The organism is Colwellia sp. Bg11-12, from assembly GCF_014076955.1.
Lineage (GTDB): Bacteria > Pseudomonadota > Gammaproteobacteria > Enterobacterales > Alteromonadaceae > Colwellia_A.
Genome location: NZ_JACGUZ010000060.1, coordinates 1 through 48,765 on the forward strand (window position 1 = coordinate 1; position 48,765 = coordinate 48,765).

Annotated in this window: 44 protein-coding genes; 19 read left to right on the top strand and 25 right to left on the bottom strand. The window is 37.5% G+C overall.

The genetic code is table 11. The features are described from left to right. The 5 genes from H4J39_RS07740 to H4J39_RS07760 form a co-directional block, all read right to left on the bottom strand. A partial coding sequence (locus H4J39_RS07740; RefSeq protein ID WP_182227106.1) for a proline dehydrogenase family protein occupies positions 1-932 on the bottom strand: 932 nt, incomplete at its 3' end. Between the two features lie 134 nt (positions 933-1,066). Next, complete coding sequence (locus H4J39_RS07745; protein ID WP_182227108.1) at positions 1,067-2,752, bottom strand: thiamine pyrophosphate-dependent enzyme; 1,686 nt, start codon at positions 2,750-2,752, stop codon at positions 1,067-1,069. Positions 2,753-2,848: 96 nt separating this feature from the next. Further along, on the bottom strand, positions 2,849-3,346 hold the full coding sequence (locus H4J39_RS07750; RefSeq protein ID WP_182227110.1) for a pyridoxamine 5'-phosphate oxidase family protein: 498 nt from the start codon (positions 3,344-3,346) through the stop codon (positions 2,849-2,851). Positions 3,347-3,680: 334 nt separating this feature from the next. After that, positions 3,681-4,388 (bottom strand): Crp/Fnr family transcriptional regulator, encoded by a 708-nt coding sequence (locus H4J39_RS07755; protein WP_182227112.1) that lies wholly within the window; start codon positions 4,386-4,388, stop codon positions 3,681-3,683. Positions 4,389-4,714: 326 nt separating this feature from the next. Next, entirely contained in the window at positions 4,715-5,479 is a 765-nt protein-coding gene (locus H4J39_RS07760; RefSeq protein WP_182227114.1) for a Crp/Fnr family transcriptional regulator, read from the bottom strand. A gap of 561 nt (positions 5,480-6,040) precedes the next feature. Here H4J39_RS07760 and H4J39_RS07765 point away from each other — a divergent pair. Together H4J39_RS07765 and acnA are read left to right on the top strand one after the other, a co-directional pair. Next, entirely contained in the window at positions 6,041-6,490 is a 450-nt protein-coding gene (locus H4J39_RS07765) for a universal stress protein (RefSeq protein WP_182227116.1), read from the top strand. 391 nt (positions 6,491-6,881) lie between these two features. Next, positions 6,882-9,620 (top strand): aconitate hydratase AcnA, encoded by a 2,739-nt coding sequence (gene acnA / locus H4J39_RS07770; RefSeq protein WP_182227118.1) that lies wholly within the window; start codon positions 6,882-6,884, stop codon positions 9,618-9,620. Between the two features lie 158 nt (positions 9,621-9,778). Here acnA and H4J39_RS07775 read toward each other — a convergent pair whose 3' ends face one another. From H4J39_RS07775 to H4J39_RS07800, 6 genes are all read right to left on the bottom strand, one after another. Continuing rightward, positions 9,779-9,994, bottom strand: a complete 216-nt coding sequence (locus H4J39_RS07775) for a hypothetical protein (RefSeq protein WP_182227120.1) — start codon at positions 9,992-9,994, stop codon at positions 9,779-9,781. A 140-nt stretch (positions 9,995-10,134) separates the two neighbouring features. After that, positions 10,135-11,118 (bottom strand): protease modulator HflC, encoded by a 984-nt coding sequence (gene hflC / locus H4J39_RS07780; RefSeq protein WP_182227122.1) that lies wholly within the window; start codon positions 11,116-11,118, stop codon positions 10,135-10,137. Next, complete coding sequence (gene hflK / locus H4J39_RS07785; protein ID WP_182227124.1) at positions 11,115-12,233, bottom strand: FtsH protease activity modulator HflK; 1,119 nt, start codon at positions 12,231-12,233, stop codon at positions 11,115-11,117. The genes hflC and hflK overlap by 4 nt, the downstream gene beginning before the upstream one ends. A 775-nt stretch (positions 12,234-13,008) precedes the next feature. Beyond that, positions 13,009-13,410 carry a hypothetical protein gene (locus tag H4J39_RS07790; RefSeq protein WP_182227126.1) on the bottom strand — a complete coding sequence of 134 codons (402 nt, stop codon included), beginning with the start codon at positions 13,408-13,410 and terminating at the stop codon, positions 13,009-13,011. Positions 13,411-13,826: 416 nt separating this feature from the next. Next, the gene (locus H4J39_RS07795; RefSeq protein WP_182227128.1) at positions 13,827-14,360 is read right to left on the bottom strand and encodes a DUF1569 domain-containing protein; all 534 of its coding nucleotides are present in this window, start codon (positions 14,358-14,360) and stop codon (positions 13,827-13,829) included. 108 nt (positions 14,361-14,468) lie between these two features. Then, entirely contained in the window at positions 14,469-14,762 is a 294-nt protein-coding gene (locus H4J39_RS07800) for a hypothetical protein (protein WP_182227130.1), read from the bottom strand. Positions 14,763-15,138: 376 nt separating this feature from the next. Between H4J39_RS07800 and H4J39_RS07805 the strand changes: the two genes are divergently transcribed. The 3 genes from H4J39_RS07805 (at position 15,139) to H4J39_RS07815 (ending at position 20,535) form a co-directional block, all read left to right on the top strand. Further along, a complete protein-coding gene (locus tag H4J39_RS07805) occupies positions 15,139-16,287 on the top strand; it encodes an ATP-grasp domain-containing protein (protein WP_182227131.1) in 1,149 nt (382 codons plus the stop codon). Between the two features lie 66 nt (positions 16,288-16,353). After that, on the top strand, positions 16,354-18,468 hold the full coding sequence (locus H4J39_RS07810; protein WP_182227133.1) for a S9 family peptidase: 2,115 nt from the start codon (positions 16,354-16,356) through the stop codon (positions 18,466-18,468). A 447-nt stretch (positions 18,469-18,915) separates the two neighbouring features. Next, positions 18,916-20,535 carry a GGDEF domain-containing protein gene (locus H4J39_RS07815; RefSeq protein ID WP_182227135.1) on the top strand — a complete coding sequence of 540 codons (1,620 nt, stop codon included), beginning with the start codon at positions 18,916-18,918 and terminating at the stop codon, positions 20,533-20,535. Positions 20,536-20,652: 117 nt separating this feature from the next. Here H4J39_RS07815 and ribA read toward each other — a convergent pair whose 3' ends face one another. Continuing rightward, a complete protein-coding gene (ribA, locus tag H4J39_RS07820; protein WP_182227137.1) occupies positions 20,653-21,249 on the bottom strand; it encodes a GTP cyclohydrolase II RibA in 597 nt (198 codons plus the stop codon). A 289-nt stretch (positions 21,250-21,538) separates the two neighbouring features. Further along, complete coding sequence (locus H4J39_RS07825) at positions 21,539-22,081, bottom strand: carboxymuconolactone decarboxylase family protein (protein WP_182227139.1); 543 nt, start codon at positions 22,079-22,081, stop codon at positions 21,539-21,541. Between the two features lie 107 nt (positions 22,082-22,188). Between H4J39_RS07825 and H4J39_RS07830 the strand changes: the two genes are divergently transcribed. The 3 genes from H4J39_RS07830 to H4J39_RS07840 all read left to right on the top strand — a co-directional run bounded on the left by H4J39_RS07830 (position 22,189) and on the right by H4J39_RS07840 (position 23,680). After that, positions 22,189-22,773, top strand: coding sequence for a TetR/AcrR family transcriptional regulator (locus tag H4J39_RS07830; protein WP_182227141.1), 585 nt, complete (start codon positions 22,189-22,191; stop codon positions 22,771-22,773). Positions 22,774-22,904: 131 nt separating this feature from the next. Further along, the gene (locus tag H4J39_RS07835; protein ID WP_182227143.1) at positions 22,905-23,126 is read left to right on the top strand and encodes a hypothetical protein; all 222 of its coding nucleotides are present in this window, start codon (positions 22,905-22,907) and stop codon (positions 23,124-23,126) included. Positions 23,127-23,215: 89 nt separating this feature from the next. Continuing rightward, positions 23,216-23,680, top strand: a complete 465-nt coding sequence (locus H4J39_RS07840) for a hypothetical protein (RefSeq protein ID WP_182227145.1) — start codon at positions 23,216-23,218, stop codon at positions 23,678-23,680. 139 nt (positions 23,681-23,819) lie between these two features. Here H4J39_RS07840 and H4J39_RS07845 read toward each other — a convergent pair whose 3' ends face one another. Next, on the bottom strand, positions 23,820-24,779 hold the full coding sequence (locus tag H4J39_RS07845; protein WP_182227147.1) for a DUF1186 domain-containing protein: 960 nt from the start codon (positions 24,777-24,779) through the stop codon (positions 23,820-23,822). A gap of 532 nt (positions 24,780-25,311) precedes the next feature. Between H4J39_RS07845 and H4J39_RS07850 the strand changes: the two genes are divergently transcribed. Next, positions 25,312-26,271: a DUF4350 domain-containing protein gene (locus H4J39_RS07850; protein WP_182227149.1), complete on the top strand. Its 960-nt coding sequence runs from the start codon at positions 25,312-25,314 to the stop codon at positions 26,269-26,271. A 384-nt stretch (positions 26,272-26,655) separates the two neighbouring features. Then, entirely contained in the window at positions 26,656-28,566 is a 1,911-nt protein-coding gene (locus H4J39_RS07855; RefSeq protein ID WP_182227151.1) for a methyl-accepting chemotaxis protein, read from the top strand. A 614-nt stretch (positions 28,567-29,180) separates the two neighbouring features. Here H4J39_RS07855 and H4J39_RS07860 read toward each other — a convergent pair. From H4J39_RS07860 to H4J39_RS07905, 10 genes are all read right to left on the bottom strand, one after another. Then, the gene (locus tag H4J39_RS07860) at positions 29,181-29,513 is read right to left on the bottom strand and encodes a DUF6488 family protein (RefSeq protein ID WP_182227153.1); all 333 of its coding nucleotides are present in this window, start codon (positions 29,511-29,513) and stop codon (positions 29,181-29,183) included. Between the two features lie 65 nt (positions 29,514-29,578). Then, the gene (locus H4J39_RS07865; RefSeq protein ID WP_182227155.1) at positions 29,579-30,142 is read right to left on the bottom strand and encodes a hypothetical protein; all 564 of its coding nucleotides are present in this window, start codon (positions 30,140-30,142) and stop codon (positions 29,579-29,581) included. Between the two features lie 58 nt (positions 30,143-30,200). After that, positions 30,201-30,899, bottom strand: coding sequence for a HupE/UreJ family protein (locus H4J39_RS07870; protein WP_182227157.1), 699 nt, complete (start codon positions 30,897-30,899; stop codon positions 30,201-30,203). Beyond that, entirely contained in the window at positions 30,892-34,035 is a 3,144-nt protein-coding gene (locus tag H4J39_RS07875; protein WP_182227159.1) for an efflux RND transporter permease subunit, read from the bottom strand. The genes H4J39_RS07870 and H4J39_RS07875 overlap by 8 nt, the downstream gene beginning before the upstream one ends. Before the next feature lie 85 nt (positions 34,036-34,120). Further along, on the bottom strand, positions 34,121-35,356 hold the full coding sequence (locus H4J39_RS07880) for an efflux RND transporter periplasmic adaptor subunit (protein WP_182227161.1): 1,236 nt from the start codon (positions 35,354-35,356) through the stop codon (positions 34,121-34,123). 2 nt (positions 35,357-35,358) lie between these two features. Continuing rightward, positions 35,359-36,774: a TolC family protein gene (locus tag H4J39_RS07885; protein WP_259368789.1), complete on the bottom strand. Its 1,416-nt coding sequence runs from the start codon at positions 36,772-36,774 to the stop codon at positions 35,359-35,361. A gap of 35 nt (positions 36,775-36,809) precedes the next feature. After that, positions 36,810-37,778: a M56 family metallopeptidase gene (locus tag H4J39_RS07890; RefSeq protein WP_182227163.1), complete on the bottom strand. Its 969-nt coding sequence runs from the start codon at positions 37,776-37,778 to the stop codon at positions 36,810-36,812. After that, entirely contained in the window at positions 37,775-38,164 is a 390-nt protein-coding gene (locus H4J39_RS07895) for a BlaI/MecI/CopY family transcriptional regulator (RefSeq protein WP_182227165.1), read from the bottom strand. Before H4J39_RS07895 ends, H4J39_RS07890 begins: the two co-directional genes overlap by 4 nt. Before the next feature lie 509 nt (positions 38,165-38,673). Beyond that, positions 38,674-39,048, bottom strand: coding sequence for a hypothetical protein (locus tag H4J39_RS07900; RefSeq protein WP_182227167.1), 375 nt, complete (start codon positions 39,046-39,048; stop codon positions 38,674-38,676). A gap of 451 nt (positions 39,049-39,499) precedes the next feature. Then, the gene (locus tag H4J39_RS07905; RefSeq protein WP_182227169.1) at positions 39,500-39,958 is read right to left on the bottom strand and encodes a GNAT family N-acetyltransferase; all 459 of its coding nucleotides are present in this window, start codon (positions 39,956-39,958) and stop codon (positions 39,500-39,502) included. 561 nt (positions 39,959-40,519) lie between these two features. On the opposite strand from H4J39_RS07905, the gene H4J39_RS07910 reads away from it, so the two are divergent. Continuing rightward, positions 40,520-40,972 (top strand): hypothetical protein, encoded by a 453-nt coding sequence (locus H4J39_RS07910; RefSeq protein ID WP_182227171.1) that lies wholly within the window; start codon positions 40,520-40,522, stop codon positions 40,970-40,972. 762 nt (positions 40,973-41,734) lie between these two features. Here the strand turns inward: H4J39_RS07910 and H4J39_RS07915 are convergent. After that, positions 41,735-42,556, bottom strand: coding sequence for an AraC family transcriptional regulator (locus tag H4J39_RS07915; RefSeq protein WP_182227173.1), 822 nt, complete (start codon positions 42,554-42,556; stop codon positions 41,735-41,737). Between the two features lie 170 nt (positions 42,557-42,726). Between H4J39_RS07915 and H4J39_RS07920 the strand changes: the two genes are divergently transcribed. From H4J39_RS07920 to H4J39_RS07955, 8 genes are all read left to right on the top strand, one after another. Continuing rightward, positions 42,727-43,212: a YHS domain-containing (seleno)protein gene (locus tag H4J39_RS07920; protein ID WP_182227175.1), complete on the top strand. Its 486-nt coding sequence runs from the start codon at positions 42,727-42,729 to the stop codon at positions 43,210-43,212. Between the two features lie 34 nt (positions 43,213-43,246). Then, a complete protein-coding gene (locus H4J39_RS07925) occupies positions 43,247-43,564 on the top strand; it encodes a co-chaperone YbbN (protein ID WP_182227177.1) in 318 nt (105 codons plus the stop codon). A 30-nt stretch (positions 43,565-43,594) separates the two neighbouring features. Beyond that, positions 43,595-43,879 (top strand): DUF2282 domain-containing protein, encoded by a 285-nt coding sequence (locus H4J39_RS07930; protein WP_182227179.1) that lies wholly within the window; start codon positions 43,595-43,597, stop codon positions 43,877-43,879. 3 nt (positions 43,880-43,882) lie between these two features. Beyond that, on the top strand, positions 43,883-44,761 hold the full coding sequence (locus tag H4J39_RS07935) for a DUF692 family multinuclear iron-containing protein (RefSeq protein WP_182227181.1): 879 nt from the start codon (positions 43,883-43,885) through the stop codon (positions 44,759-44,761). Then, on the top strand, positions 44,758-45,585 hold the full coding sequence (locus H4J39_RS07940) for a putative DNA-binding domain-containing protein (protein WP_182227182.1): 828 nt from the start codon (positions 44,758-44,760) through the stop codon (positions 45,583-45,585). The genes H4J39_RS07935 and H4J39_RS07940 overlap by 4 nt, the downstream gene beginning before the upstream one ends. A 2-nt stretch (positions 45,586-45,587) precedes the next feature. After that, the gene (locus tag H4J39_RS07945; protein WP_182227184.1) at positions 45,588-46,070 is read left to right on the top strand and encodes a DoxX family protein; all 483 of its coding nucleotides are present in this window, start codon (positions 45,588-45,590) and stop codon (positions 46,068-46,070) included. Between the two features lie 74 nt (positions 46,071-46,144). Beyond that, positions 46,145-46,732 (top strand): thioredoxin domain-containing protein, encoded by a 588-nt coding sequence (locus H4J39_RS07950; protein WP_182227186.1) that lies wholly within the window; start codon positions 46,145-46,147, stop codon positions 46,730-46,732. Between the two features lie 48 nt (positions 46,733-46,780). Next, on the top strand, positions 46,781-48,001 hold the full coding sequence (locus H4J39_RS07955; RefSeq protein WP_182227190.1) for a bifunctional alpha/beta hydrolase/OsmC family protein: 1,221 nt from the start codon (positions 46,781-46,783) through the stop codon (positions 47,999-48,001). Positions 48,002-48,765 lie beyond the last annotated feature (764 nt).

The window sequence follows — 48,765 nt, forward strand, 5'->3', positions numbered from 1 at the left end:
ACAGCTTCAATAATATCAAGTGATATATCTAAACGTTCAGATTCTTCTGCATCAACGGTTAAGCCAATATTGTAGCTTTTTGCTTGTAAACAAAGTGCCTTAAGTTTTGGCACAATTTCAGCCATCACGCGTTCTTTGTGGATAAATTCATAACGAGGATGAATCGCTGAAAGTTTTACTGAAATACCAGGAACTTTACGAGGATCATCTTTACCCGTAGCACGAGCTACATCCCCAATCGCGTCTATTGCCTCTTGATAAGCTTTAAAATACTTATCAGCATCATTCATCGTACGTGCACCTTCACCGAGCATGTCAAATGAATAGACATAGCCTTGCTGCTCTTTATCAGCAGCACGCTCAGTTGCGGCAATGATTGTATCGCCCATCACAAACTGCTTACCCATAATTTTCATGGCGTAGTTCATTGATTTCCGAATAACAGGTTCACCTAAACGACCGACAATTTGTTTCAGTAAACCAAAACTTTCCTTTTTGCGTTTATCAGCATAATTCACCATAGTGCCGGTAATTAACAAGCCCCATGACGAGGCATTAACGAACAATGAATCGCTGCTGCCTAAATGACTGTTCCATTGCCCTTGAGAAATTTTGTCACGAATTAAAGCATCTTGAGTATGTTTGTCTGGTACTCGTAACAAGGCTTCGGCCAAACACATCAAGACCACACCTTCTTCACTTGAGAGAGTGTATTCTTTTAATAAGGCGTCTATTGCACCGTTACCTGATTCGTCTTTACGAATTTGAACAGCCATTTTACGCGCTCTTTCCCACGCTCGACTTCTTGCACCAACATTTACTTCTGCCAGTGGTAATATATGATCTACCGCGATTTGTTCATCAATACGGTAGAACTCACGAATTTTCTGACGAAGAGGACAGTCTGTATTAAACGAACCATTAAAAAGCATATAGTTATCCTTGAAAAATATTAAATAGTATTTTGTAATGACTTAAGTGATTACAATTTAATTTATGCTACGACTGCTTTGTTAGCTCGTTGTCAATCATCGCGAACAAGATACGTAACAAAGTCTAAGTCCTTTTAATTTAAAAACTCTTTAGCTTTAGCAATCGAATAATTTACTGCTTGTGACAGTTCAAGCTTGGGCGGCATAACCAATTCATTTGGATCGATATGGACATCAAGCACACAGGCCTCTGTACGAGTAAATGCCTCTTTCAATGCATCGACAAGCATTTCAGGGCGTTCTACGCTCCAACCTTCTCCACCACATAATCGAGCAAATTCAGCAAAATCTGGATTTTTTAATGCCGTTTTATAATTAGGGTAACCACTGCTTTCTTGTTCAAGTTGAATTAGCCCCAATTTGGCGTTGTTAAAAATAATAACTTTTATCGGTAATTTACGATTGACCACGGTAATAAATTCTTGCATTAACATACTAAAACCACCATCCCCGATAAGTGCTATTACCTGCCGGTCAGGAAATTTTAATTGTGCGCCTATCGCGCCAGCCATGCTAAATGCCATCGTGGCCAAGTTACCTGAAAGGGTAAATAGTTGGTGTTCAGTTACGGGTAAATGACGTGCGGCCCAAGCAGTCACCGTGCCAGTATCACAAAGAAAAATCGCATCTTTGTTGGCAAGCTCGCCGATTGCTCGTGCTAGGAACTGCGGTTTTATTGGCGTGGCTTGCGAGCTTTCTTTTTCGCCTTGTTCTCTTGACCATTTCATTTTTTGGTGACGACATTCAGCAAGAAAATTGTTGTCATCTTTTTGGGGTAAATCAATAATTAATTGCTCTAGCACTTCACTTACCTCTCCAACTATCGACACATCGACTGGGCAACGTCGACCTATGTGTCTAATATCTATGTCCACTTGAATGACTTTCGCTTTTCCTGGGTAATACTCTTTGTAGGGAAAATCAGTACCGAGCATAATAAGTAAATCACAATTATTTATTGCCTCAATTGATGGTCGCGTACCAAGTAAGCCAAGTCCTCCTAAGGAATATTCATGATCATCTGGGAGTAATACTTTTGCTTTTAATGTTCTAATAAGTGGTGCATTGCATTTTTTCAACAAAGTAAGTAGCTGTTGACGCGCTGGAATAGCCCCTACACCCGCAAGAACTACAATTTTATTAGCTTGCTCAATTAGGCTAAGTGTATTGTTTAATGCTGATGCTAAAGGTTTGGTACTGCCCGTTTCAGTGCCCGCGATTGGATGACAAGTAATACCTGCTTCTACTTGCTCAGTGGCCACATCTGCAGGAAGGGCAATATGAGCAACACCCTTTTCAACAATCGCACTATTACACGCTTGCTGTATGATCTCAGGGACACGATCAGCAGCAAACAACGTTTGATTAAATACAGCGACATCAGAAAAAAGAGCCGATGAATTGATTTCTTGATGTGAGTTATTACCCATTTCAGAACGTGGTAACTGCCCTGTTATTGCTAGGACAGGTACGTGGTCAAGCTTAGCGTCGTACAACCCATTGAGTAAATGTATGGCTCCACCTCCAGCAGTACCGACACAAACAGCAAGCTTACCGGTTAATTTTGCTTGGGCTGATGCGGCAAACGCCCCACTTTCTTCATGACGAACTTGAATAAATTCTATTTCTCCATTGCGGCGTATAGCGTCCATCAAATCATTAATCGCATCACCTGGAATACCAAAGACATGGCGGACACCATATTTGTAAAGTGTCTCGACAATGTGGTCGACAACTTTACGTTTTTTGATTGTAGACATGTATTCCCCTTTCAATTTAAAATAAGTTTATCGAGATGTATTTTAATTAAGCACTACCCATAGCGTTCTGAATTTAAAAATTATGTTCACTCATTATTAACGACTTTCATCAGGCTCAATTGATTCATGAACATTATTTACTGCTGAAACTCCCGGAGTAAATAATTGTCTGATGCTATTTAACATCGTGTTATGCTTCCAATGCTCTGCTCGTACTAAACTCACTTTCAATAAAGCAATGTCTGGGTTATCCAATCCATCTTGAACCCACGTTTCATAACGTGACTCCCATAATTTAATCAACATAGCTTTACTTTTAATTACCTGAGTGATCCCAGATACCGAAATAAAATGGTTATCTTCTTTGATAAAGCTAAGATTTACGAAGCTGTTTTCAGTCAATTCACCAATCAACTCTGAAGATAGCGTTGTAAAAAAGAAGAGTTCCCCTTCAGCGCTAACTTCAACGGTTTCCATCGGTCGACTTTTCAGTACTCCATCAGCAGACCTAGAAACGAGCATTGCAACATCACCTATATTAATAAGCTTTTGAATGTGTGAGATATCTCTCTGTAAGTGCTTTTCACTTTGCATTGTATTTTTCTCCGATTAAATGTATTCAACCGTGTTATATGTTTTTAAAGACGGCTAAGACAGTTAACATAAAAACAGTTATCTTTGATTTATTAAGCTAAATCTAAAAATATTATACGGTGACAAGGGGGAGCGCTCTGTACGTTAGCGTACTGTCTAAAAAGTGTGTTTTAACCTAAACGGCTTAAAACTAATGCAGGCAAGTTGAAACAGAGGGTTTCTAAAGAGGTCTTAGCGCTGATTAACAGACTAAAAATAGTGTAAAATGCTGTTTGAGATTATAATAAAGGTCTTTACTAACGCTTATTCGAAACAAACGAATAGCTAAATTGGTCTAGTTTAACATATTGGTATAATTACCTTTCATCAGCTGATAACACTCACAAGCTTCCAACTCTAAGCCCTTACGATTAAGTATCTGAATGGTACCTCGTGTGTAGCTAATTAACTTTTTATCTTTTAATATCCCAGCGGCCACTGTTATCCCACTTCTTCGAACGCCAAGCATATCAGCAAGAAATAGATGTGTTAGGTTTAAATGAGTAGAGTGTGCCCTATCATCAGTCATGAGTAACCAACGAGCAAGACGAGATACTATGGGATGAAATCGCATGCAGACTAATGATTGTGAACATTGCACAAACAAAATGTAAAGGTAATCATTTAATCTTTTTAACAGTAATGGAAAGTTTTTCAGTTGATACTGAAATTGCTTAACAGATAAGCGTAGAGCCGTTCCGGACCCCTGGACAACAGCTCTATCAGGTGCCGATTCTACCCCTGAAATATTGGAAATACCCAACATACCTTCATTACCGATAATACACAGTTCAAGCGGTGGGTGTCTCGTTCCTGTAGTGACCAGTGAAATATACCCTGTTAAAGGATAGAATATGTAGTCAATGCCTTGCCCACGCTCATGCAATATATCACCGGAGGTTAAATGGACCTGCTCGCATTGCGCTAAAATAGTTTTTCTTAGTTTACTCGGTAGCCCATCTAACAGTTTATTGGTGACTTCTTGCTTTTCTTTTGATCGCATGTGTTTGCTCTCTGGTACAGAAAAATGATATTGCGTTAAATAATTGAAATTTATAGCAGCAATAGCCAAGTGTAAGCTTTATAAAATAAGGGTTCTGTGCGCTGGCAAACATTGCTAATTTATATGAGCTTATAACTTAAATATTTTATAATGATTAGTTTACTAAGCAATAGCGGTGTCTAAAATGTAGCGTGATTTCCTTCAATGTCAGCGCTAAAGTCATAACGTTTTGACGCTGATATTAAAGGAAGAGTTTTGATACTCATAAAAAGCATCAATTTATGAAGGTAAAAGACAGTTTTACCCACTAGAATAAATAGCGTTGATTAAAGATTAATAACGTTTTGTGAGTGATAATAATATTTTTCGTTTCCTTGAGGGAGCAATCGGTCAGTTTCTTTTTTTACAACCGCATAGCATTCACAACTTAAGTCTTCAAGTTTCTGCCTATTTAACACGGTAATATGCCCGCGATGATAATCAATCACACCCAACTTCTGAAGTTTCCCAGCAGCTTCGGTCACACCTTCACGGCGTACCCCTAGCATATTACCAATAAGTTCCTGAGTCATCGCTAGGGTATTATCCGGTAACCGGTCAAGCGACAGTAATAGAAAACGGCACAATTGCTGATCAATCGTATGGTGGCGATTACATACTGCAGTCTGTGACATTTGAGTAATGAGTGATTGGGTATAACGAAGCATTACACCTAACAATTTACCATGGCGATGGAACTCTTCGGTTAAGCGTTTTCCTTTAAGTCGATAAGCATAGCCCGCACTTTGAACTACGGCTCGGCTAGAGGTACTTTCTCCGCCCATAAACAACGCAATACCAACAACGCCTTCGTTACCTACCACAGAGATTTCTGCCGAAGCGCCACTCTCCATTACGTATAATAAAGACACAATAGAATCAACAGGAAAGTACACATTAGCGAGCTTATCACCGGCTTCGTACATCACCTCACCTAACTCTAATTTTACTAATTCAACAAAAGGAAAAAGTCGTTCTTTTACTTCCTCAGGCAAGACAGCTAGTAAGTGATTTTGTAAGGGAGTAATTTGGGTGTCGATTATTTTTTGCATCGTGTGGCGTCCCTTCTTAATAATTAAATGAAGCTGCTAAAGATTATTATACGTTAACAAAAACAATCTCGCTGTTCGGTTCGATACCGTACACAACATTCTTTTTTAGGTGATAAGTTTATTTTAGGTAATTAAGTAAACAAAAAGTATATATCGCAGTAATCAACATTTAGATCACCCGAAGTACATGGGCAAAAACTCAGATAACTACAAAACAAGCAACAATAACATTTAAAGACCCTACAATTAAGCTTTGCCCTATTGTTGGGTCTGGCGAAGTAATAACCTACTGTTCTAGTGGCTTTCGCATAAAAAATAATACGATAATTATTAGGTTATGTGTGACACCGTACAGATATATTTTTACATTAAGTACAAGGTGTTATTTATGTAGTGCTTAACGTTATAAAATTTTATTCATTAATGGATAATACCATGAAAAACCATAAAAGTTTTACTACAGTAAAAGACGTAGCACGCTTGAAAACAGGTAAAACAACAAGTTAATGCTTTGCCAGCCACCAATAAAAAAAACATTGTAATTTAAGAGAGGAAAACTTTATGTATAAACATATTTTATTTGCCACAGAACTTCATGATTCAAAAAGCTATATTGAAGATAAAGTCGCGCAACTACAACAGTTCACCGAAGCTAAACTCAGTATTATTCATGTGGTAGAGCCGATACCTAATTATGGTGGAGCACTCGGTGTTGTTCCGGGTCCAGACCCTGTTGGCAGTTTTGGTAATACAGAAAAACGAAAAGAACAAGCCGAAGAGATACTTCAACCATTAGCTAAAAGGCTAAATATCACCGAGCAAGACTTGTGTATATCGGTCGGATATATTAGCGAAGAAATATTGGCTTTCGCAGAAAACGAAAGTGTCGATTTAATTATAACAGGTAGCCATGGCGTACACGGTTTACGATTATTATTAGGCTCTACCGCAAATGCCATTTTACACGGCGCAAAATGTGATGTATTGGCAGTGCGTTATAAAGAGCAATAAGCATTGATTTAAGCAATAAATATATTGCTTTGAATATTATGATGGTAACGAACCTGCTGTGAGCGACCCGATCAATTAAGTCGGTAATTAATATGACATCGTCAATTATCTATCGGTTGCAGCTAGACTTACCTTTTCATAACAGGTGTTCATCGAGGGTCGTATCACTAATTTATCCTGTCTTATCAAATCTATCTACCATGATAAATTATTTGACTCGAGTCTCATTTGTAATAAACACCCTACTGATTGTTATATAATTAAACATGTCACCAGCCCTTTATTTTGGCTGCTACATCATGTTTTCGTCCATGTATGCTAGGGTATATTTACTACGTTTATCATGAGACGTATACCAATTAGATTAATACTTTTAATGGAGATAACGACAATGGCCAACTCTATACAACGTTTGAAGCAGCTTGAAATTAATGGTGAAATTTGCCAGTACCACAGTTTTGATGGTTTGGCGGATAAGTATTCACTTTCACGTTTGCCTTTTGCCGCTAAAATCCTCTTAGAAAATCTATTGCGTCATGCAGATAGTGATTTTGTTCAACAAGGGGATATTGAAACCTTAGCCAATTGGGATGTAGACAACTGGCAAGATACTGAAATTGCCTTTGTACCTGCTCGCGTAATTTTGCAAGACTTTACTGGGGTACCCGCCGTAGTTGATTTAGCGGCTATGCGTGATGCAATAGTAAAAATGGGCGGAAAAGCCGAAAAAATTAACCCGTTAAATCCAGTAGAATTAGTCATTGACCATTCTGTAATGGTCGATGTGTTCGGTCAAGCTGATGCGATGGAAAAAAATACCGCGATTGAGTTTCAACGTAATCGTGAACGTTACCAGTTTTTACGTTGGGGCCAGCAAAGTTTTGATGATTTTAAGGTGGTTCCACCAGGTCGCGGTATTGTGCATCAAGTAAATCTCGAATATTTAGCCCGAGTGGTATTCAAAAAGCCAGACGAAAATAATTTACTTTATCCTGACACTTTGGTCGGCACCGATTCACATACCACCATGATTAATGGTTTAGGTGTGTTGGGTTGGGGAGTAGGAGGTATAGAAGCTGAAGCGGCTATGTTAGGCCAACCCGTTACGATGTTAATACCAGAAATTGTTGGTTTTGAATTGACAGGAAAATTACCTCCAGGCACTACCGCTACTGACTTAGTGTTAACGGTGACCGAACAATTACGCGCGGCGGGAGTAGTGGGTAAGTTTGTCGAATTTTTTGGCCCTGGCGTGAACGAACTCACCTTGGCAGACCGAGCGACCATTGCTAATATGGCGCCCGAGTATGGCGCGACTTGTGGCATTTTCCCTATCGATCATCAAACCACTGATTATCTAAAATTAACAGGGCGTGACAGCGAACATATTGAACGCATAGAGTCTTATTTAAAAACAATGGATATGTGGGGTACTGAGTCGCAAGAAAATGCGGTCTATCACAGCCGATTATCGTTAGCACTCGATACAGTCGTGCCTTCTATTGCTGGACCTAAACGCCCACAGGACCGAATTTCATTAAACAGAGCCGGTCTTGCCTACCGTGACTGGTTAGCTTTACAACACGGCATTAAACACGTTGATTCTAGCCAAAGTGAAAGTGGTTTTGAAAGTGAAGGTGGACAACCATCTGTACTGCTACCGACAAGTAATGAGGATTCAGGTGTACCTTGTCAGTATGGAGATGAAGATTTTGTCTTAAAACATGGTGCTGTAGTGATAGCTGCAATCACTAGTTGCACTAACACTTCAAATCCATCGGTATTAATTGCCGCTGGATTATTAGCCAGAAATGCGCGTCAGCGAGGATTAACGGTTAAGCCTTGGGTGAAAACCAGTTTTGCACCAGGTTCACAAGTGGTCACTGATTATCTGCTTAAGTCTGGTTTAAATGAAGATCTAGATGCTCTTGGTTTTCAGTTAGTCGGATACGGTTGTACGACCTGTATTGGTAATTCAGGCCCCTTACCTACAGAAATTAGCGACGCTATTCATCAAGGAGATTTGTCTGTTACGTCTGTTTTATCAGGTAACCGTAATTTTGAAGGTCGTATTCATCCAGAAGTACAAGCTAATTATTTAGCTTCTCCTCCTCTGGTAGTTGCCTATGCATTAGCGGGCAATATGAAAACTGATATTACAACTGGCGCGTTAGGTAATGATTTATCAGGTAAACCGGTTTATTTACATGACATATGGCCAGATAGTCAGGAAATTAAGCAAGTAATCGAAAAAGTTATCGACAGTTCAATGTTTATTTCCCGATATGAAGATGTGTATAGTGGTAATAAAGACTGGCAGGAACTGGATATAGTACAAAGCCAGAAATATGATTGGCCAGATTCTACTTACGTCAAATTGCCACCATTTTTTAACAATATTACCGCAAAAATACCAAGTATTAGCCCGATTAAAGATGCCCGATGTTTGTTAAAACTTGGTGATAGTGTCACTACTGACCATATATCGCCTGCCGGTTCCATTGCGCTAGATAGCCCCGCGGCAGAGTATTTACAAAGTGAAGGCGTATCACCTAAAGACTTTAACTCTTATGGCTCTAGACGCGGAAATCATGAAGTGATGATGCGCGGTACTTTTGCCAATGTTCGTTTACGTAATTTATTAGCACCAGGCACTGAGGGCTGTTGGACGACACTGATGCCATCGGGTGAAAAAATGAGTGTTTTTGATGCGGCGATGCAATACCAACAACAAAAAATTGCTTCGATTGTCTTAGCTGGAAAAGAATATGGTACGGGCAGTTCTCGTGATTGGGCCGCCAAAGGGCCTGCCTTATTAGGCGTTAAAGCGGTAATTGCACAAAGTTACGAACGTATTCATCGATCTAATTTAGTCGGCATGGGGATATTACCATTGCAGTTTATGCCGGATGATAATGCCGAGTCATTAAAGCTGACCGGTGAAGAGCAATTCAGTATTCCCGCAGTGAGTATTGGGCAGAAAACGGTGACAGTATCCGTTAAAACTGAAGACGGTAATGAACGTTCCTTTGAAGTAAAAATTCGTATTGATACACCAAACGAATTCAAATACTACCAACATGGTGGCATATTACATTATGTGCTACGAAATTTAGCGTCGACAGACTAATATTGTTACCCTTCTTAATTAATTTTGAAGGGTAAATTTTTAGCATAATGCATAAACAGGTCATATTATTGACCTGTTTATTATTCATTGTTGTAGAAGTTAACATTCAACTTTAGATTTTAAATGTAGATGCCTGAACGATAGTCAATATTCATGACTTATTCCTTAACAGGAATACCTTCGAGTAGTTTTATGATAGTGGGGTTGTTGTTTATATGAGCTAAATTAATGAGGTATTTTTTTTCAAGATCTTGCATGGATTGATTTGCTAGTAAGTTTTTTATTAATAACGCTTCACCATTTCCTATTGCGGTTTTCAAGGCAGAGAAGTTAACGGTAGCGTGTTTATTTTGATTAGTATAATGAGATCCCATGAGAACACTCCGTTAATTATTCGTTATGATAGCCACCGCTACTCCTAGCATCTAACGATGCAAATTAGGAGTACCAGTAAAGCGGTTTTTTATATGTAAACTCATTCGTATTGATGCTTTTTAAAATATCGATGCAGCGTTTACTTTTCAATGATATTTTTTGGGGGATTGGCATTGTGTAAATATTTAAATAAATCACTGTTAGTCGACAGTACTAATGTCGTATCTTCGCCAATAGCAAGTTCATAGGCTTGTAAGGTTCGTGTAAAAGCATAAAAATCAATAGATTCTGGGCTTTGGCTATGTGCTGTAGAATAAATTCCAGCAGCTTTAGCGTCGGCTTTACCGCGAATTTCTACAACTTGACGATAAGCTTCTGATTGAATTTTATTTAAATCACGTTCGCGGTTGCCTAATATTCTAGCTGCCTCACCTTTGCCTTCAGATAAGAATCTTTCGGCAATTTGGCGACGTTCACTGATCATGCGCTCATAAATTTTAGGTCGTACACTTTCATTATAATTAATGCGTTTAAAACGAATATCTAATAGTTCAATACCGAACACCTTAACCTTTTCTGCCGCGGCGTCAAATATGTCTTGTTCGACAAGTTTCCTACCTTTATGGATAGGCACTAAACTGCCCATATCCAATGCTTTTTCTGCATCAGTTAACAATGGGTCACGCAGAGGTTGACGGCCTTTCGTGGTACGAATAATTTCAATTAGCTTATGTGTTGCTACCGCATTTCGTGTCTCACTACCAAAAATATCATCTAATCTTGATTGCGCACTACGCTCATCACCTAAACGTAAAAAATACGGCAATGGGTCGGTTATCTGCCAGCGTGCATATAAGCTAACAGAAATATATAACTTGTCCTTTGTCGGCATATCTGAAGGTGTGCCTTCCCATTCCAACACACGTTTATCAATCGAATTAACCTGTTGAATATAAGGTAATTTAAACTTAATACCAGCATCAACCACTGGCTCCCCCACGGGACGACCAAATTGGGTAATAATGACTTGTTCGACTTCATTTACGGTGTAAAAGGCGCCATAAAGTAAGGTAATAATAACGAATAACAAAATGCTCGTGAACAAGCTTAAATAACGTTTCATGGTTTTCTCCCTTCAATAGATGTTAAATTAAGCAAAGGTAAAACATCTATTGTGCCACTATCGATGATAATTTTGTTGCTTATGGTTGGCATTACTTTTTGCATGGTCTCCACGTAAATGCGCCTGCGAGTTACCTCTGGCGCCAATTTAAATTGGTCATATAGTGCATTAAAACGTAACACATCACCTTCTGCTTCATTAATTCGTTTTATTCTATAGCCATCAGCTTCGCGAATACGTTGATCTCGCTCGCCTTCTGCCAATGGGATAATACGATTGTAATCTCGGCGCGCTTCATTAATCAGCTTTTCCTTTTCTTGTTGAGCCTGATTTACCTCATTAAATGACGCTTGAACGGGCTTCGGCGGATTAATATTCTTTAATTGAACTTGGTCAATACTAATGCCCATTACATATTTAGTTGCCAAAGCCTGCATTTTTTTAAGTGCTTCAACTTCAATTTCTTGGCGGCCAATAGTGATCACTTCGTCAACAGTTCTATCACCCACCACTTCACGCATCACTGATTCAGATACATAGCGCAATGTGCCTGCAGGGTCACGTACTTCAAATAGGTAATTTTTGGGGTCAGCAATTCGATACTGAATGACCCATTCAACCAGTGCAGTATTCAAATCTCCAGTCACCATTTGGGTTTCTCCCACTTGATTACTTGCCACGGCTAAGTCACGCTCACGAGCAGTACGGCCCATATTGTTTAAAGAATCATTGAATGAGTTGTTTAAGGAAATATTTTGGTCAGGGTCTTTAGCACCAGGCGTTGAAAAGCCAAACTCTTGCTTCAACTGTCGCTTTGTTGGCACAATGTTGACTTGATCAATACCTAAAGGTAATTTGAAATGTAAGCCTGCGGGGAAAATAGCTTCAAACTTACCAAATCTCAGTACAACGGCTACAGAATCGCTAGGAACTGTGTATACCGCAGTATAAATACCACCAGTGAGCAATATAACTGCAAGGATAATCCATCCAGGTTTTTTGCCACTACTCGTTGGCAGTAATGCTTGATACTTTTGAAAAAATTTACCGACTACTTTGCTTAAATCAGGTAGATCTGATTTGGACTTTTTAGCGTTGTTATTCTCTGGCGTCATAGGTTTCTCTATTTATTAAATAACCTTCTAAAAAATAGGTTTTAACTTTATAATTAATGACAAATCCACCCTATCAAACTGTAAAATAAAACTTTAATTAAATAAATTGCATCTTATAATTTGTTTTAGATAGATTCACTTTGTAATTTCGACTCACGATTATCAGTAAATGCTACGATAAATAATATTATTTTTCTGTTCGATACCACACGTAGTAGTCATAAATTATTTCAGCCAATACTGCCTGTGATAGTTATAACATCATCACAAAGAATGAATATTTGATTGAAGTAGAGTGTATATATAACGTTTCCATAGGCTGAGTTTATTAGATAACTTAGTCAATTGAATCTGAGGAAAATCACATGGTGACTTTTCTTAATTTTTATAAGTGCTTACGTTCACCGTTGATTTGGCAAGTATTGAATGATTACTGACACACTTTTGCAGATAAGGTCTCTATTTAAAAGGAGGGCTAAAGTGGTGGGACATTAATTTCTGTTTGACAAATCTCAACCCGCGGACAAACACTGACTACTTTATTATGATATACCTTGTTCTGGTAATTAGCTGGAAAATCCAGGAGCAAATAGCCAACGAATATTTGTCCTGCTTGAGAGCCATGCTTGCTATACAACGACACCAAACTCTTAATTTTTATTGTTTTAAACTATTAACGTTACGTTCATCGAGTAAATTTTCGTAGTTAATAAATGTAAATATGTAGGTGCACGCCAATAATGTTGGAATTAATCATATTGCCAACTGATACAAACTAACTGTTAGCCATTATTTGACCAGCTTGAATTAATTCTTCAGCTTCTTTAATAGTCAATTTTGATGATTCGCAAATAACATAACCATTAACTTGAGAGATAATATATTTGGGTGGAAGAGTTCTAGGAATATGCTCAAACTCTCTTTCTACAAGCTTAATTGAAGCGAAGCTGTCTGATCCACATAACTCAGTAGCTCTTCGATTAAATATTTTATGAGCAGCTTTGAAGTCACTCCAAGGTGCAAAATTTGTTTTGGCTAGAATTGAATAAAGCCCTGCTTGAATCTTATGATCAGCAAACCCACCACCTAATGCATTGGGTTCCATATTTAAATTATGATTGGATGCAGTACAGCCACTTAACAATAAGAGTAAGGCAACACACTTTAAAATTTTCAATATCAGTCCTTGTGAATGAATAATCTCCTGCTTAGCGGCGAGAAATAGTTGGCTAAAATAGGTGTAGTACAAACGTTAAGCCACTGTTTTGTTTGTTTGAGTAAATAATTATAAATAAAGGGATCATTGATACCATTAAGTACACTTAAATCACCCAACTATATTCACCGTGTAACAACATGCCAAATAACATAAAACCAGGACAAGAAACCATGTAGAATTGCCCATAAGACCGACTCATTTACACCCTATGAAATCGCAATAGAGAGTGCTGTTCCAAAGGTAACCCCATATTTTGCTATTTCTTTCCCTGAATTATTCATTAGTTATACGCCTCGTTTTATTATTTGAACTTAATATAAAAGTTGTGATGAACAAACACCGCCAGCTGTAATTATTATTTATTAAATAGCTTTTTAGCTCTTTATTTCTTGAAGATGATTATATAAATGCATCACATGCGCGATTTCATATTCATCTTTTGTTAGTTCACCATATGCAAAGTGCGGGGCAAGAGTCCCCTGATAACAATCAAACTCAATTAATGATTTTTTCAAGCGATTTAGCGCTATCATAGCGTCTAAACCTTTAGTCAGTTCAGGCGCGCTTGGAATGGGTTCGTTCAAACCGTGAGTCATCTTGCCTTTAGATGCAAAAATTGAGAAGGCTAATTTCCCAACAGTACGCTTAAAGAATTTCGATTTATGTTCTGGAAACTCAGACATTGAAAACTCTATACTTTGTGCGCAATGCGTAAATATTTGATATGGATCCCACTCCCCTATATTTAAAAAGTTTTCATGAGACAATTTATCCAGTTTTCTTAAAGCTAAATCCACAGTAAGGCTATCTTTGCTGCTATCTTCAATGAGCAAAAATGTCCCTGCACCTATGCCTATAATTCCTGCTCCTGTTGCCAGTGAAGTTTTAACAAACTGCCTACGTTTCATAACTTACTCCTCAAAAAGCTAATGCTCTAATTATAAGGGGGAATAATTGTTGGCTAAAATAGATGAGCAGAAAAAAAAAGAGCCAACGGTTAAAGTCTTACTGAATAGCTATTTAGGTAAAGGTTGCACTGTTTCTGCTGATTTTAACTGCATAGTTAGGATAACTAAAATCCCACCCCATATCCCTACGATACCATTACCACTAAAACCAAGAATAATGACCAAAGGTTTTAATAAAAATGAATGAAGTAAAAACACAGGAATTATTAAGAGCATAATCAGTTTAAAATTAAATGCTATTTTAATTTTTTTTTCACAGTTAGAACAGATCTTAATTTTTCCAAATGCACTTAACGTCTTAGAAAAAAAGCCCAATTTTTGTTTACAATGTGGACACTTCATTAACTTTCCTCAGTTACTTACCGCTTATTTTACCAGCAAACTTATTGACTAATGAGTTCCAAAGCTTGGCGTAATGCTCAAACGATTTAGCTCTAATTGGATCGATTATATAATTAAAATAACAAGTGACCAAGTTTACCCACAATATAATTTTTTATCATATTAACACCTTAAGCTTTAAACGCTTTTAACTAAAAACCAAGCCCATAGCTTAACTTAAATAAATAGTACCTATTGATTAGCGTCTGTTAACTATAAAATGATCCTGTTCCCTCGCTTTTAAGTAAAAAGTACCCATATTCTTGTATATTAATGTATAGAGATTGTCTAGACTCAGGACCGAATAATCTGAGCTGATAATTATAAGAGGTGTTTAATGGCTAATGTGTTAATCGTTGGTAGAAGAAGTCGTTGTTATCGCGCTGCATTAAAAATCGGGCATAAGGTCTTTCTATGGAGTGATGGCCCCCTACACGAAAGTCGAAAAGAAAAGTTGGCGGGTTGCATTGAAACACCTTTTTCACATTGTGAAAAAAACATTTTAACATCTGATATAGAGGCGATCAGTAAATTCAATATAGAATTTGTTATTGCAGCGACTGAATCAAGTGTTGACATCGCTGCGATGGTCCGAGAAACATTCAAACTTTCAGGTACTCCACTGAAAATCACCAGCATTTTACACAATAAAAATGCCATGAAACTCGAAGCCTTAAAACACGATATACCTATTACAAAGTTTCATCTGATTAATGAAAAAGATACGCCCGAGACGTTGGTAGAAAGGTTAGGATTACCACTTGTTGTTAAACCTGTCGCTGAATCAGGTGCAAGAGGAGTTAGGGTATTAAAAAGCCTTGAAGATGTTAATAAACATTCAAAACCAGGTCTTCTAGCAGAAGCCTTTGTTGAGGGCTGCGAAGTCAGTGTAGAAACGTTAATTCATAACGGAATTCCTATTTTTCACAATATCACTGACTACCTTCATCAGTGGAAAAAATCAATATTACCCGCAACTTTAGAGCAAGACTTAACACAAGAGATCATCAAAATAAATGATCGTGTCATTAAAGGTTTTGGCGTTGTAAATGGTATGACCCACTCAGAATTCTATCTCACTAAGAAGGGCCCTGTGTTTGGGGAAATGGCCGTTCGACCTCCTGGTGGGTATTATATGGAACTGATTGAGTCTGCCTATGGTTTTAATCCATGGAAAACCTACGTTCAACTAGAAACAGGCGCTACACCAGCGCCTTTACCCGCAAAGGCTAATAAATACGCATGTGTGCTTATGATTCATCCTGGAGCTGGTATTGTTGACGAAATTTTGGGCTTAGAAAAGTGCAAAGCGCTGAAAGAAATAGAACAATTTAAATTTAAAATCGAACCCGGATTTGAAGTTCCCGAATATAACAGTACCAGCAGTGAAATTGGTCATATTATTATGGCTGCCGATTCACGTGAGATCTTACTTGAAAAGTTAAAGTTTGTTGAAGACAACCTAATCGTCAAGATAAAAAAATAGCATCGCATCAATAATTAATTGCATGATTATAACCTCATTAAAATAACATTTAAATAGGAGCACTTAGTGCCAACATCTCCACTTATATCAGCGACGACGAACAAAAGTATTGACGCGCCAATAGCAAAGAAAATTCCACATAAAATGGAAGTTCATAATCATCAACGTGTGGATAATTATTATTGGATGCGCGACGATCAGCGAAGCGATGAAAGTGTTTTAGCCCACCTTAAAGCTGAAAATAACTATGCTGATGCCATGTTATCGAGCCAAAAACCGTTACAAGAAAAACTTTTTCAAGAGCTCAAAGACCGGATCGTAAAAGACGACAATACGGTCCCCGCAAAAGACGGTAAATATTGGTATCACAGTGAAATTAATGGTGAGCAAGAATTTTCAAACTATTATCGCGCAACAAGCTTTACTGGCGACAATAAAACACTGTTATTAGATGTAAATGAGCGAGCTAAAGACCATGAATTTTATGATTTAGGTGATTTATCGATAAGTCCAAATGATGCAATAATGTCGATATCTGAAGACACCGATAGCCGCCGTATTTATACCATTAACTTTAAAAACTTAGTTGAATCCACTGATGCTAAAGAAGCTTATTTAACTGATACTCTCTTTGAAACTGAAGGACAAATTGTTTGGTCTAATGACAATCAAACGGTATATTATGTAAAAAAAGATCTAGAAACCTTATTAGGTACGCAGGTTTATCGTCATAAATTAGGGTCACCACAATCAGATGACATTCTTGTTTATGAAGAAGAAGATCATCGTTTTTATATGAGTTTAGACAAGAGCAGAGATGAATCTCAAATTTATATTTGTTTACACGCGACCCAATCAACACATTATCTAGCACTCAGTGCAGACGAACCTAACGGTGAGTTTTTAGCACTATTTCCCTATCAAGAACAGCATGAATATCACGCTGATAAATTGGGTGAATATTTTTATATTGTCACCAACTATCAAGCTAAAAACTTTAGGTTAATGAAAGCGGCTATTGATCAAATTGATGATATCAGTAACTGGCAAGAAGTGGTCCCACACAGAGAAGCTGTGCTACTAGAAGGCTTTGAAGTGTTTAATAACTTCATTGTCGTTACCGAAAGAGAACAGGGTCAAATTCGCTTCATTGTACACACAACCCAGGGAGAAAATGCCGGTCATCACTATCCGCTATCTTTTGACGACCCATGCTATTTTGCTTGCCTTGATGAAAACCCAGAGCCAAACAGTACTATCGCAAGGTTATATTATTCTAGTTTAACAACACCCGATTCTTTATTTGAGTTTGATTTAGCAACAGGCCAGCGAAAACTGCTAAAACAGCAACAAGTATTGGGTGATTTTGAAAAAGAAGATTATCAATCAGAACGTTTATTTATTATCGCTCGCGATGGTGCAGAAGTTCCGGTATCTATTGTATATCGAGGCGATAAATTTAAAAAAGATGGAACAAATCCCCTACTTCAATACGGTTATGGTGCCTATGGGATCACCATAGATCCAGACTTTTCGAGTCAAACGTTAAGTTTACTCGACCGAGGTTTTGTTTACGTTATTGCCCATGTTCGTGGCTCAGAAATGTTAGGTAGACAATGGTATGAAACAGGGAAAAAAGAACATAAAAAAAATACCTTTAATGACTTTATTGATGTTACTAAGGCATTGGTTGCTAAGGGTTATGGGGCTAAGGATAAAATATTTGCCTCTGGTGGTAGTGCCGGTGGTTTGTTGATGGGGGCGGTAGTTAATCAAGCGCCCGAGCTATATTTAGGTATTGGCGCTCATGTACCATTTTTAGACGTGTTAACGACAATGCTCGATGAAAGCATACCGCTAACCACCAATGAATATGACGAATGGGGCAACCCAAACGAAGCACAAGCCTATAAAGATATTTTAGCTTATTCACCCATTGATAATATCAGTGCTCAACACTACCCCAACATACTGGTCACCACCGGATTACACGATTCACAAGTACAGTATTTTGAACCGATGAAATGGGTAGCAAAAATGAGAGCCCTTAAAACTGATGATAACTTATTGCTATTTAAAACTGATATGGACGCAGGCCATGGCGGTGCATCAGGACGCTTTAAAAGTTTAAAAGAGAAAGCGCTCGAAATGAGCTTTTTTATCTCTTTATTGCCTGACTAAACGTGCAACGTTGTTATTTACACGTTTGTTTGGATAACATTGTCGATAATAGAAATAAAAAAACCTGATAAAATCCCTCTAAAAAGTGACCCGTTTTATTGAACGGGTCACCTAACCATAAAAAGCCAATGATTAACCTTAAAATCACCCATAATTGCTAATAACTCATTCGTTTATTTATCTATAGATGCCACTGATATTTATAGATATTAATCGCTTATTCGAGCATGATCACAATGCAAAATATAAAAACTTTTTAGCATATAATTTCTAATGTTAATTATGTTTCAACTTGATTTTATTGATGGTTTGCTTAAAAATAATACTATTTAAGCTAAAAACCTTTGCTTGAACTATAATATTAAAAAGTGATTATAATTGGCTTAACATTGCATTATTTAATTCTAGTTTATTGTTCAATCCTAATAGTCTTTGCGTGTTAACCGCATGGCCAAACGTTATAAGTTCATTTTCAACTTTGTGTTAATAGCATTATTAGCTATTTCAATACAAGCATTCGCTGCTGACGTAGTACCGAAGCTTAAGCAAGTTAGTGTACAACTCAAATGGTTTCATCAATTTCAATTTGCTGGTTTTTATGCCGCTATAGAGCAAGGCTATTTTACCGAAGCAGGGCTTAATGTTAAATTAATTGAAGGAGGACCAACCATAAAAGTCACAGAGTCTGTGACAAGTGGTAAAGCAGAATTTGGTATCGGTAACTCATCACTGTTAATTGATTACAATAACGGCTCACAAATAGTTGCTGTCGCCACCCTATTTCAACACTCTCCATCGATTATACTTGCCAGACGTGACGAAACTATTCGCACAGTAAAAGATTTGGAAGGACGAACAATAATGGGAAAATTACACACTGCTGAATTGATGACCTATCTTAAAGTGGCTGGTGTAGACCTAAAAAAAATTAAATTAGTCCCTCACACTGGCACGGTTGAAAGTTTAAAGCGGCCAAGTGAAAGTGTCATAGATGCGACCACGGCTTACCTTTCTTCTGAGCCTTTCTTAGCCACACAACTTAACATCCCCTATCATATATTTAATCCTAGAGATCTTAATATTGATTTCTATGGTGATACGCTATTTACTTCTAGTCGTTTTGCCAACCTTCACCCTGAAATTGTTACTGCAATGCGTAATAGTCTTATTAAAGGTTGGCAATATGCCCTTAAAAATTCAGATGAACTTGTATCAATAATATTAGCAAAATACCACCCAAAAAAAGATCGATTAGCCCTTAGCTACGAATCCCAAACTATAATTCCTCTATTCGCATCTGATATAGTTGATATAGGGCTTATGAGCCACAGACGTTGGCATGAAATAGGCAGTGCTTTTGTAAAATCAGAAACGCTAAAACAGGACTATACTGTTGATGGCTTTTTGTTTGAGAATAAAGAGCCCCTTCCGACATGGGTGTATAATTTATTAGTGGCAAGTTTACTTATAATTACCCTAATCACCTTCATCGCAGTGTATATTTTAAGCATTAATCGAAGATTAACACTCAGTCTTGAGCAAATAAAAGAACAAAAAGAAATCATCGAATATCAAGCAACTCATGATACGTTAACCGGTTTACCAGAACTGAGGCTTTTGCACGAAAGATGGGATAAAGCGGTAAGTCGCGCTGACAGGGACAATTCCAGAGCTGCTATATTATTTATCGATTTAGATGGTTTTAAATTGGTGAACGACACATATGGTCACCATGCGGGTGATTTCGTCCTTAAAATTGTTTCAAGCAAGTTAAACAAGTCAATTCGTAATGTTGACACTGCCGCACGATTGGGGGGAGATGAATTTGTTGTCATATTGGATTGTATTAAAAGTATCGAAGACGCTCCTCTCATCGCAAATAAACTCATAGCAGCGATTTCTCAACCTATTAGTTACAACAATAGTGTCATTAATATTGGGGCAAGTATCGGTGTTGCTATTTATCCTGTGCATTCATCAAAGCCTGAAGAAATAATTAAACTTGCTGATCTATCTATGTATAAAGCTAAACAATCTGGGAAGAACAAATTTAAGGTGTATTCCTAGACCCTCTAACAAAACCTGTGTGAGTGCCTATGATTCCCCGCACTAACACCTATCAATCCTCCGCCGGTCTATTCGCAGAACAAAACGTTGATAACCTCACAAAAAAGCACTCAACTGTTAATCTATTTTCAAATCATGCTTACCGTGATTTTTTTTAGTACGTAGATAATTATTATTATCATCTTTTAAATGCAAACTCGTATTCACTTGCTCTACGATATTAAAACAATCTTTTAAGGCATTTAATTTTTTAGGGTTATTGGTGATCAAACGTAAATCAGTAACCGCTAAGGCTTGCAACATCGCAACGGCGTCTTCAAAACTGCGTTCATCTTCTTCAAAACCTAAATGTTTATTGGCTTGATAGGTATCCATGCCTTGGCTTTGTAATACATAAGCATCCATTTTATTGTATAAACCAATACCGCGACCTTCTTGACGGAGATAAAGGATAATTCCACCTTTATCTTTCATTATATTAATAGTTTCATCTAACTGTTCACCGCAATCACAACGAGATGAATGAAAAACATCACCGGTTAAACATTCTGAATGCATACGTACTAGCGGTGCTTGCTGATTTTTATCGGCCTGTTGAAAAATTAACGCAATGTGCTCATGGTTTTCATCAAACATACTAAAGGTTGCTATCTCTGCATCGATATCACTATGTAAACCAACTTTTAGATTAATTCTTGCACGTATTTCGTTCATGGGCTTCTTTATAAATTAGCAAAGGCGCCGTTATTAGCCCCTTAAATATTACCACTTGTTTACCTCATATTGAGATGTTTATCTAGGTTTCAAGTGCTAGTCACAAATGTCTATACGTTTAGAGTCAATCTTTGGTCCAAATTGTCTCACTTTTATTAAAATTATCATGGTGTGGCTCGCGTAATAAAGCGTTTAAAATAAGTCTGAATCTAACTTTGATACCCTACCGTTTTGCAGCGCGAAAGGTAGGGTATCGTAAATCAGTAACGTTATTTAAACTAACCGTAATTTATTTTACGTATTTCTTAAAAGCGTTATCTACTGGCGTATTAGCTAAATGATTCGTGTAGTTACTCATCACTTTTTGTGATAAACCTAAAATAATTTCGAGCAATTGTTGTTTGCCATAACCTGCAGCAAAAAACGTTTCAATTTGCGCATCGCTGATCACGCCACGTTCACGTACCATAGCGAGGGTTGTCTCACGCAGGGCTTCAAGCTTAGGGTTTGCAAGTGCCGTTTTGTTAACAAGTGCATCAACAATGCTTTGATCAACTTTCATTGCTTCTGCAATGCCACTGTGTGCAGGCACACAATAATGGCAGTTATGTTCAACATTAATTGATTGCCATACAACAGTGAGCTCTTCTGCGTTAAATGACGTTTTTTGAAAAAGCTCATGTAATACTTGGTAACCTTCAAGTAATGTTGGCGCTTCAGCCATTACTGCATGTAGGTTTGGTAACATACCAAATGCCGCTACTGAATTAGCTAATAAAGGTTTTGCCGCTTCTGGTGCATTGTCTGCTGTGTATAAAGTAAATTCTGTCATTTTTTGCTCCAATAAAAATAGTATTTCGTTAACTCGAGACTATGGTGCTTGATTTTGAGCGATCGGTCAAGTTATAATTGAGCGACTGTTCATCTTGGTTGTAAATTATGGTTAACAAGGTTAAATTTGAACGCGACGATGTAATTCGTAAAGCAAGCCAATTATTTTGGGAAAAAGGGTTCCATGCCACCTCGACACGAGACTTACAAGAGGTAGTAAATATGCGTCCTGGTAGTATTTATGCTGCATTTGGCTCTAAAGAAGGGCTTTATAGTGAATCGCTAAAAGATTACACAGCGCAAATACAAGCTCAAATTGAAGGTTTTTTAAATCACTCCGACTCCATACTAAGTGGCTTACGTGCATTTGTTGACAATGTGATTTTAGATCGCCAAAACTGCCCTAGTGCTATTTGCATGCTGATAAAAGCCAATAGCGAGTTTACAGAAAAAGAAGATACCTTACGTGAACTCAACTTAAAACTGCTTAAGATGTTTGAACAATATTTATGTGTGTTATTTAATCAAGCCATTAAAAATGGTGAATTAAACAATAATCGCACTGCGCTCGAATACGCTCAATTTTTTCAAATACAGTTTACGGGATTACGCGGTTATTTGAATCGCCCCGGAATTGATGAATTAGCACAACCGATGATCGATCAAATGTTTACTCTATTAAAGAATATTTAAGTGAAGATAATAGAGGGGAAGCTGTTTCTTTAGATTTATCTAATTATGTTGGTGAATCTGATGTTAAATTACGCTGGCATTATTTCGATCCCAACGCTACAGATTGGGATTGGTATGCACAAATAGATGATGTGTCATTAGTTTGTGAAAATGTACCGCAAGCTATACAGTGTGATATAAATTTGGATGGTTTTGTTGACCGTAGCGATATAAGATTAAGCGGGGCTGCGCGTAATCAACCCGCTGCACCTGGTGATCCGCGTGATAATGATGGCGACGGTATTATTACCGTATCGAATGCACGTCAGTGTGTTCAGATGTGTACTTTACCGCGTTGTGCGCCTCAACCGTAGTAGTAAATAATAGCTATAAACTTAGAAAGCTCGGCATAAGCCGAGCTTTTTTTCACAACAGATATACGTTCAGACTAGGGAAATTATTAATGTTTAGATTAATTTATATTTTAATCATCGCTTTATCTGGCTGTTTAGCGGGCAATTCTACTGTCGCTGAAACAGCAAAAACCATAGAGACTTCGGCTAAAATAGAGCGCGATTTTTCACTAACCAATCAAGAGCTAACCTCTGTCATTACAATACGCGCTGAAGAAGCTATAAAGTATCAAAATTTGAAATTACGTTTGATCTCGTTAGAAGATTCTAGATGCCCCATTGGTATGGCATGTATTTGGGCAGGTCAATTGATTGTAACACTTGAAGTTTTAAATGAGTTCGAAGAAAAAATAGAGGTGAAATTGACACGTAAGCGCGAGCCAGAAATTGCTTATGCTTTTGGTTATCGTTTGCTTTTATTAAGCGTCGAACCCCATCCGAAAAAAGGCAAAGATATTCAATTGAGCGATCAAATCATTCAGTTTGAAATCACAAAGCTTGCTGATAAAGTATAAAACGATCCCTTTTTAGGCGCACCTCAATTCAGCAAATACTGAATTAAGGTGTAAATATAGCTATGTAATACATTTTATTCATAGCTATAGTGTTCAACATTTTACTTTTAACCAATAAAGCATATCTCTACTTACTGTTTTACTGTAAACAACATTTTTTATATTTCTTTCCACTGCCGCACGGGCAAGGATCATTGCGGCCAGCCATAGCTAATGAACTAACAGGCACACTGTTCTCTAAAATTGTATTTTCGTCATACAAAATATTAGCCAGTAAGCCGCCTTCCCCCATTAACGAATCAAATATATCAAGGTCTTCGTCTGGTATATTATCGAGTTCTTCATCGTCTGAATCATCATCAATCCAAGCACTTAAGGTATCAACAACATTAAACTCTGTTTGAATAATGCCAGCCTCAATCAGCTTAGGTGCATCTCCCCTATCCCATGCTTTTACTTCACATTGTTTAAAGCGATCTTCATCAAATACGTCTTTATCACATAATTTAATAAACTGATTTTTAAAGTCATCAAGTTGATATTCAATACAAGAATCTGCTAATGCACTCATCAAGAAACTACTGATTGAACTTGGCAAAGCTAAAAAGGCTGATAACCATCGAGTCACGTGCTCACCTAATTTAATCTTATCGATAGTTCCCACTTCGTATTGAGCAAAGACCGCTTCAATAGCAGATGCTTTGCAATACATTGCTTGATGACCATCAACAATGTAATCAGACAATACTTGGGTATTACCATTTGCCACATTATAAAATAAGGTTGGTGTTAATTCAGTAAGAGCATCGCCAAAGACCCCTTCAAGCGGGGTTAGAAACGTATCACTGCGCGAAAAGAGCTGTAAACATTTTGACAACGCAGGAGCATATTTTAATTCTGCTAATAATAACGTGCCAAAAAATAAAATAGCCTGCTGCTCATCGGTTAGCGAGGTATCATCTGTAATAAATTGATCTATTAATCGCTCTAAATCAGGATAAAATATCGACCAATTCGTTTTAACTGCTTCGAGCGCTTCAACAGGTAGTTCGTTGCCATGTGAATGAGCTATTACCAATAAAGCTTGTTCTAAATTCATGTAAGTTCCGCGTTAAGTAATCAATGATGAGTGGCCAATGCCAAATGTTATATCTTAAACACTTCCTATTGCCGTTACCATTGAAAGCAACAGATCTAAACGAATTTTCATTTGATTTCCGATTATTTTATTAACGTCGCCTCCAGAAACCAATACTCATGCGCACATCAACTAACTTTTTACACAAGAGCATAACTCGAAAATTGTTGGATTGTATTATTCACCAAGCGAGTATCGATCGTATAAAAACGTGCCTATAGGCTCGTACGATGAATACTTTTTTACCCGCACACTTCCTTTATAAATATTTTGGCTTTAAAGAATACGAGCTGTTTGGTTATTATCAAGTAGATCACTACAGTATGTTTATGTCAGAGGATATAGTGTAACGTGCATCTAACAAGCGAATAACAAAGGACAAAAAATAATTTACTTTTTGTTCTCAACTATTTTAACCCAGCATAAGTTTCCACTTATTGTGACGGCTATATACTTTAATTAGCCGTGTAGTTATCTATGAGTAAATATTAAAATGAAATTAAGACGTAACCATATTTTTTTAGGATTTTTGTTATTAAGTGTAGCGTCGTGTTCTGATAGTGCTCAAAAGGCTGATCCCGATTTCATCCCAAAAAACACACAAAATAGCTTTTCTGGCTTAACTAGCCCCGTAGTGTTAATTGATGAAGCACATCATAATTTTCACACGACTCAAGGTAGATACAAACCCTTTTCACAAGTGTTGTCGAGCGATGGTTATACTGTTGAACCAGGAAAAGAAAAGTTTACTTTAGAGTATTTACAACAAGCTGAAATTTTAGTCATTGCAAATGCACTTGATAAAAACAGACGGGATTATAACCCACCATACGGCAATGCATTTGAAACAGAAGAAATTGAAGCCCTTATGCAATGGATATCACAAGGTGGTTCTCTATTTTTAGTTGCCGATCATACTCCTTTTCCAAAAGTTATTGAAACACTCTCAAGTGCACTAGGCGTTCAATTTAGTAATGGTCATGTCGGAAATGCAATATTTCGCATTAATGATAATACGCTTGTTGATCATGTTATAACCAACGGTAATTCAATAAAAAATGTTCTGTCATTAGATAATTATACTTCTCCAATCTTACAAGGAAAGCCCAATTCAGAACGAATAGTTCAAGTTAAAACATTTGGAGGATCTGCTTTTAAAGCTCCTGAGACTGCAAAATCACTTTTGGTTCTTAGTAATACAGCTGTTTCCGTGATGCCAGATATTCCTTTTCAGGTAAATGCTGAAACACCTAGGCTTGCCATTCCAGGGTGGAGTCAAGGAGCTGTTTTAGAAATAGGCAAAGGCCGAGTCGCTGTGTTTGCTGAAGGTATGATGTTTTCCTCACAACTAACGGTTAAAACAGGTAAAAAATACGGTTTACTATCTAAAGGCGCAGAACAAAATGAGCAGTTTTTACTGAATGTCATGCATTGGCTTTCGGGGTTAATTTAATAAAAATAATCCTAACGACCGTTAACAAAGATACGGAAGCTAATTTTACTATTCACTTTATACAACTCATTTTTACATAATTGAGATGAATAATTAAAAGATGATGTCTTTATCTAAATTTTTTAATTCTATTTCTTTATATTTCCGCAAAATAAGATAAATAAAATGTCTTTCAATAACTTATTAATTTAGCCTAGATAAAATGAGTATTATGTTAGCAAAATTTATAGCAGTAACATTTTTTAAATGGTGTGATTACTGGTATATGTTAAGCTCAACGAAATTGAGAGCGTATGCACCTTATAAACACCTATTAGACTGGTTTTATGATTGAATCGACGTAACAACAAAATATAAAAAAAACTTACACATAGGATCTATTTGATGCAATTTTTAAACACCCTTTCTATCCGATCTAAACTGGTCATTGCCATGTTAATGGCTGTTATTATCTCGACCAGCATCGTCGGATTTGTTGGCCACTCAAAAGCAAAAGAGCTACTCATTTCAAGGCTACAACAATCAGATTTACCTAACCTGCTTCTGCGTGTTCGTAATGCGGTGAATGGAGAAATTTCTGAAATGAAAGTGCTAACCAAATCAATTGCGACAAACCCCTTTCTTCTTGATTGGATTGAGTCTGGTGCGAACAAAGAAAATGAAGCTAATGTTATAAAAATGCTGAATAAAATAGCTAAAGATAACAATTTAAGTAATGCGTCTTTTGCCGATCGAAAAACAGCTAAGTACTGGAACCAGGATGGATTTCTGCGAGTGCTTAAAAATGATAATCTTGATGGCTGGTTTTTTGCTTTCACCAATGGGGGGGAAGCAGAGTCAGCAAGTACCTATGGATATCCTAATGGTAATGTCGATGTGTTTATCAATTATCAACAAATAAATGGTCGAGGTGTATCTGGATTATCAAAGTCTTTTAACGACATGGTTAACTACTTAAATAGCTTTAAAATTGAAGAGTCTGGCTTTGTTTATCTTGTTGATCATTCAGGATTAGTAAAAATCCATAAAGATAAAGAAAAAAGTGAAAAGACAAAAATCACTGATCTTTATAGTGATATAAATGCGCAAACACTGTTAATTCAAAAAGACTTTGCATTCCAAGAAACCGACAAATTAATTATTGCAACAAGCTACATCTCAAGCCTTGGCTGGTATGTAGTTGCAGAAGTTCCAAAAGAAGAACTTTACCTCGCGCTAAACGAGTCTCGAAATTACATGCTTATGTGGTTTGCCATTATTGTTGCTGTCTTTATCTGTATCAGTATTATTTTAGCAAAAAGTTTAACCAAACCGATTAATGATCTTGCGGCCGTATTCAAAGAGCTAGGTGATGGAGATGGCGATCTTAGTTACCGACTAAATGAAAGCGGTGGTGACGAAGTATCGCGTCTAGCCCATGGTTTTAACGCCTTTATCAGTAAAATACACACTGTGGTGGGTGATGTGTCAGCAACATCAAAAGATGTTCGTCAAGCATCTATAAAAGTTTCCCAAGATGCAGAACAGTCAAAATTAGATGCCCAGGGACAGCGTAATATCGCAATACAAGTAGCTGCGGCCATTAGTGAAATGGGCTCAACGATCACAGAAATTGCAGCAAACGCCGTGCATGCAGCAGACTCGACGAATGATGCGACAACTCAAGCTAAAAATGCACAAGTTATTGTTAAAGAATCAACTGAAAACATTTACCAAATGGCACAGAAAATGGATTCGGCATCGATAACCATTGAATCTTTAGCGGATAAGAGTAATGCCATTAGTAGTGTACTTGAGGTTATTCGTGGTATTTCAGAACAAACAAATTTACTTGCATTAAATGCTGCGATTGAAGCTGCACGTGCTGGCGAACAGGGTCGTGGTTTTGCTGTTGTCGCTGATGAAGTTCGCAACTTGGCGAAGCGTACCAGCGAATCAACAGATGAAATTAATAAAATGATCAACCTTTTGCAGTCAGAATCTAAGCGAGCAGTAGATGGTGTAAGAGAGAGTAAAGAAACAGCCGATATTGCCGTAAATGATGCTCAGCAGACAACAGAGGCACTCGAAGATATTGTTGCAAACATTCAACAAATTTCAGATCTAAATACTCAGGTTGCCACTTCAACAGAAGAGCAAGCAACCGTTGTTGGGGAAATTAATATTCATGTGCATGCAATCAGTGATAGCACAGAAAATAGTGCACAAATATCAACTCGTATAGCCTCTTCAAGTGAGTCACTAACAGCAATGGCAATGAAGCTAGACAGCTTAGTTGAGCGATTTAAAATATAAGAACATTTTTGATTAGTATTAATAGCAATATTTACTCGAGAAATAATAATTTATACGTATTAGCTTTCTGTGATGATATAGGGGCCCTAGCGCCTTAGAAAAAAATCCTGATCTTTAGAGTAGAGATTATAAAAACTAAGGCGTATACATTAAATAGTCGATAAAATAAGTTGAGGTTGTTTACTGGTTAATATCGTAAGGACTGATAATATTCTCGGTATTTTCATTTATGTAACGACGCATAATGTTTGAGACTCCCTGCCGCTATATGAAACTGGCTTCTAATGATCAAATTTGCCACTTACTGACCCTTTTATTAATGAAAAATCGGCCTCGAAATAGTCAGCAAAGATACGTTAGCGGACATTAATATTAATAGCTTTTTTCATTTGTTTGCAGTGTTCAGGAAACATAGGATTACCTTTACCCTGACAGACAACTAAGCCAGCTTAGACAGTCACAAAATTGTATTGGCGTGACTTCAAAGTTCCATAAGCCACCATTAGACGATGGCTAGTCTTTAGGTCAACTGATCGCTAAATATAGCCTTTTAGTCCTGAAATAAACACAGTTAATAAATTAAGGGGGTTGTGTATGGCAACCCCTTAGCCAATTTAAAACTTCGCTTCAGAATTTACTTTTAATACTTCGCCTGACATTGTCATCAGGAAATAAATTGTTTTATTTTCTGATTTATTGTTAGCACTAACAATATAACGGTTAGCTTCTGCCGAATGTAGTTTGAAATCTTCTGAGGTCAAGCTCTTCCAGCTCTGGTCTAATTTTCCAACCTTGAAACCTAAATCTTTAAAGGTCAGTTTTTGGGTAGCTTTAGCTGCAATTTGTGTTGCTACTTTAGGGCTTATTTTTCCGTGGTCAGTATGCGCAAATGCTGAACTTGTGGTAAATATCAATGTAATGAATAAGGCTGCTATTAAAGTTTTCATTTTGGTGCTCCAGTTATTTTAATTAAATTCAAAGTATGTTTGTTTTTTTCTATTATTTGAGGTAATTATTTAAGGCCATGCTTGGTGTATTCACCTTTTACAATAAGTTGAACAGTGACTGGGGAGTCAGAGGTGTTTTTCCAATACCAACCATGAGAACCAGTAAATGGTGCCGTAAAACTCCCTTTCATTTCACCCAGTGTTGCTATTGCATAACTTTCAAAATAGCCCGTTGTGTCGCCTTCTGGTTCGCCATGTAAATCAAAATACAATGCTGAACTATCTGTTATCCATTCGTATTCAAGCTTTTGGTATTGCGCCATGATGAATTTGTATTCAACACCGCGACCAGCAGGCACGATCACTTCAATGGTTTCTGTAGCACCTTTTGATTTTTCGGCTGCTTCTTGTGAAGAGAGTGGAGTAGACGTTTCGGCCTTTACGTTGTGAAAAACGGTTAGCCCAAGTTTATGTCCTATCCCTGTGGGATCGATGTTGTATTCCGCAGGTAATATAACTGTAAATAGGATCACGGCTGCGAAGATTAAGCTGAACAGCGTGTACTTGATCAGTGCGGTATTCGTTAATGTGATAGCTTCTGGCATATTTTGTGGATCGCTTTGTTGCATCGTTTTATCTCTTGAAATAGGGTAAAATTTACTAAGTAAAATTGATTAAGTTAGCTAATTAGTTAATGAAATAACCTGTTAACTGAAGACCTACCAACATGAATCCTGCGCTCATTAATAAGCAATTTGTATTTTTCGCAAAGCGAATAAAGCTACTATGTGTACGCCAAAAATTAATAATTAATAATATAAACGCCAAAGCGGTAAATTGCCCTAACTCGACACCTACATTAAAGGCAATTAAATTAGTAATTAAACCGTCATCGGGGATTTGAAACTCTTGTAACTTGGTTGCTAAGCCAAAGCCGTGAAAAAGACCAAAAATCAGTACAGCAAGCTTTGCATTGGGTGATTTACCAAAGAGTCGATTAAAGCCACCTAAATTATCAAAGCCCTTATAAACAACCGATAGCCCAATAATGGCATCGATTAAATAAGCATTAACTTGTATGTCACTGATTACGCCAAAGAGTAAGGTTATACTGTGCCCAAGCGTAAATATACTGACATACAACAAAACATCTCTGCTTCTGTATAAAAAGAACAGTACACCTACGAGGAATAATAAATGGTCGTACCCCGTCACCATATGCTTAGCACCGATATACAAAAATGGGATGATTTGAACACCAGTATTTTTTAGTAAAAATGCTCGTGTGCTTTCATCGACACCATGAGCAAAGGCTTCAATCGGTAACCATATGGCAAGTAAAGCGATAAAACTCAACAAGCCATATCGCTGTATAATATTAAACATTAACGGTTTCCTTTGAATGAGTTGTTTCAGTGGAGGTTTCTTCGCGATGTAGTAAACGATATAAAGCTGGAAGAACGAATAGCGTCAATATAGTTGAGGAGATCACCCCTCCGATCACCACAGTTGCTAGTGGGCGTTGAACCTCTGAGCCAATGCCCGTATTAAGTGCCATAGGCACAAAACCTAATGAGGCAACAAGCGCGGTTGTTAGCACAGGTCGAAGTCTTGTCAATGCACCTTCGATAATAGCCGTATCTAAAGCAGCTCCTTCGCGTCTAAGTTCTCGTATAAACGAGACCATAACCAGGCCATTTAAAATAGCGATGCCTGATAAAGCAATAAAACCAACAGCGGCTGATATTGAAAAAGGAATATCTCTCAACAGTAAAGCAAAAATCCCCCCTGTTAAGGCTAATGGAACACCAGTGAAAATAATCATGGAATCTTTAAATGAGCCTAAAGCCAAGAAAAGAAGACCAATAATCATCACCAACGTAATAGGAACCACGATAGATAGGCGTTCTGATGCTGATTGTAATTTTTGGTAGGTGCCGCCATATTCAATCCAGTAACCCGCAGGTATTTCAACAGACTCATTAATTGAAGCTTGAATATCCTTAACAAATGACCCTAAATCTCTCCCTCGAACGTTAGCGGTAACAAACACTCTACGTTTGCCATTTTCTCTATTGACTTGGTTTGCACCTTCAACCAATACTAATTCAGCTACCTCCTGTAATGGAACATAACTGTTATCGAACATCTGTATTGGTAGGTAAGCCAAGGCATCAACATCAGTTCTTAGCGCTTCTGGAAGACGTACTACTATGTCTGCACGTTGGTCACCTTGATAGAACTTACCTGCAACCGTACCGCCTAACGCTGTTGAAAGTTGATCTTGTAGTTGCTTCACGCTTATTCCATATTTTGCTAGCTGGGCAAGTTTTGGATTAATAGTCATTATAGGTAAACCAGTCGTTCTCTCTACTTGAATATCAGCAATCCCCTCAACATTAATAATAGCTGTGTTTATGCTCTTTCCTAACGCTGCTAAAGTCTCAAAATCATCTCCAAACACTTTGATAGCCAGCTCTGCACGAACCCCTGATAACAACTCATTAAAGCGCATTTGTATTGGTTGTAAGAACTCATATCGATTACCCGGTATAGGCTCTACTACGGCTGCTAATTCCTCAACAAATTGTGCTTTAGGTTTATTAGGATTTGGCCATTCACTGCGTGGTTTTAAAATAATAAAATTATCGGCAACACTTGGTGGTACAGCATCTGTTGCAACATCGGCTGTGCCTATTTTTGCAAAGACACGTTCAACTTCTGGCATTTGATTGATTTTTTCTTCTAAGACTTTTTGTAACGCGACAGCTTGCGATAATGATGTGCCTGGAATACGCAAGGCATGCATGGCGATATCACCTTCATCAAGGTTTGGCACAAATTCGCTACCAAGTTTATTGGCAGAAAATCCTGCTAAGCCGACAAGTCCAACAGCGAAAACCACAACAAACCAGCGAACTTTAAGCGCAAACGTTAAAGAAGGACGATAAAGCGCTAAAGATGATTTTATAATGATATTTTCTTTTTCTTTTACAGGGCCTTTGAACAAAATAGCAATAGCTGCCGGAACAAAAGTTACTGATAAAAACATTGCACAACATAGAGCTATAACAACGGTTATTGCCATAGGGTGAAACATTTTCCCTTCGACACCCGTAAGAGCAAAAATAGGTAAATAAACAGCCGTTATAATAAATACGCCAAATAATGCCGGACGGATGACTTCTTTAGTTGCTTCATAGACCAGTGCTAATCGTTCATTAACTGCCATGGTACGACCATTTGCAGAAGCTGAGCTGAGCTTTCTTAGACAATTCTCAACAATGATAATCGCACCATCAACAAGTAGTCCAAAATCTAACGCCCCTAAACTCATCAGATTGGCACTTACGCCTACTTGTACCATGCCCGTTACAGTCATTAACATAGCAAATGGGATAACCGCAGCAGTAAGCAATGCAGCTCTCATATTGCCTAACAATAAAAACAATACGACAATAACTAATAACGCCCCTTCAAAGAGGTTCATTTTTACTGTATCGAGTGTCTTTTCAACTAAGGTAGTACGGTCATACACAGCGGTAACGGTAATACCTGAGGGTAAACTCGCTTTAACTTCGTCTAACTTTATACCAACCGCTTTAGCAACATTTCGACTGTTCTCACCAATGAGCATGAAAACGGTACTCATCACAACTTCTCTACCATTTTGGGTTGCTGCACCTGTTCTTAATTCTTTTCCTTCTTGTACTTTAGCGACATCAGAAATTCGAATTACACTGCCTTCAGTTGTCCTAACAGGAATATTAGCGATAGCCTCTAAACTTTCTACCTGTCCGGGAATACGTAATAACCATTGAGCGCCATTTTTTTCTATAAACCCAGCGCCCTTATTATCATTATTATTTTCGATCGCTTGAATAATATCTTGCTGATTAAGGCCAAATTCCAGTAGCTTTTTAGGCTCAAAGGCTACAAGTATTTCACGTTTAAAACCACCAATAGGGTTAACTTCAACCACACCATCCACTTGCATTAACTGAGGGCGAATAATCCAATCATGAACCGTTCTTAAATCTGTAGCTGTTATTAACTTCCCTTCATCATTACGTGCATTAGGCTCAGCATCCACGGTAAACATGAATATTTCACCTAACCCAGTTGCTATAGGTCCAAGTTCAGGCTCTAATCCAAAAGGTAAATCTGATTTTGCTGAGACTAAGCGTTGATTCACTAATTGTCTGGCAAAGTAAATATCAGTATCATCACTAAAAATGGCGGTTACTTGCGATAAGCCATAACGTGAAACAGAGCGTGTACTCACTAAATTTGGTATGCCTGCCAATGCGGTTTCTAATGGGTAAGTAACCCGTTGTTCAACTTCAAGCGGTGTATATCCAGGGGCTTCGGTGTTGATCATTACCTGAATGTTGGTGATATCAGGGACGGCATCGATCGGCAGCTTGGTAAAATTCCAAAGACCAAGTCCTGCGAAGGCGAGTACCGCCAACATAATAATTGAGTTTCTACGAATAGAAAATCTGAGTAAATATTCGAGCATTATTTTTTCCTTTAAGGAGTAGCCTTCAAAAGTAAGTCTTAGGAGTAAACCTTTTTACTAACCATTATAATTAAAAGGGAAACCCTTAGTGATCGTGCGATGCGCCAGATTTTTCAACATCGGCTTTGAGGATATAACTATTCTCAGTGACATATTCAGTGCCTACGGATATCCCCCCTAACACTTCAATTTCATCACCCACTATGCGGCCTAATTCAAGCATTCTTACTTCATATTCATTGCCAACCTTGGCATAAACCACGGTAAAATCACGAAAGCTCTGCAATGCGTTACGCTTTACCGCCATGGCTACGTCAAATGAGCCAATTTCAATTTTTGCACTCACAAAAGAGCCTTCAGATAATAAGGAATCACTATTGTTTACTAAGACACGAAATAGCTTCGCCTGATCATTCCTAACTTTTAATACTCGGCTATCAACTTTACTTGTGTACTGTTTTTCAACACCATTAATGTTAAGCGTTGTTTTTGCGCCAATATTAATTTTGGCTAAATCCAAAGGAAAAACAGCTAGCTCAGCAACTAAGGTTTCATCATTAGTCACAGCAAGTAATATTCGGCCTTTAGATTGCTCACCAGAAGTAACGTTAACCGCACTCACAATGCCTTTTTGAGCTGATGTCACCTGATAAGATTGCAAACTTTCATTACTTTCCAGAGTGAGTAGCAATTGACCTTTCTTAATTACATCACCTAGCTTGACGTGAACTTTTTTAACCAATCCATCGAATCGAGCATAAACATTACTGGTAGCATCGGCTGGTAACGTTAACTTTCCAAACACTTCAATGCTTTCATGGAATGTTGATGGCCCGACAATGCCTGTCGCAATTTCCATAGCTTTTGCAATATCTTCAGCTATTTTTGTGCGACCTTCAAAATTGTCATACTGCCAGTTATAGGATTTACCCTGATATTTAGCCGTTAGAGAGACAATGAATGAGTGAGGCTCGTAGATAACCATATCACCACGAAGGTATTCACCTTCCTGATAAAAGTTTATGTCATCTATACCATCACCTAAGCGGGTAAGCTTTACATTTAGATCTACTTTCGAAGGGTCGATAGCTTTTCCATTATCAGTTGCCCACACACGAAACTCAGGGGGTACTCCCGTTTCAAAAATGGATAGTTCAATGGCAAAATTATCTTTTTTCAATAGTCGTCCACGATTCGGCCCTTTCTCTGGTTCGGCTTCTTCTACCTTTTGCTCTGAAACGGCAAGGCTAGAGAAACTTGTACTTAAGCTAACAAAGCACAGTGTGCTTATTAGCGTTAATATTTTAAATGTTGATTTCATGATTATTTCTCGTTATTTTTTTCAATAGATTGAGCGTTAAAAGGTGTATTAGCGTTTTTATTAATGGCAAATAGGGACGTACCCGTTAATCGCTCTATTTCAATATTGTTTAAATGTGCATTTTGATAAGCAGCAATCAAGTCTGACTGAGCATCTAATAATTCTTTTTGAGTATTCGTCCACTCGGTATAGCTATATCGGCCAATTTTGTAAGCTTTTTCAGCTTCAACAAAAGCTTGTTCAAGCACAGGTATAAGGTTTTCAGTCATAGCATGAATGACATGTTGGCTGTGTTTCATTTGTTCAATAAGCACATACAACTGTGTATTCAATTGATGAATGAGTGCTTGTGACGCTGTTTCTAATTCAGTTTTAGACGCGTGTAACGCATTTATTGTCCCTTGATTTTGATTACTATCACCAAAAGGAATTGAAATTCCAGCGACTAAACCAAAATCATCGGTTGTTTCGTAACGTCTTAATCCCGTTGTAAATTTCCATAGTGGTTTAGTTTCAATACGAGCAAGTTCAATCTCCGACTGGACAATTCGCTGTTTTGTAGCGAAAAGACTGACCGAAGGCAGTTGTTTTAGATGAGTAAATAGTGAATCAACATCGGTGCTATTGGTTAAAGGTAAGTGGGGTAACGATAATAATGACCCAATGATGTTAGTTTCTTTATGTTGCTCGCTTTGCCCCTGTCCTTGCCACTGGGCCAATAACTGATATTTACTGGCATCTACTTCATGAGTTAAGTCTTCAACAACTAATTCTCGTTTAGCGACTTCAGCTTGTGATTTTAGTTGATCAACTAAAGAAGACTTTCCTGCATTTACACGTTTAGTCACTGCTTCAAATGATTCAACCGCTTGCTTTAAGCTCATTTTTGACAGTTTTAATCGCTCTTCATTGACCAATACTTGGATAAAATATTTTGCTGTTTGTGCGGCTAAATCTAGCGCTTTAATTTCTCGCGCGAATGCAACGGTTGATCCCTGAATTTTAGCATTTGCCACTCTGTTTTTGACTAGAGAGTTATCTAAAACCCATGAGATCGATAGTGTGGATTGCGCACTTTTAAAGACACTATGATCACCCGTACCCATTGCATCCTCAATGGTAAGTCCAATTTCTGGTCTAACCTGAATACCAGCTTGTTGTGCATACCCCTTATAAATATCAGCTTGATTAGCAAATACTTTTAGCTCTGGGTGCATATTCATTGTTTGAGATATTGCCGTAGATAAGTCAACCGATTTCAGGGGGCTGTCTTCTGAGTATGCATAACCTGAGTATGTATAAGCTGAGAGTGTTGAAGTGATCATCAGCACAGCAGCGCTAAATTTTACATAACGCCTTGATAAAAACCGATTGGCGGTCGGTTTTTTATTTGTGAATGATTGAGTAAATAGTTTCATTTTTAATACCTTAGAGTAAGCCTTAAATTATTATTTTAATGATCGAATAGCGTTTCAATAGCGTGATGGAGGCTATCTACTGATGTCATTGATATGACGGCTAATAGTATTATTGTGAGTAAAACTACTTTCATTGGAAAAGGTTTGAGTTGAGTATCATTGAGCAATTCTAATACTCTTTGTTCAATTGATTGACGACAAAAGTGAACGAGTAATTCACTTTTGAACTGTTCATGTATGGAATATTTAGCCGCTAACTTAGTAAATCTCACTAACGTGCTAGCAACATTGTGCGCCTGTTGTTGAGTTTTTACGAAAAAAGAATCAGCAGCTTGCTCCATGGTAATTGCCATCATCGATTTCAATACTTTCTTAACATTAGGTGAAAAATAAGAAGACAATAATGAAAAAAACCACTTTTTCAGCGGGTCGGCATAGTGTAAATGAGCAAGTTCATGTTGAATGATTATTTCAATGTCATCTGAATCTAGTTGCTCCATCAAGCCTGTAGATATAAAGCACGATGGTTTAATTAATCCACCTGTGAATGCTGTCGGGATCGATGAATCTATTATAAAGACGTTCTCACTTTTCTTTGTCGCTAAAGTGCGCAACAAAATTATCTGATAGTGATTTTTGTAAGCTACAACTAGGCTTCGAATAGCAATAGTGAGACTGAAGCCGATGAAGAGAATTAAACTAATACTATGCCAGCTTAAAAAATAATAAATATTAGGATGATGCCAGTGAGCTAATTCAGTTAGCCATACAAACATTGCCCCTGATTGAAAAAGAGGGCTAAATAACAGCGTTACAGATAGAGCAATAATCCAAGGTGAAAGCACAGATAACCAGAGTAACGATTTACGGGTAGACACAGTGTATCTTTGGATTTTATTTTTTATCGACCAAAAAGTAAGCGAAATAAAGCCATTGGCAACGATAAAAGCTAACACGGCAATCGTGAGTAGATTAAGTGCTAACGCCCAAAAACCATAAATCATTTTTCGGCCTTTGTTTTTAATTTTTTGCGCTGTTGCTCAATCATAGCTTCAAGTTTATCCAACTGATCCTCATCGAGATCAGATGAAATTGAAGAAAAAGCCGCGACAACGCTATTTTCATCTTTAACAACAAAATCATGAGTAACACTTTTAATGAGTTGCCCTATCAATTCTTGGCGAGCAACTTTAGGGAAATATTGATATGCGTGGCCGTTCTTTACCCGACTCAACAGGTCTTTTTTAAATAAGCGGTCTAACGTGCTCTGAATTGTATTAAGAGAGCCGCCTCGGTTTTTTTCGAAATAGCTATGTACCTGCTTAGCATCAGCAGGCTTTGCCTTCCAAAGGTATTCCAATACTTGTTTTTCTAATTCACCGAGTTGCATATATTTTTCACTACCCTATTTAAGTATTGTAATATTGTCACGTTAAAAACCGAGAGGCAATCGGTTTTTAGGTTTGTTCCACTAAATCTTCTATTTTAGGTAGCTTTTAATAATGGCTTAATTCAGGACTGAAAGACTATAAAGAGCTTAAACCTACCCCACAAACGAGCAGTAGATTTCGGTTAGCATTACGCTGTATATCATCATGGTTTTGCTAAGGCTTAATGTCAGCTTTTGGCTAATCAGTGACCTAAAGAACAAACCATAGTTAATGTCAACAATGCGCACTAAGTGAATCTAAATATTATTGATAGATTCTTATATATTCTGATTTAAAGTCTTCACATAAAAGTGAATTAGATGGTGGTCTTTTAAAGCAAACCCAAAAACGTATATTCCAGAAAGCAAAAAACCCGCTAATTTTGCAATTAACGGGTTTTTCTATGTTTAGCGAAGGGAAACTAGCCAACTGTTGCGTGTGATCCGTTTGAACGTCTTGTTATTTTTATTTAGCAGTTAAATTTATTTTCTATCCAATACAGGGTGTTACCCAATAAAACAATACTACCTGAAATTACAAAGCTCACAGGAATTATCAGCCCCAACTCCAGCACGCATTCTCCAAAATTAGTATCCTCGCATGCCTCTAAGTCATCCATATCAGTTAATTTTAATGTTAATTTTTTGGTAAATGTTTCGCCACCCTCACAATAAGGTTGGCTATCAATAGTTGGTTGGAATGCACATGATGTAATACATAAAAAAATCAGGGAACTAGTTAGTATTTTTTTCAGAATCATAAATAAAATATCCATATAAACATAACGGTCTGCATCACCGGTCAAAAAACAGAGCGCAACGGCATTTTTTGGTTTCGAGTGCATGCGGTTATAATGCCTTTACCTTACTATCAAATTGGTTTTGCTTTAAAATATTTTTGATGCCAGATAGAGCATGATACACATACCTGCTATAAAAGCTAAATTCAAAATTAAACAGATAATGTTTATCGTAATACTTCCAAGATCAAACCATAATAAAAAACCCGATATTAGAGCTCCCATAATACAGCAGCTCAATGCTAACGGACCATCTATCTTCAAATCGCTAAAAGGTCTGAGCACTTCAAAAAAAAGTAATGCTCCTACTATAAAAAAAACAATTGAAATCGATGATAAACAGTAATCGTATATAGTAATTTTCATAATGTAATTTTTTGAAGTCAAATTAAACATAACGCCCAATTAACGGGCAATAAAATAGTTGGCTAAAATAGCAACAAAGGAGCAAAAGCCAACTATTTTTTGTCCCTGTTTAATTTCTTATAGATATACTTTACTTAATAGCCTTTGACATAAACATACTATATGGATCTTCTTGATAGTTACCAAAAGGGACACATGTTTGAAAACCAAATTGTTGATAAAGTTTTTGTGCTGGAATAAACGCATCCACAGTGCCTGTTTCCAAACTTAATCTTTTATACGAACGAAGAGTCGCTTGTTCAACGATATGCTCTAATATTTTACGAGCAATACCTTTACGTAAAAATTTAGTCGCTGTACGCATAGACTTTATCTCGCAATGATCTTTATCAAGTTCTTTTATAGCGCCAATACCAGCTAAATCTTGATTAACCCACAAACTCCAGAAAGTTACATCGGGGTGTTCAAGTGCGCTCAAATCTAGCGCGTGAACACTTTCTGGAGGTGAATGAGCTAGCATATCTTCATGATGTTCTTGTAACAAAGAAATTACCGCTTCATGCCTTAATTCGCCAACCTTAATATCCATATAACACCTTTTTTTTCCTGTATACCTAACGCCCATTTAAGGGGCTGATAATTGTTTGCTAAAATGTGAGATCAAAGTGAAAACAGCCAACCATAATAATAAACATGCAACAAATAATGATAAAGCCATACTTAACCAATAGACTACTGGACTATTAATAATATTAACGTAATTCCCAAACTTTAAATCAGTAATGCCAGTTTGGTAACCAATTAAAATATTTTTAAATATAAATAAGGAAAGTAATCCACTCCCTATAGCAATTAAAATACTTTTCAAATTACACACTAAATTATCCTAGGCAACTAACGCCCCACTAAGAGGCAAATGATAGTTGGCTAAAATAAGCGACGAATGAGCAAATAGCCAACTGCTCTTTGTCCTACTTGAATGGCTTGTTAGCTACATGTTATCTACATGTTACGTAGAAAGAAAGCTACATTTTGTCTTACATTTAAGCTTGAATATAACATTAAAATATTTATACTTCTGCTGGCTTATAAGTTTAAGGAATGAACGATTTATAATTAATTCCAATAAACGCAGGTAAGAATTACATTTATGACTGTCATGGCACACCCAAATATGCAAAATGTTAAGCGATATAGAGTTCAAGATAAGGTTTTCGGTATTCAAGAGTATTTTTCTATTGCCAAGTATGGCGACAAAGCTAAAATTTTAGCAGAGAAAAGACAAGAAGAAATCTCTCAAAAAAGACTATATCGTCAAATACGTATGCAGTTAGATATAAATAAGATATTTCATCCTGATGGAACAGTTATTGGACTAAAACGAACATTAAAAAATAAAAGTGGTTCGATAAAGAAAATTTTACATATTCAAATTAGCGTAAATGGCAAACAGAAAAAAACTGATATAACGATTGATAACAAAACCTTTGAACAAGCATATCTCAAAGCTCAAAATAAAATATTGGAATTAAGAAAAATTAAGCATTCTCCTGAAATAACAGAAATATTTAAAAAAGTAGCAGGATACTACAAATACAGCTAACGGCTTGTTAAGTGCCTGTACAAATTAAACTCTGTGTTATGCAGAGTTTAAATAAGACTCAAGCTCAGTACATGATAAGCCTTTAACTGTGTCGCCTATCATTTCTAAAGAAACATAAGCTAACCTAGATTCAGTAAATTCTCTCTTTTGAGGACAACAACCTAGAAAGCTTATTTTCAGCTAATTTTTGATTTCTTTATACCAATTGGCAGTCAATTTATCCATATTCACTCAAGGCATTCAACGCCCTATTAATGACTTGTGGCAAGCAAAACTAAGCTATAATATCAAAAACATACACTAAGCACACATGAGCTTTACGTTTCATTTTTAGCACATGTGTAGCGCATTAATTTGCAAATTAATTTCTTAAATAATATCACTGAGATGTCGCTAAATACCACAAACCCGACCTAATTTATCACTTTAAATCATTCCGATTTACGATCACTTTGATACGAAGCAGACGTTAGCCTTGGCTTATCTGGCGATATTTGAACCGATACAAATCAGCCCTGTATTAGATAATAGAGTTGTTCTAAATTTCATCAAGAATTTATCAAGTCAAAAATCCTAATTTGATTAGAAAATACCAAACCCGACATTAGATTAATATGATTTTAGGTATTAAATTCTGTGGCGCTATGGGGCACATAGAGCTATAGGATTTTAAAAATAATTATACGGCCCTGTGCCGGAGCTCAAAGAGTGAATATGACGGTGATCCTATAACAAAGGTATTACTCGTTATAGGGACGCATATCATAGTGCTTGTTCTAACCATTGCTTAGGCGATAAACCTATTTTTTTTCTAAATACTCGCGCGAGAGCCGAGCCATTTTCATAACCAACAGCATTAGCAACTAATGTCACAGGCTTCTTTTGTTGCAACAAACCTTTTGCGACAACTATTCGCCAATCAATCACATAATCTCCAGGGCTTTGACCAACAATACGCTTAAATAGCTCGGCAAACTTTGAACGTGACATTAACCCAAGCTCAGCCATTTCATCTAATCCCCATTGTTGCTCCGGTGCTTGATGAATAGCTAATAACACTTTAGCTAGTTGAGGATGTGCTAAACCTGCGAGTAGTCCGTGCTTCATTATATTGTTATTAAGTACATGTCGAAGCACATGAATAAGAAATACATTAGTCAGTGAATTAATCATCGGTAGTCGTCCACATCGCTCATGAAAAGCTTCTTCAAAGAGTGATTCCGCGGTTTGCTTGAGTTGTTGACAGTCACTAAGCTTAAAAGCCAGCAGTGCAGGCAAAGCATTAGCAATGGGATTCGACGTGTTTTCATTATATATAATGTTGGCGCAAACCAACTCTGGTGGATTCTCTTCACTGCCAATAATACGATGAGCATGAGGTGTTGGGAAAAACAGTACTGTTGGTTCATTCACCAACAGAGATTTACCTTTTTCATCAATTAACGTTAACTCCCCGCCGCACAATAAATGCAAATGCCCTTGATTAGGTTCTCGTTTAAAATTACTGATCCCACATAGGTTACCCGTGAAGAATACTTCTGTATTCATCGAAAAGCGCTGCAAGATGACTGAAAGCTGATCCATTTTTCTCTCCTTTAGGCTCGTTTTGGACGATTGGGTTCAAAGTTAGGACTATGTCATTCCTTTTGGTTAATTGAAAGCCCTATATTATCAACCAAGGAAAACATCCTTATTCATTAACTGATTAACAAAAAAACTTTGAACATCACACCTTAAATACTGGAGCAACAAAAATGACACTTTCAACACTGATTAAATCTACCTTCGCTACTTCTGCATTATTCATAAGCAGCCTGAGTTTTGCTGCAAACATTGAAGTGAATGCCAATGGTAATGACTTAGCGATTAAAGGATACGACGCGGTATCTTATTTTACTAAAGGCGAACCGACTAAAGGTACTGATAATTTTACCGCCGCATACAATGGTGCCATTTATCAGTTTTCAAGTGCTGATAACCGCGATTTATTTAAAGTTGAGCCAAGTAAATATGCACCACAATACGGTGGTTACTGTGCCTTTGGCGTTACGATGCATAAGAAATTCGATACTGACCCTATGGCTTGGCATATCCGTGGCGACAAATTATACCTAAACCTCAATAAAGACGTACAAAAGAAATGGGTAACTGATATTCCGGGTTACATCGAAACAGCGCAAACTAATTGGACAGATATTAAAGGATTAACAGAAGATCAAATTGAAAAAGTTTACGACTAATACTGAGTCACTTAATAACAAGCATGAGATTTTAATGATGAAACAACTAACATCAGCTGACTCACTTGACGAGTTACTTTCACAGCACAAATTTTCATTGTTATATTTCACGGCCTCGTGGTGCGGGCCTTGTAAATCAATGTCACCGGTCGTTGAAGGCTTGTCGGGCATGATGAACGGTCGCTTTAATACGATTAAAGTGGATGTCGACCAAGTGCCTACTTCGGCCGCTGATTATGGCATACGTAGTGTGCCTACGCTGATGTTGGTAAAAAATGGTGAAATTATTGACCAACGTGTTGGTGGGGTACCACCACAGCAATTAATGCAATGGTTAGAGCAGTTAACTTAGCTGCTCACTTTTTAAACTTAAGGATTGATGATGAACAATAAATTATTAGTAAGCGCAGCATTAGCCGCGGTAATTTCTACTGGGGTTATTGCTCCAGCAGAAGCAGCAGGTAAAAAAGAAAAATGCTATGGCGTGGCTAAAGCCGCTCAAAACGATTGTGCAAACTTAGCAGGTACCCATTCATGTGCCGGTCAGTCAAAGGTTAATAACGACAAAGGTGAATGGAAATTGGTAACAAAAGGAACGTGTTCAACGCTGGGCGGTTTGTCAAAAAAAGCAGCAAAAGAACACTATAAAGCAACAAAAGGCGCTTAAAGTATGGCTAAGTCGGTAAAAGACAGCAATGTAATGGTGGGTGTTAGTTTAAGGCATCCACATTTTACCGACATATTAACTCAGCCTAAGCACGTTGATTTTATAGAAGTGCATTCGGAAAACTTTTTTGGTCTAGGAGGAGCTGCGCTATCGGTACTGACTCAAGTCAGAGAAAAGTACCCCGTTAGTTTACATTCAACGTCGATGGGACTTGGCTCTGCGCAAAATGTTCCGATGCAATATTTGGCGCGTTTAAAAGCGCTTACGAAGAAAATAAACCCGTTTCTGATGTCTGAACATGCCTGCTTTACTTGGGGGCAACAACAAGGGCAGCTTATTCATAGCGGTGACTTATTACCTATTGCTCATAACCAGAAAACGTTAGCCATAATGTCGGAACAAGTGGATAAAGTACAAAACTATTTAGGACGGCAACTGATCATTGAAAATGTTTCTGCCTATGTGAAGTTTGATGAAAGTTACCTTAGTGAAGCGGATTTTTTAGCACAACTTTGTCAACGAACCGGAGCAAAAATATTATTAGATATTAATAATATTGCCGTTAACAGTATGAATTTTGAAGGGGGTGATATTCAACAATCAGTAGCTGATTATATAAATGAATTACCCGTGGCAAGTGTTGCACAAATTCACTTAGCGGGTTGCAGTGAACCTTTAACGGGCGAGATGACTATTGATGATCATGCACGCCCTGTTTCTGATGATGTTTGGCTTGGCTATCAGCAAGCGTTAACACGTTTTGGTGCAGTGCCAACGTTAATTGAATGGGACAGTGATTTACCCCAATGGTCAGTATTGGTTGATGAAGCGAAAAAAGCACGTGATATCGCCCATGCGGTCCTAGCGAGGAAGAGTACATGAATGAGCTAGGTAAAAGTGAAATAGGAAACAATGAGTCAACCATTCATGAATCAGCTAAAAATGAACAACACATTTTATTAGAAGTGATTTGGAATGATGAATCTATTGCCCTAGAACAATGCGGTTTTAATGCGCAAGGTATTAATATTTATCGACAAAATTTATTGGCAAATGCTCAACGAGCATTAACCATTAGTTTTCCAACGGTGTTTGAATTGCTTGATAGCGACATTAGCGAAAGTCTTGTTTATCAATTTTTACAAGTATCACCACCTAATCTAGGGGATTGGACGCAATGGGGCGAAAAATTTTCTGATTTTTTAGGGACCACAGAAGTGGCGGCAGACTACCCGTACCTTGCTAATTGTGCTGCACTCGACTGGCATGTTCATTGTGCATTGCATGGCCCAGATCAAATCCTTATCTCATCTACATTACAACTGCTTGGTGAGAGTGAACCTGAGCAACTTTTCATCACCTTTAATCAAAATGTCAAAATATTGAAAACAATCTATCCATTGACTGACATTTTTCAGGCTCATCATCACAGTGATGAACTTCAACGAAAATCAGCAATGAGTGCTGCTAAAAAAGCACTATTAGGAAAACCTGTTGAGCAAATCGTGATGGTTTATCGTCCTGAGTTTCAACCGCAAGTGACTACTGTATCGGCCAGTGAAGGGGCGTTTATGTCTTATTTATTGTCTGGACAATCATTAGCGCAATCACTTGATGCGTTGAAATATGATAACGAATTTTCATTCGAGCAATGGCTGTTTACCGCGATTGAACGTAACTTAATTAATATTATTAAAGAGAAATAACTATGCATACTCTAAAGAATCTAGTGTTATCTATTAGCCATTTATATCGTAATGTAGCCAGTAAAATCAGCCTGCTAGAACCGGTCGCGTTATTAGCCGCTCGCTGTTATGTGGCTTGGGCGTTTTTTTCTTCCGGGCTTACTAAGTTAAGAGACTGGGATAGTACGTTAATGTTATTTGAATATGAGTATCAAGTGCCGATATTACCATTTGAGTTAGCCGCCTATTTAGGCACTGCTGCAGAAATTATTTTGCCCTTGTTATTAATCGCAGGGTTAGCGAGTCGTTTTTCTGCTTTGGGATTGTTTTTTGTCAATATTGTCGCGGTAATAAGCTTAGAAGAAATTGCCCCTGCGGCCTTCGCAGAGCATGTTTTATGGGGAGTATTATTGATACAGGTTGTAATTTTTAATGGTGGGCGCTTTGCTTTAGACCGTTTAGCTGAACAAAAACTATTTAATAGTTCCTCAGCCAATCAAACATAAAAAACTTGATCGTTAATTTATACCGCTATAATCATTAATACTAAAAATACAGGCAATGCAGGGAAATCTTTAATATGACCATACCTATACCGCACCGTCCGAGTGGTTTTCTGCTTGGCGATGCCGCAGCCCAAATTACTATTGAGGCTTTTATTGATATTCAATGTCCACATTCGCGCACTATTTGGCCAACGTTACTTGAAGTCGCAAAGCATTATCAAGGTAAGTCCGTAAATCTGAAAGTTCATTTAATTACGCTAAGTAATCATCGGCAGGCTTGGGATATGAGTTTAGGTTTATTTGCATTAGCCGAGGGGGATGCAAATAAGTTTTATGATTTCGCGACCTTTATTTATGAGCACCAAGCGCAATTTTATAACGGACAATTTTTACATAAGACTCACGAGGACCTCATCCAATTAGTGGCTGGTTTTGCCGAAGAACATGCTGGCGTAATACGTAAAAAATTCATTGAAAGAATGAACGACAGCGATATCTATGTTCAAGCGAGAACACCTATTCGCTTTGCTGCAACCAAAGCTGTTTGGGCAACACCGACACTGTTTATCAATAATGCCAATACAGTGCCTGTAGATCACAATTCAAACGTAGCCCAATGGCAGGCAGTTATCGACCCTTTATTAAGTGAGTCAGCAGGTTAATAGTGAAGGTATTTCTAAAAAAATTGTTACAAGTTGAGGAGATAAATGATGAGAACAAAAGTAGAATTTCCTAGCCAAGGGCAACATCTGGCTGGTTTGCTAGAAACACCTGATCAAACCGTGCGAGCTTATGTTTTATTTGCTCATTGTTTCACATGTGGTAAAGATGTTGCCGCGGCGTCGCGAATTAGTCGCTTTCTGGTGCAGCATGGTTTTGCGGTTTTTCGATTCGACTTTACAGGCTTGGGAAATAGTGACGGTGACTTTGCCAATACTAATTTTTCTTCCAATACCGAAGATTTACTTTCAGCGGCAAAGTTTTTAGAACAACGTTATCAAGCACCGAAATTATTAATCGGGCATAGCCTTGGTGGCGCGGCTGTTTTAGCGATGGCGGCACAGCTTCCTGAAGTAAAAGCGGTTGTGACGATCGGCGCTCCGTTTGAAGCAAGCCATGTTATACACAACTTTGATGCTCATTTAGAAACAATAAAGCACAGCGGCTCGGCCAAAGTAAGTTTAGGTGCGCGTGATTTTACCATTAAAAAGCAATTTTTAGATGATTTGCGTAATCAAACAACAGACCATATACAGCACCTTGATAAGGCTTTATTGGTATTACATTCCCCTCTCGATTTAACCGTAGATATTGCCGATGCTGAAAAAATTTATAAAGCGGCAAAACACCCTAAAAGTTTTGTCAGTTTAGACACGGCAGATCATCTTTTATCCAAAGCAAGTGATAGTGAATATGTTGCACAAACGATTTCTGGCTGGGCGAGTCGATATATTCCAGTAGCTAAAAAATCGAATCCCACGATTAGCAAAGGGCATGTTTTAGTCGCCGAGCTTGATCATAAATTTCAGCAGGAAGTTTTCAGTGATACTCATCACTGGTATGCCGATGAACCTACTCAAGCGGGCGGACAAAATTCAGGGCCTGATCCTTATGAACATTTACTTGCCGCGCTTGGTGCTTGTACTGCAATGACTATTCGTATGTATGCTGACCATAAAAAAATACCACTCGAACACGTGGAAGTATCGCTAGCTCATGAACGTAATTACTTGGAGGATGCGGCCAGTGTTTCCGCAGATGGCCAAAAAATAGAGTCGTTAATTCGCAAAGTACAATTGTTTGGCCCCTTGAGTGAATCAGAAAAAGTTAGATTAATAGAAATCGCTGAACGCTGTCCGGTGCATCGAACTTTGCACAATAATCCGATAGTTATTACCACGCTGATTAAAAGTGAGACAGCAGTACAATAAACCCCATGTATTATGAGTTTAATTAGAGCGAATAAACTACAGTTGATGAAATTGATTAATGATGCTCATTTTTATTTTAATACAATTATCTTCCCTTTACTGATTGCTAAATCGCTTAGGGGGCGATTGCGCCTTAGATTTAATACTCTAATTTTATGTGGACTTTAGTTGATTCTAATGTCCGCTTTCGAGATTGGGTAGATAATTGTACGCAAAGTATTGAATAAGGTTTTAGGTGTAAATTAATAGATATATTGAAATTATATGTTGCAGTTTTAGGCTCACAAGTTTCAAATAAAGGTATAGCTTTTGGCTAGCTGAAGTATTGATTTAGTTACTCGTAGCTTCCGCAATGCGCACTAAGTGAATTTGATGGTGGTCTTTTAAAGCAAACCAAAAAACGTATATTCCAGAAAGCAAAAAAACGTGAATGTTCTCAGTTCCAGAAAGCAAAAAACCCGCTAATCTTTCGATTAACGGGTTTTTCTTAATTTGGCGGTGAGAGTGAATTTGAACTCTACTCGAAGGTTTAGTGCTATAAACCCTTTTTATCTTTAACGTAATGTTTCCACTTCTAAATGCAAAAAAACCGCTAATCTTTCGATTAACGGGTTTTTCTTAATTTTCCGGTGAGAGTGAATTTGAACTCTACTCGAAGGTTTAGTGCTATAAACCCTTTTTATCTTTAACGTAATGTTTCCACTTCTAAATGCAAAAAACCCGCTAATCTTTCGATTAACGGGTTTTTCTTAATTTGGCGGTGA

Bases quoted from the DNA above. Each gene is read 5' to 3' on its own strand.
- H4J39_RS07745 (WP_182227108.1), bottom strand. From the start codon at position 2,752: ATGTCTACAATCAAAAAACGTAAAGTTGTCGACCACATTGTCGAGACA.
- H4J39_RS07750 (WP_182227110.1), bottom strand. From the start codon at position 3,346: ATGCAAAGTGAAAAGCACTTACAGAGAGATATCTCACACATTCAAAAG.
- H4J39_RS07755 (WP_182227112.1), bottom strand. From the start codon at position 4,388: ATGCGATCAAAAGAAAAGCAAGAAGTCACCAATAAACTGTTAGATGGG.
- H4J39_RS07760 (WP_182227114.1), bottom strand. From the start codon at position 5,479: ATGCAAAAAATAATCGACACCCAAATTACTCCCTTACAAAATCACTTA.
- H4J39_RS07765 (WP_182227116.1), top strand. From the start codon at position 6,041: ATGTATAAACATATTTTATTTGCCACAGAACTTCATGATTCAAAAAGC.
- acnA (WP_182227118.1), top strand. From the start codon at position 6,882: ATGGCCAACTCTATACAACGTTTGAAGCAGCTTGAAATTAATGGTGAA.
- H4J39_RS07775 (WP_182227120.1), bottom strand. From the start codon at position 9,994: ATGGGATCTCATTATACTAATCAAAATAAACACGCTACCGTTAACTTC.
- hflC (WP_182227122.1), bottom strand. From the start codon at position 11,118: ATGAAACGTTATTTAAGCTTGTTCACGAGCATTTTGTTATTCGTTATT.
- hflK (WP_182227124.1), bottom strand. From the start codon at position 12,233: ATGACGCCAGAGAATAACAACGCTAAAAAGTCCAAATCAGATCTACCT.
- H4J39_RS07795 (WP_182227128.1), bottom strand. From the start codon at position 14,360: ATGAAACGTAGGCAGTTTGTTAAAACTTCACTGGCAACAGGAGCAGGA.
- H4J39_RS07800 (WP_182227130.1), bottom strand. From the start codon at position 14,762: ATGAAGTGTCCACATTGTAAACAAAAATTGGGCTTTTTTTCTAAGACG.
- H4J39_RS07805 (WP_182227131.1), top strand. From the start codon at position 15,139: ATGGCTAATGTGTTAATCGTTGGTAGAAGAAGTCGTTGTTATCGCGCT.
- H4J39_RS07815 (WP_182227135.1), top strand. From the start codon at position 18,916: ATGGCCAAACGTTATAAGTTCATTTTCAACTTTGTGTTAATAGCATTA.
- ribA (WP_182227137.1), bottom strand. From the start codon at position 21,249: ATGAACGAAATACGTGCAAGAATTAATCTAAAAGTTGGTTTACATAGT.
- H4J39_RS07825 (WP_182227139.1), bottom strand. From the start codon at position 22,081: ATGACAGAATTTACTTTATACACAGCAGACAATGCACCAGAAGCGGCA.
- H4J39_RS07830 (WP_182227141.1), top strand. From the start codon at position 22,189: ATGGTTAACAAGGTTAAATTTGAACGCGACGATGTAATTCGTAAAGCA.
- H4J39_RS07840 (WP_182227145.1), top strand. From the start codon at position 23,216: ATGTTTAGATTAATTTATATTTTAATCATCGCTTTATCTGGCTGTTTA.
- H4J39_RS07845 (WP_182227147.1), bottom strand. From the start codon at position 24,779: ATGAATTTAGAACAAGCTTTATTGGTAATAGCTCATTCACATGGCAAC.
- H4J39_RS07850 (WP_182227149.1), top strand. From the start codon at position 25,312: ATGAAATTAAGACGTAACCATATTTTTTTAGGATTTTTGTTATTAAGT.
- H4J39_RS07855 (WP_182227151.1), top strand. From the start codon at position 26,656: ATGCAATTTTTAAACACCCTTTCTATCCGATCTAAACTGGTCATTGCC.
- H4J39_RS07860 (WP_182227153.1), bottom strand. From the start codon at position 29,513: ATGAAAACTTTAATAGCAGCCTTATTCATTACATTGATATTTACCACA.
- H4J39_RS07865 (WP_182227155.1), bottom strand. From the start codon at position 30,142: ATGCAACAAAGCGATCCACAAAATATGCCAGAAGCTATCACATTAACG.
- H4J39_RS07870 (WP_182227157.1), bottom strand. From the start codon at position 30,899: ATGTTTAATATTATACAGCGATATGGCTTGTTGAGTTTTATCGCTTTA.
- H4J39_RS07875 (WP_182227159.1), bottom strand. From the start codon at position 34,035: ATGCTCGAATATTTACTCAGATTTTCTATTCGTAGAAACTCAATTATT.
- H4J39_RS07880 (WP_182227161.1), bottom strand. From the start codon at position 35,356: ATGAAATCAACATTTAAAATATTAACGCTAATAAGCACACTGTGCTTT.
- H4J39_RS07885 (WP_259368789.1), bottom strand. From the start codon at position 36,774: ATGAAACTATTTACTCAATCATTCACAAATAAAAAACCGACCGCCAAT.
- H4J39_RS07890 (WP_182227163.1), bottom strand. From the start codon at position 37,778: ATGATTTATGGTTTTTGGGCGTTAGCACTTAATCTACTCACGATTGCC.
- H4J39_RS07895 (WP_182227165.1), bottom strand. From the start codon at position 38,164: ATGCAACTCGGTGAATTAGAAAAACAAGTATTGGAATACCTTTGGAAG.
- H4J39_RS07900 (WP_182227167.1), bottom strand. From the start codon at position 39,048: ATGCACTCGAAACCAAAAAATGCCGTTGCGCTCTGTTTTTTGACCGGT.
- H4J39_RS07905 (WP_182227169.1), bottom strand. From the start codon at position 39,958: ATGGATATTAAGGTTGGCGAATTAAGGCATGAAGCGGTAATTTCTTTG.
- H4J39_RS07910 (WP_182227171.1), top strand. From the start codon at position 40,520: ATGACTGTCATGGCACACCCAAATATGCAAAATGTTAAGCGATATAGA.
- H4J39_RS07915 (WP_182227173.1), bottom strand. From the start codon at position 42,556: ATGGATCAGCTTTCAGTCATCTTGCAGCGCTTTTCGATGAATACAGAA.
- H4J39_RS07920 (WP_182227175.1), top strand. From the start codon at position 42,727: ATGACACTTTCAACACTGATTAAATCTACCTTCGCTACTTCTGCATTA.
- H4J39_RS07925 (WP_182227177.1), top strand. From the start codon at position 43,247: ATGATGAAACAACTAACATCAGCTGACTCACTTGACGAGTTACTTTCA.
- H4J39_RS07930 (WP_182227179.1), top strand. From the start codon at position 43,595: ATGAACAATAAATTATTAGTAAGCGCAGCATTAGCCGCGGTAATTTCT.
- H4J39_RS07935 (WP_182227181.1), top strand. From the start codon at position 43,883: ATGGCTAAGTCGGTAAAAGACAGCAATGTAATGGTGGGTGTTAGTTTA.
- H4J39_RS07940 (WP_182227182.1), top strand. From the start codon at position 44,758: ATGAATGAGCTAGGTAAAAGTGAAATAGGAAACAATGAGTCAACCATT.
- H4J39_RS07945 (WP_182227184.1), top strand. From the start codon at position 45,588: ATGCATACTCTAAAGAATCTAGTGTTATCTATTAGCCATTTATATCGT.
- H4J39_RS07950 (WP_182227186.1), top strand. From the start codon at position 46,145: ATGACCATACCTATACCGCACCGTCCGAGTGGTTTTCTGCTTGGCGAT.
- H4J39_RS07955 (WP_182227190.1), top strand. From the start codon at position 46,781: ATGAGAACAAAAGTAGAATTTCCTAGCCAAGGGCAACATCTGGCTGGT.